Genomic DNA, 56,554 nt, shown 5'->3' on the forward strand with positions numbered 1-56,554 from the left:
CTGGACCGCCAGGACATCGACGTGCTCGCCATGCAGGAAACCAAGTGTCGCGACGACCAGTTCCCGTTCGAGCGCTTCGAGGAACTCGGCTACGAGGTGGCCCACCTCGGCATCAACCAGTGGAACGGTGTCGCGATCGCGTCCAGGGTCGGCCTGGAAGACGTCGAACTCGGCTTTCCCAATCAGCCCGGTTTCGACAAGGACGCGGGCGAATCACTCATCAGCACACCGGTCGTCGAGTCGCGCGCGCTCGGCGCGACCTGCGGCGGCGTGCGGGTCTGGAGCCTGTACGTGCCCAACGGGCGCGCCCTCGCCGACCCGCACTACGCCTACAAACTCGAGTGGCTGGAGACGCTGCGCGCCACCGCCGCGAACTGGCTGACCGAGGACCCGCAGGCCAAGATCGCGCTGGTCGGTGACTGGAACATCGCGCCGAACGACGACGACGTGTGGTCGCCCGAGTTCTTCACGGGCAAGACGCACACCTCCCAGCCCGAACGCGACGCCTTCACCGCCATCGTCGACACCGGCTTCGCCGACGTGATGCGGCCGTTCGCGCCGGGGCCGGGTGTGTACACGTACTGGGACTACACGCAGCTGCGGTTCCCACGGAAAGAGGGCATGCGCATCGATTTCGTCCTCGCCTCGCCCGCGCTGGCCGCCGCGACGACGGACGCGGGTGTCGATCGCGAGGAGCGAAAAGGTAAAGGCGCCAGCGACCACGCGCCGGTTGTGGCCGAGTTCGATATTCCCGTCAAGTCGCGCTGACGGCACCGTCCCGGCTCCCAGCGAGATCGGCGGCCGCGTGCCGACGCACAGGCGGCCGCCCCGACGGACGGTGGTTGGCGCGTTGACCGGCCGCTACGGGTTCATTTCGTAGCCGCCCGCGTGTGCGCGGGCCTCGGCCAGCACCTTGTCGAAACGGGTGGCGTCGGCCGCGGGGCGGCGCACCAGATCCAGCGCCCTGGTCTGCTGTGCCTTGGTCGCGGTCGGCTTGCTGTGCAGGGCGAGGGCGTTCTTGGCGAATTCCCGCACGAAGACGTCGAAGAGCTGGTCGAGCACGGCGGCGTCGGTGCCCTCGATCGTGGCCTGTTCCAGGATGAGCTGCGCGTACGGGATCGCGGTGAACAGCTCGCCGATGGCGAACAGGAAGTCCACGTCACGCTGTTGGTCGGCGGTGGGCGGGGCCGCGGCGAGCAACGTCTGGAAGGCGAGGGCCTGCTCCAGGAAGATCGCGACGTTCGGCACGTGCGCGTACTTCTCGAACACCGGACGCCAGTCGGTGAACCGGATGCGTCCGAGTCCCGCGCTCGGACCCTGCCGGAACAGGAATTCGTCGTCGGCGGCGTCGCGGCGGGTCGGCACCTCCGGATACCGCGCGGCGGCCAGCTCCGCTCGGAGCTTGGGCACCGCCGCGCCCGCCCGCGGGGCGAGCTTGCGGCTGGACCAGCTCAACGCCGAGGACACCGCCCGCACCGCACCCTTGGGCGCGGCGTCCGGCAGCACGCGCAGCGCGGCGAGCCCGGCGTCGGACGGGTGGAACATGTAGTTGGCCATGAACTTCAGCGACAGCGCCATGTTCACGTGCACGGTGCCTTCCAGCCGCGGCAGCCCGAACAAGCCGAGCATCGCCATCGGGAAGTACATGTCGTTCTCGAAGCCGCGGGCGGCGATCACGTCGGCGAGCTCTTCGATGACGCGCTGACCCTGCCGTGTCACGGTCATCTTCTCGATCGCGTTGAACAGCAGGTAGCGCCGGTCTTCGGGGGACGCCGACCGCAGGTAATCGATGGCGCGCTCGCTGTAGAGCTTCATGCCGATCAGCCGCGCGTAGGAGTCGGTCAGCAGCGAGCGCACCTGCGGGAACTCGGTCACCCTGTGTCCGAACAGGATTCGATTCTCCGCGTGCGTGATCGATTCGTAGAAGGCGTGTTCGCAAGCGCCGACGGCGCCGAAGCCGAGGTTGAACTTGCCCACGTTGACGGTGTTCATCGCGGCGTGGAACGCGGCCTCACCGCGGTGCAGGATGTCCTCCTCGGCGACCGGGTACTTCTCCAGATCGAAAGCGGCCACGTACATCTGACTGTCCACCACGTTGCGACGCAGCTTGTAGTTCTTGTGCTTGCTGTCGGCGACGAAGAACAGATACCCCTCGTAATCGTCCTGCGCCGGTTTGGCATTCAGCGCTTTGGCGCTGTCGATGATCGGCTTGTCGGCGCGGCGGCCGAACACCGAGACCATCCCGGCGAGGTTGCCGTTGCCGATGTAGTGCTTGCCGCCGGTCGCGGTGAAACCGCCGCCGCGCTTGGGTTCCACCACCATGTCGGTGGAGTACACGTCGGCGCCGTGCTCCTTCTCCGACAGCCCGAACGCGAAGATCTCACCGGAGTCGAGCAGCGCCGCCGCGCGCTGCTTGGCGGCCTTGTTGTCGCTCTGCCAGATCGGCCCGAGGCCGAGGATGGTGACCTGCCAGACGTACCAGTAGGACATGCCGTAGAAGCCGAGCACCTTGCTCATCATCGCGATGCGGCCGGTGTCCCAGCGCTTGTTCGGATCGCCGTTGGCCTCGGCCGCGGGAGTCAGGAAGGTCGCGAAGACCCGCTCGCGCTTGACGAAGTCGAGGAACTCGGAGTACCAGACGCGCTCCCGGTCGTCCCGCTTCAGCGCCGCCTTGCCGCGCGTCTCGAACCAGTCGACCGTGGCGCGCAGCAGCCGCCGCGTCTCGGCATCGAACTCGGCGAACTCGCAGGTCTTCGGGTTGAACAGGGTTTCCGGCATCGGTGACTCCTCGGCCGTCGGTTCGACGCCCGGCATCCGGCCGGGCCACTTCATTCGCGAATGTAGCATTATTGTTCACAAGTGTAGGAACCCCGGCAAGACCCGCCCCGACACCTGCGCCCGGCACGCGCTCCTCAGGAAACCCGGAGTGCCGCCCCTCGCCACCGCTCCGACAGGTGCCCATGTGTGGAGACAGCGCACAAGCAGCCCCCGCAGTCCCGCCGCAGGCACTCACACAGAGGACCACCCCATGAGCAGGCACCCCCGCCCCCAGCAGGTGCACTTGTGCGGAGACAGCGCACAAGCAACCCCCGCAGTCCCGCCGCAGGCACTCACACAGAGAACCACCCCACAAGCAGGGACACCTGCCCACGATATGTTGGTGACCATGGGTACCGAGCAAGTCGTGCGACCGCGTCAGCGGGCGCGGCACCTCGGACCGGAACGCCGCCGCCCGCAGGTGCTCGACACCGCGCTGGCCATCGCCGTCGAACACGGCGTCGCGGCCGTCACCATCGCCGCCGTGGCCGAGCGGATGAACGTCACCCGGCCGGTCGTCTACGCCTGCTTCGCCGATCGCGTCGAACTCATCCAGGAACTGATCCGCCGCGAGGAGAACCACCTCGTCGAGGGTCTGCTCCAGGCGACGCCGCGCCGCGCGGTCGACGCGGGCGAGACGGTCTTCGTGGAGGGCTTCCAGACGCTGCTGGAGATCGCTGCCGCGCGGCCCGACTCGTGGCGGTTGCTGTACGGCAATCCCGATCCCGCCGTCGCGGATTCGTTCGGACGCGGTCGCAAGTTGGCGGTCGAGCGATGCACCGAGCTGCTGCGGCCGACGCTGCGCGCGTGGGGGACCGAGGATGCCGAGCGGAAGCTGCCGATTCTGGTGGAGCAGTGGGTGTCGGCGGGTGAGGGGGCGGTGCGGTCGCTGCTCGCCGATGAGGGGGAATGGACGCCGCAGACACTCGGCGCTTTCGTGGGCGCGGCGGTCTACCGGGCGTTGCGGCAGGCGTAAGGCGCTGTCGGCCGGGTCCTGCTGAGCCGCCCAGATCGCCGCGGGGAACGTTGGCGGCGCGGAGGTCCGTCGCCGCGGCCGTACACAGCCTGCATCCAGTTGCGGCAAAGGCAAGCCATGCCGACATTTCTCCGGCAGTCACGTGCGACTACCGATGAAATGCCGCACGACAGCGTGGTGCATGGTCAGTTTTGCCGTCGCGAGCGCGCGTTTTCCCGGTCGCCGAAGTCATCCGATCATTACGATGGAGACCGACCGATCCGACCACGATCTGGCGGGAGGTGCGAGCATGGCGTTCTATCGGCAGGTCGGCGCGGTGCCGCCGAAACGGCACACCCAGCACCGCGACGACCTCGGGCGGCTCTACTACGAGGAGCTGATGGGCGAGGAAGGCTTCTCCGGCGATTCCTCGTTGCTCTATCACCGCGGTCTGCCGCCCGCGATCGTCGACGCCACGGTCTGGGAACTACCGGACCAGACGACGACGCCGAACCATCCACTGCGCCACCGGCATCTGCGCCTGCACGATCTCTTCCCCGGCGACACCGCGGCCGAGACCGATCCGGTGACCGGCAGGCGGCTGCTGCTCGGGAACGCCGACGTGCGCATCTCCTATGTCGCGGCCAAAGGCGCTTCTCCGTTGTACCGCAACGCGATCGGCGACGAGCTGGTCTACGTGGAGGCGGGCGAGGCGACCGTCGAGACCGTGTTCGGCAGGCTCGCCGCCCGCCAGGGCGACCAGGTCCTCATTCCGCGCGCCACCACTCACCGCTGGTTGCCCGCCGGGCCGGGTCCGTTGCGCGCGTATGTGATCGAGGCGTCCAGTCACATCACTCCGCCGAAGCGGTACCTGTCGAAATTCGGTCAGCTGCTGGAGAATTCGCCGTACTGCGAACGTGATCTGCACGGGCCGGGCGAACCGGTGCTCGAATCCGGTACCGATGTCGAGGTTCTGGTGAAGCATCGCGCGGGCGGGCGGGTGGTCGGCACGCGGATGGTCTACGCGACGCATCCGTTCGACGTGGTGGGTTGGGACGGATGCCTGTACCCGATCACGTTCAACATCGCCGATTTCGAGCCGATCACCGGGCGCGTGCACCAGCCGCCGCCCGTCCACCAGGCGTTCGAGGGGATCAACTTCGTGATCTGCAACTTCGTGCCGCGCAAGGTCGACTACCACCCGCTGTCCATCCCGGTGCCGTACTACCACTCCAATGTCGACTCCGACGAGATCATGTTCTACTGCGGCGGAAACTACGAGGCGCGTAAGGGTTCCGGCATCGGGCAGGGTTCGGTGTCGGTGCATCCCGGCGGGTACGCGCACGGACCGCAGCCCGGTGCGTACGAGCGCAGCATCGGCATCGAGTTCTTCGACGAACTCGCCGTCATGGTCGACACCTTCCGCCCGCTCGAGCTCGGCGAGGGCGCGCTGGCCTGCGAGGATCCGGCCTACGCGTGGACGTGGTCGGGCCGGGGCCCGCGGTGAGGACGCGGCTCGAGGTTCCCGACGATTCGCTGTTCGGCGCGGACAATCTGCCGTACGGGGTGTTCGCGCCGCGCGGAGGTGCGCATCGGGTCGGGGTGCGCTACGGCGAGTTCGTCGTCGATCTGGCTGTCGCCCTGGAGGACCCGGTATTCGCGGCTGTGGACCTCAATGCTTTTCTCGCGCAAGGGCCTACGCGTTGGCGTGCGGTTCGTGAGCGGGTGCGCGAACTGGTCTCTGCGGAAATCCCCGCCGACGCAGTGCATCCCCTGGCTGACGTGACGCTGGCGCTGCCGATTCGCATCGGCGACTATGTGGACTTCTACGCGAGCATCGACCACGCCACCAATCTCGGACGATTGTTCCGTCCGGATGCCGAACCGCTGCTGCCGAATTGGCGTCATCTTCCGGTGGGCTACCACGGCAGAGCCGGAACCGTCGTCGTCTCGGGCACGGAAGTGGTGCGGCCGCGAGGTCAGCGCCGAACAGACTCGGGTGTGCCGGATTTCGGTCCTTCCCGGCGGTTGGACATCGAGGCCGAACTCGGCTTCGTCGTCGGTGTCGGCTCTTCGCTCGGCACGCCGATCGATATCGCCGATGTCGAGGATCACCTGTTCGGTGTGGCGCTGGTCAACGACTGGTCCGCGCGGGACATCCAGGCGTGGGAGTATCAGCCACTCGGGCCGTTCCTCGGTAAGTCGTTCGCCACGTCGTTGTCGGCATGGGTGACGCCGCTGGCCGCGCTCGATTCGGCGCGCATTCCGCTGCCGGAGCAGTCACCGCCGCCGCTGCCCTATTTGACGGTGGACGAGCCCTGGGGGCTGGATATCGAGCTGACCGTGAGCTGGAACGGGGAGGTCGTCTCGCATCCGCCATATGGGCGGATGTACTGGTCGCCCGCGCAGATGTTGGCGCATCTGACCGCGAATGGTGCGGCCGCCCGGAGTGCGGATTTGTATGCGTCGGGGACTATTTCGGGGCCTGAACCGGGGCAGCGGGGGTCCTTCATCGAATTGTCTTGGGGCGGTGCGGAGCCGGTTGTGGTTGGCGGGGAGGGGCGGACGTTCTTGGAGGATGGGGATGAGGTCGTGATTACCGCGTCTGCGCCAGGGGTTGGCGGGAGGCGTGTGGGTTTGGGGGAGGTGCGGGGGCGGGTTCTGCCTGCCGGGTCGCGGGGGTGATTTGGGTTTCGAGGTGCGGCGACTTTCGAGTGCGCGGAGATAGCGCTACCTGCGCGATGGAGATGTCGCTCACTTTTCAGCGCATTCGTGTCCAGCATCACCCTCTCGTCCGATTCTGTCCGGACGACCGGCCGGTTTACCGTTCGGGGGATCACCTCCATCGGGACGGGAGCCCGCGTCAATGCTGACCACCCTCGCACGGTTCGCCGCCGCGCGTCCTCGCGTTGTTCTCGGTATCGCGCTTCTGCTCATGGTGCTGTGCGGTCTGTTCGGGGCGACAGCGCAGGCGCACATGAAGTCCGGTGGGTTCGTCACCGAAGACCTCGAGTCGGTTCGGGCCGCCGAGTTCATCGCCGACCACTTCACCGGTGGGGATCCGAACTATGTGCTGCTCATCCAAGCCGAGGACGGGGTGGACAGCGCTGCGGCGAAGGCGGCGGCGCAACGGGTCACCGATCAGCTGCGCACGTATCCCGAGGTCAGCGGCATTCAGTCGTACTGGTCGGCGCGGCCTGACCTCGCGCAGGCGCTGCGCGGCAAGGACGGTCGCAGCGGGATCGTCGTGGCCAGTATCGAGGGCGACGACGGTGAGCTCAGCGAGCGCGCCGCCAAGATCAGCGAGACGGTGCAGACCAGTGGCGATGGCGTCACCGTCCGTGCGGGCGGGCTGGCCGCCGTTTTCGCGGACATGAACGCCCAGATCAGCGAGGACCTGATCGTCGCGGAGGCCATCGCGGTGCCGCTGACCGGGCTCTTGCTGATCCTGGTGTTCGGCAGCGTGGTCGCCGCCGCGCTGCCGATCGCGATCGGCCTGTTCGCCATCGCGGCCGCGCTGGGCATCCTGCGGGCGCTGACGGTGGTCACCGACGTCTCGATGTACGCGCTGAACATGACCACCGCGCTCGGTCTCGCGATGGCCATCGACTACAGCCTGTTCATCGTCAGCCGCTATCGGGAGGAACTGGCCAACGGTCTGGATTCTCGTGCGGCCGTGGTGCGCTCGATCCAGACCGCCGGACGTACCGTGGTGTATTCGGCGTTGGTGGTAGCGCTCTCGCTGGCGGCGCTCGCCGTGTTCCCGCAGTACTTCTTCAAGTCGTTCGCGTACGCGGGGATCGCGGTGGTCGCCGCGGCGGCGGGCGCGGCGGTGATCGTTCTGCCAGCGATTCTGGTGCTGGTCGGCGATCGGGTGAACGCGCTGGATCTGCGGGTTCCGTTGCGCCGCATGTTCCGTCGACCCGAACCTACCGAGCCGCAACCGGAGCGGAGCCTCTGGTACCGCTGGGTTGTCGGCGTGATGAAGCGTGCCGCGCCGGTCGCGGTGGTCACGACGATCGCGCTGCTCTTGCTCGGGTCGCCCTTCCTGTCCGCGCATTTCGGTTATCCCGACGATCGCGCGCTGACGCAGTCCGCGCCGAGCCGTCAGGTCGGCGACGCGCTGCGCAGCGACTTCTCCGCCGACCTCGGCGCGAGTGCCTACGCGGTGTTGCCCGGCTTCCGCGGCGGCCAAGGCGAAATCGGCGCGCACGCGGCGGCGCTGTCGAAGGTGGCCGACGTTCCCGCGGTGCTGTCCAGCGACGGCGTCTACGTCAACGGTCTGCACGCTGCCGCCGCTTCACCGGAGATGTCCGGTCCGGCGGGCACATTCCTGTCGATCGGTACGCGGCTCGATCCGTATTCGACGGCGGGCAAGGATCAGCTCGCCGAGATCAGGGCGGTCCCCGCGCCCGGCGACGTGCTGTTCGGCGGAGCCGCCGCGCTGAACCAGGACTCGGTCTCGGCGATCGCCGACCGGCTGCCGCTCGCCGCCGCGCTCATCGCCGTCACCACGTTGATTCTGCTGTTCTTGTTCACCGGCAGTCTGCTGCTTCCGGTCAAAGCGCTTCTGCTGAACATTCTTTCGCTCGCCGCGACCTTCGGTGCGATGGTGTGGATCTTCCAGGACGGGCACCTGTCCGGGCTGCTCGGCTTCACGCCGACCGGCAAGCTCGACCTGGCGATGCCGATCCTCATGTTCAGCCTCGCGTTCGGCGCCTCGATGGACTACGAGGTGTTCCTGCTCTCCCGGATCAGGGAGGAGTGGCTGGCGGGCGAGAAGACCGCGGCGGGCAACACCCACGCCGTCGCCATGGGTGTCGCCAGAACCGGTCGAATCTTCACCGCCGCGGCCCTGTTGATGAGCATCGTCTTCCTCGCGTTGGCCAGCTCCGGCGTCGCCGCCATGAAACTGTTCGGCATCGGGTGCGCACTCGCGGTGCTCAGCGACGCCACGGTGATCCGCGCCTTGCTGGCGCCCGCGCTGATGCGGGTGATGGGCACCGCCAACTGGTGGGCGCCCAAACCCCTTGCGGCGCTGCATCGCCGCTTCGGCCTGGCGGAGGAGACGAACGACCCGTCGCCGCGAGTCGAGGCGGAGAGCGCAGGCACCGGCGACGCCGCACCGCGGACCCGCGCCGACAGGGTCGCGGACCTCGTCAGCGAATAGCGCTGCGCCTGAACGCACTACGCTGCGGTAGCCGGACGAACGGCGACGCATACGCGCGAATGGCACTGCCATTGTGAGCAGCGCACCGCACAACCAGCACCGACGCTCGGAGTCGGCCGAAGATACGGACGGTCCGGCGCTGCGGGTCGAGGTGGAGGGCGCAGGCACCGGCGACGCTGCGTCGACGACGCCGCTCTGACGCGGATCCGTCTGCACCACAGCCCTTTACGACAGCATCTCCCGCCCGGCGTAAACCACGCCGACGAACTCGACCAAATCGTCGATCAGCGTCTGCACATCATCACGCGCGCCACCGTCGTCGTGATGGTGCAGCCAGTCGGCGATCAGCTCGAACATCCCGCCGATGGTCGCGAGCGCCAACGCCAGCCGCCTGCGTCGAGCGCGTTCGTCCGGCGCGGCATCCGATGACCACTGGCTGTCCAGAAACGCCGCGGCCCAGCGCCGGTTGCCGCGGCGCTGCTTCTCCACCATCGGCGAAATACCGCCCGCCTCACCGAAAGTCACCTTCGCCAGGCGCGGGTCGTCGGCGATGGCGTGCACGAACGCACCGACGACCGCAGCCGCGCGCTCTCCCCAGTCCCGTCCCGCGACTTCCGCCGCCACCTCGGCGACGCGTTGCTGGATCTGCGCCGTGATCTGCTCGAGCAGCGCGATGTAGCACGCCTCCTTGCTGTCGAAGTGGTCGTAGAACCCCTTCGTCCCGACGTAGGCGCGCTGACAGATCTGTTCGATCGACGTCCCCGAAAAGCTCTGTTCGGCAAACAGTTCGGTGGCGGCGTCCAGCAGTTGACTGCGTCGCTGCGCGCTGCGCTGCTCGGCGTCGAGGCCGCGTATCCGGCGCCGATCCGGAGTCGGGGCGGGCCGCGCGGCGGATTTGCTGCGGGTCATGTCACGACGATAGCGGCACTTGTTTCAAAAAGAGTTCTTGTTGGTAACTCGAACTCGTGCTGTAATCGCTGCACCGATGAGGAAGGGACCTGGGGTGTCAGTGATCAAAGGCGATCCGGCCGGAAGAAGCCCAGTGTTCGTGCGCGCCGTCGCGGTCGCGATGATCGTCGCGGCGACCGTGCTGACGAGCGCGGTGGCGGCGAGACCGGCGTCGGCAATGCCGCTACCGCAACATGATTCGTTCTACGAGCCGCCCGCCGACTTCGCGAGCGCCGAACCGGGGACGATCCTGCGCTCGCGCGAGGTGCGGCTCGCGGTGCTCACGGTGCTGCCGCTGAACGTTCGGTCCTGGCAGTTGCTGTACCGCACGACCGACCTGTTCGACGCACCCGCGGTCGCGGTCACGACGGTGATACTGCCCGCGGGCGCCGACCCCGGCCGCTCCCGCCCGCTGGTCTCCCTCCAGTTCTATTACGACAGCGCCAGCCCGTCCTGCGCACCGTCGTACGTGCTCCGGCAGGGTGCGGGGCTGCCCGGCGTCGAGGGCGTCCATTCCAACAGCGAGCTCATCGCGCTCGCCGCGCTGATCAGCCAGGGTTGGGCGGTGTCGATCCCGGACTACGAGGGGCCGCATGGCCATCTCGCGGTCGCCAAGGAACCGGGTTACATGACCCTGGACGGGATCAGGGCCGCGCAACGTTTCGAGCCGATGGGCCTGAACACGAATACCCCTGTGGCTCTGTGGGGTTACTCCGGCGGCGGCATGGCCACCGGCTGGGCGGCCGAGATGCAGCCGAGCTACGCGCCGGAGCTGAACGTCGAGGGCGCCGCGATGGGCGCGCCGGTCTCGGATGTCGAATCGTTGTTGCACGTCAACGGTTCCATGTTCGCCAGCCTGATCGGGATCGGCATCGCCTCCCTGTCCAACGCGTATCCGACCTTCGAGGAGGTGACCTACCGGCACCTCACGCCGGAGGGCCGCGCGCTGATGGACCGCACCAACACGCAGTGTCTCCCGCGCAACGCGCTGACCCAGATGTTCGTGGATTACCAACGGCTGCTGACGATTCCGATCGCCGATTACCTCGCCCTTCCCGAGATTCGGGAGGTGTTCGACGCGACGGTTCTCGGCGGCAACACGCCGACCATGCCTATTCACCTGTACCAAGGCGTGTTCGATGAAGCGGTGCCCGTGTGGACCAACGACGCTCTCGCGCAACGATATTGCGCGGGAGGCGCTTCGGTCGTCTACAAGCGCGACCACCTGAGCGAGCACCTGACGCTGCCCTCCCTCGGCATGGCCGACACCTTCAACTGGCTGAAGGGCAGGCTGGCGCCGAACGCGCCGGATCAGGTCGGCTGCCGGACCGAGAACGTCGTCTCGATGCTCGCCGACGTCGACGCGCTGCTGAGCCAGATCGAGATCAACCTCAACGCCACCTTCGGCGCGCTCGGGTTCCCGATCGGGCCCCGCGAACGCTGACCGGCGGTCGGGGCCGCACATTTTCCCGCCCGCGATGCGATGAATTCGGCGGCGTTGGGAAGTCTGCACACGCGAGGACCTACCCCACGTCAGGAGATGGCCATGCAGAAGATCGTCACGAACCTCTGGTACGACACCCAGGCCGAGGAGGCCGCGGAGTTCTACTGTTCGCTCTTCCAGGACTCCAAGATCACCGACATCCAGTACTACAACGAGGCGGGGCCGCGCGAGGCCGGGCTCGTCATGGTCGTCGACTTCGAACTGAACGGTCAGAAGTTCACCGCGATCAACGGCGGCGGCGAGTACCACTACACGCACGCCATGTCGCTGCTGGTCAACTGTGAGAGCCAGGAGGAGGTCGACCGCCTGTGGCTGGCGCTGCTGGCCGACGGCGGTCAGGAGATCGAGTGCGGTTGGCTCAACGACAAGTACGGCATCCCGTGGCAGATCTGGCCGGTGCAGGCCAACGAGCTGCTCAAAGGGGATCCCGCCGCCGTCACCCGCGCGACCAAGGCCATGCTCGGCATGAAGAAGATCGACGTGCAGGCCATGCGGGACGCGTACGAGGCGGTCTGAGCGGGCTTGTTCGGCGGCCAGGCCCGAGCGGAGGGCCTGGCCAGCCGGATCGACCATCTTCCGAGCCGAATCTCACTCGGCCCGATCTACCGAGGTGAGGCGCTGGCCTGCGCCCGCACGCGCGGGTTCGGGTCATCGCCGGGCGTGTCCATGCGGCGGGCGGGTATGGTCGGGCGGGAAATTTCACATCGCCAACGGGGGCTCGCACCAGCGGGCTGAGAGGACGGCTAGCCCTTACGGGGCGATCAGGGCCGTCGACCGTATGAACCTGACCGGGTAATGCCGGCGTAGGGAGGAGAAGCATGGCCACCGCCAACGGCGCCGCCGTCGACACCGTGACCACCGGGCCCATCGAGGGCAGCGTCAAGCACTACCAGGAAGTCGACGACCTGCGCATTCCGGTACGTCGTGTCAATCTGACGACCGGGGGGCATTTCGACGTCTACGACACCTCGGGCCCGTACACCGACGACAACGCGACCATCGACCTCGAGGCCGGGCTGCCCAAGCTGCGCGACACCTGGGCCAAGCCGCAGGTGGACGGCCCGCCGACCCAGCTGGCCTGGGCCCGGCAGGGCATCATCACGCCGGAGATGCGGTTCATCGCGGCGCGCGAGGGCGTCGAGCCCGAGCTGGTGCGCGACGAGGTCGCGGCCGGGCGCGCGGTGATCCCGGCCAACCACAAGCACCCGGAGCTGGAGCCGACGATCATCGGCAAGAAGTTCCTGGTGAAGATCAACGCCAATATCGGCAACTCGGCGGTGTCCTCCTCGATCGCGGAGGAGGTGGAGAAGATGGTGTGGGCCACCCGCTGGGGCGCGGACACCATCATGGATCTGTCCACCGGCAAGAACATCCACGAGACCCGCGAGTGGATCATGCGCAACTCCCCCGTCCCGGTCGGCACCGTGCCGATCTACCAGGCGCTGGAGAAGGTGAACGGCGATCCGACCCAGCTGACCTGGGAGATCTACCGCGACACCGTCATCGAACAGTGCGAGCAGGGCGTGGACTACATGACCGTGCACGCGGGCGTCCTGCTGCGCTACATCCCGCTGACGGCCAAGCGGGTCACCGGCATCGTCTCGCGCGGCGGGTCCATCATGGCCGCGTGGTGTCTGGCGCACCACCAGGAATCCTTCCTGTACACCCACTTCGAGGAGCTCTGCGAGATCCTGGCGAAGTACGACGTCACCTTCTCCCTCGGCGACGGCCTGCGCCCCGGCTCCATCGCGGACGCCAACGACGAGGCCCAGTTCGCCGAACTGCGCACCCTCGGCGAGCTGACGAAGATCGCGAAATCCCATGGCGTGCAGGTGATGATCGAGGGCCCCGGCCACGTGCCGATGCACAAGATCGTGGAGAACGTGCGGCTCGAGGAAGAACTGTGCGAGGAGGCGCCGTTCTACACCCTCGGCCCGCTGGCAACCGACATCGCGCCCGCCTACGACCACATCACCTCGGCCATCGGCGCCGCGATCATCGCCCAGGCGGGCACGGCCATGCTCTGCTACGTCACGCCGAAGGAGCACCTCGGCCTGCCCAACCGCGACGACGTCAAGGTCGGCGTGATCACCTACAAGATCGCCGCCCACGCCGCCGACCTGGCCAAGGGCCACCCGCACGCCCAGCAGCGCGACGACGAATTGTCCAAGGCGCGTTTCGAATTCCGCTGGCGCGACCAGTTCGCGCTCTCGCTCGACCCCGACACGGCGCGCGAGTACCACGACGAGACGCTGCCCGCGGAACCAGCGAAGACCGCGCACTTCTGTTCGATGTGCGGGCCGAAGTTCTGCTCGATGCGGATCTCCGCCGACGTGCGGGAGTACGCGGAGAAGAACAACTTGACGGATGTGGAGGCCATCGAGGCGGGGATGGCGGAGAAGTCCGCGGAGTTCGCCGGGGCGGGGAAGCAGGTCTACCTGCCGGTGGTTTCGTAGGGTTGCTGCGCGTCGGGTCGGCATCTGGAGACCTCCGCGGCGCACCCGGCCCACTCGCAGCGGGCGGCCATCCTCTCTTTGGAGAGGGTGGCCGCTTCGCTTTTTCGGCTTCTCGTAAAGCCGCTGGCCGCGCCCGAATCTAACGAACAGCGCTCTCGATAAGCCACCGAGCCGCCCTGTCGGTCCGCGCGACATCCCCGGTGATCACGCGATCCTGAAGTATCCCCCGCAATCCCGAAACAAGCACCGTCGCAACAACTTCCGCATCCTCCACGCCGAACCCACGCAACCCGTCCGCGAGCGCCGCGACGAAAGTGCCGATGGCGTCGGTGGCATACCCGGCGTACGGCCCGTCGGACGCACAAGCCGCGCCGAGCACTTGCAACATCACCTTCACACTGGTCGCCCCCGACCCAATGGTGTTGGCGCACCAAAAATCCCACAGCCGAGCGCGGAGGGCGGCGGCATCGGCGATGTCGGCGAAGAGCGCCCTGATGTCCGGGCGCTGGGTGGCGAGGGCTTGGACCAGCAGCTCTTCCTTGGTGTCGAAGTAGTAGATGAGCATGCGCGAGCTGGTGCCGAGTTCCGCGGCGAGGGGACGCAGGGAGAGTTCGGCGAGGCCGTGCGTGGCGATGTAGCCGACGACGCCGTCGAGGAGTTCGGCGCGTTTGGCGTGGTCGAGTGGGCGGGCCACCGCCTACGCGGCCACCACTTCACTCGCCGACGACATGGAAACCACCTGGTCGAGGCTGCTGCGAGGGGAGACGGGCATCGGCGTACTCGACGACGACTTCGTCGCCGAATACGACCTGCCGGTCCGCATCGGCGGCAAGTTGAAGGAGCATCCCGCCGCGCAGCTCACCCGGGTCGAACAGCGCAGGCACTCCTACGTCGAGCAGCTGGCGCTGGTCCTCGGCAGGCGGGTGTGGCAGTCGGCGGGCGCGCCGGAGGTCGAGGGCGAGCGGCTGGCGGTGGCCATCGGCACCGGACTCGGCGGCGGCGACGCGCTGATCGACGCGGTCGATGCCATGCGCGCGGGCGGTTATCGGAAGGTGTCGCCGATGTCGGTGCCGATGGTGATGCCGAACGGGCCCGCCGCGACGGTCGGGCTCGAAATCGGCGCCAAGGCAGGGGTATTCGCGCCGGTCTCGGCGTGCTCCTCGGGTTCCGAGGCGATCGCGCACGCCTGGCGGCTGATCCGCTCCGGAGAGGCCGACGTGGTGGTGACGGGAGGCGTCGAGGGCAACATCCACGCCGTGCCGATCGCCAGCTTCGCCATGATGCGCGCGATGAGCACCCGCAACGAGGAACCCGAACGCGCCTCGCGCCCCTTCGACCGGGACCGCGACGGCTTCGTCTTCGGCGAGGCGGGCGCGCTCATGGTGCTCGAATCCGAGCGGCACGCCAGGGCGCGCGGCGCCGAGATCCACGCTCGCGTGCTCGGCGCGGGCATCACCTCCGACGCCTTCCACATCGTCGCCTCCGACCCGGAGGGCATCGGCGCGGCCCGCGCCATGCGCAAGGCCATCGAGACCGCGGGCCTCGGGGTTTCGGACATCGCCCACGTCAACGCGCACGCCACCTCGACCCCGATCGGCGACGCCTCCGAGGCGAACGCCATCGCGGCCGTCACGCCGCACGCCTCGGTCTACGCCCCGAAATCCGCGCTCGGCCATTCCATCGGCGCGGTCGGCGCGCTCGAGTCCATCCTCACGGTCCTCGCCCTGCGCGACCAGATCATCCCGCCCACCCTCAACCTCGACAACCAGGCCCCTGACATCGACCTCGACATCGTCGCCGGCGCACCCCGCCGCCAACGAATCGACTACGCCGTCAACAACTCCTTCGGATTCGGCGGCCACAACGTGGCCCTCACCTTCGGACGGGCGTGAGCCACCCGCCCGGCGATCACGCCGGACGCGCGCCATCGCTGCGGCATGGGCGCATCTAGCCGCCGACTCCGGACACCGGCACGACCGCATCGAGCCGCCGTATCGGGACACCGGGCATCCCGCCGCCGCCCGACACTTCCGGTCGTCGGGTTGCCTCACGCACCTGCCACGAGCGTCGACCGGCCCGGTCCACCGCTACCCCGCGTGGCAGAATCGTTAACCGGACGAACTATTCGACAACCGGCAGTGCGGCCGGTCCGAGGGACGGACGATGACGTGAGTGATGCCTTCTACCTCCCGGATCCGGACGACCCGAAACGGTTCATCTCCACCGAGCTCACGCGTGGGCCGTGGTCGCCGGACGCGCAGCACGCGGGGCCTCCCTCGGCGTTGCTCGGGCACGTCATCGAGCGGTGTGAGCCGCGGGAGGGGTTCCAGGTCGGGCGGGTCGCGGTGGAGATCCTCGGACCTGTGCCGTTGCAGCCGCTGATCGCGGAGGCGCGGGTGACTCGGCCGGGACGCAGCGTCGAGTTGGTGGAGGCGACGCTCTCGACCGAGCGCGGTCCGGTCATGAAGGCCAATGCCTGGCGGTTCAAGCTTGCCGAGCCCGAACTTCCGCTGCCCGAGGAATTCCATCCGGTGGGCGCGCGGCCCGGTCCGGACCACGCGCCCGCACCAACGCCGTTCCCGGCAGCACAGGAGATCGGCTTCCACACCGCGATCGAATACCGTTTCGTCACAGGCGCTTTCGGCGAACCGGGCCCGGCGATCTGCTGGATTCGACTGAAGTATCCGATCGTCGCGGGCACCACGCCGAGCCCGCTGGAACGCACCCTGGCCGCCGCCGACTCGGGCAACGGCGTGAGCGCTGTCCTCGACTGGAACCGCTACCTCTTCATCAACACCGACCTCACCGTCACCCTGCACCGCCAGCCGGTGGGCGAATGGGTCTGTCTCGACGCGGTCACCTACCCCCAACCGCACGGCATCGGCCTCGCCGAATCGGCCCTCTTCGACGAGAAAGGCCCCCTCGGCCGCAGCACGCAGACTCTCTATCTCGGCGTGCGCTGAACTACGGCCGGGTGGAGATCTGCTGGATCGCCCAGCCGTTGCCGTCGGGGTTCGAGAAGAAGAGGAAGCCGACGTCGTCGAGGGGCGTCCAGTTCATGCCTGTCCCCTTCACCTCGCACGGATGGTTCGTTCCTACCAGTCCACATCCGGACTTCGCGCCCCATTCGCGCGCCTCGTCGCCGGGCAGGTTCACCGGGAGCGGGCCGCGTCAACCCGCGGTTGCCAGCGCCAGGCGAATTCACCAGGCTGCGGTGGTGGCCCAGGTAGCTCACCGTCGGCGGCGAGGCCCGCGATGAGAAGGGCGAGGGTGCGGCGGCGGAGCTGGGCGGTGCGTGCCTGGTCCGGCATGGTGATGGCCGCGCATGCCTCCAGGATCAGCCCGAGATCCAGCGGATTCACCTCCGCTCGCAGCCGTCCGGAAGCGTGGGCGCGGCGGATGAGTTCTTCGTTGACCTCGTCCGCGTGCACCACGTCGGGCAGCATCGCCTCGTCGGGGGTGAAGGTGCCCGCCAGGTGGACGGTGAGCGAGTGGACGTCGGCGTCGACCACGCGCTCCAAGAAGCCGACCAGCCCACGCCAGCCGTCCGAATCCTCCAGTGCCGCATCCGCTTCCGCGTTGTAGCGGCGCAATCCCTCGTGACAGAGGGTGCGCAGCAGCACCTCCTTGCTCGGGTAGCGGCGGTAGAGCGCGCTGATGCCGACGCCCGCGCGTTCGGCGACGGCGGCGATCGGCGCGTTGGCATCGGCGAGGAACACGGCCCGCGCCGCTTCCAAAATCAGACCGTCGTTGCGGGCGGCCTGCGCCTTGCGACCGGGCAGACCCTTGCGAGCTGGGACTTCGGATGTCTTCGGCATGAGTTCAGCCTAGCACTTGAAACGGAATAATCCGTTCTGCTACGGTTTGAACAGAACGAAGCATTCCGTTTCAGAACAAGGAGCCCCCGATGCCCGCCATCACCCCCTTCCGCATCGACATCCCGCAGGCCGAGCTCGACGACCTCCAGTCGCGGCTGGCCCGTACCCGATGGGCCGATCAGATCCCCGGCTCCGGCGAGACCTACGGCGTGAGCGTCGACCGCGTCCGCCACTTGGTCGACTACTGGCGCACCGGATTCGATTGGCGCGCAATCGAATCGAAGATCAACGCCCATCCACAGTTCACCACCGAGATCGACGGCCAGACCGTGCACTTCTTGCACGTGAAGTCCAAGCGGGACAACGCCTTTCCGCTGATCCTCAGTCACGGCTGGCCCGGCACCTTCATCGAATTCCTCGACATCGTCGCCCCGCTCACCGCTGCCGGGTTCGACCTGGTGATCCCGTCGGTGCCCGGCTACGGATTCTCGGGTCCGACAAAGGAATCCGGTTGGGACAACACCCGCATCGCCAAGGCGTGGGCGGAACTGATGAGCAGGCTCGGCTACAACCGCTACGGCGCGGTCGGCAACGACGGCGGCGCGCAGATCTCCGCCGAGATCGGCCGGGTGGATCCGGAACATGTTGTCGGCGTGCACGTCTCGCAGGTGTACTCGTTCCCGTCCGGCGATCCGGCCGAGCTGACCGACCTCACCGAGGAGGAGCAGCAGGCGCTCGCGACGCTGGAGTGGTTCGCGCAGAACAAGATGAGCTTCAACATCCTCCAGGCGCAGCAGCCGCAGACGCTGGCGCACGCGATCACCGATTCGCCGACCGGATTGGTCGGCTGGAACGCGCAGCTGCTCGGCCCCGAGCTGGACGACGAATTCGTGCTGACGAACATCGCGATCCACTGGTTCACCGGCACCGCGGGCTCGGCGATCCGGCAGTACTTCGAGAACGCCAAGGCGCCGCAGCCCGCCGAGCCGACCATGGTGCCGCTGGCGCTCTGCGGATCGACCGGCGATTTCCATGGCATCCGCCGCTTCGCGGACCGCGACCACAAGGCCATCGCGTCCTGGAAGACCCACGACGTGCACTCCCACTACCTGCACCACTCGGCGCCGGAGCTGATCGCGGGCGAGATCACCGAGTTCTTCGCGACGTATCGGTAGGTGCCATCGAGGTTCGCCGCCGGGTCGGGGCACATCGGTCCCGACCCGGCGGTGCGGTCGGCGGGCCGACTCGCGGCGCACATCCGACTCCGGGTGTGCGCCGCGGTGCGTGGACGTTCGCTTATGTCATCGAGAGTCACGGCCATGGTTCGTCTCGCTTCGCGTTGATGTACTGGATTCACCAACGGCACACCAGCTTTCACCGCAAGGAGAACACCATGAAAATCGCAGTCTTCGGAGCCACCGGCAGCGTCGGCCGACTGGTCGTCGAGCAGGCGCTCGAGCAGGGCCACGAGGTCACCGCGTTCACCCGCAACGCCGCGGGAGTCACCCAGCGGCACGAGCGGCTGCGCGTGGTGGAGGGCGACGTCTTCGACACGCACCAGGCCGAGAAGGCGGTCACCGGCCAGGACGCGGTGGTGATCGCGCTCGGCGACGGGCGCAAGGGTCTCGTTCGCTTCGGCGGAACCAAGGCGGTCGTGGAGGCGATGCAGCGCACCGGCGTGAAGCGGTTGATCTGCCAGAGCACACTGGGCATCGGCGACAGCCGCGACAATCTCAACTTCCTGTGGAAGCACCTGCTGTTCGGCATGTTGCTGCGCCGCGCCTACAACGACCACGTCAAGCAGGAGGAGTACGTGCGAGCGAGCGGCCTGGAGTGGACCATCGTGCGGCCGAGCGCGTTCACCGACGGGCCGCGGACCGGCAGTTACCGGCGGGCGTTCCCCGGATCCGAGCGCGGGCTCACGTTGAAGATCGCGCGGGCGGACATCGCCGAGTTCCTGCTGGAGCAGCTCACCGACTCGACCTATCTGTACCAGGCGCCGGGGATCTCGCACTGAACAGGCGCTGGCTTTGCGGGTGGTCGGCTGCCGCTACAGGTGGCAGACAGAAACAGCCGCCAGCCTGTCAACCTCCAACCACCATATGACTACCGTCGATAGAGAAATGGATTCCACGGTAGTCATATGGTGGCTTCTGACCGGACGCCCCCAGTCAACCGACGCACCGTTCACACATGCTCGTGCAACTCACCCCAAGCCGGGAACGGATCATCGAACGCACCCCAAACCTCAGCCCCAGCCGCATATTCCGCATCGGTCAGCAGCGCACCATCCAGCAACGCCCGAACCCGATCCCCATCCAACTTCACCCCGATGAAAACGATCTCCTGCCCCGCGGGAACTTCCATCGACGACCACCAAGCAGCAGGCTCGAAGCTCAGATTCGGCCCCGCCTGCGACCACACGGCCGCCAGTCCCGCACGGCTGGCGATCCAACAGAATCCCTTGCTGCGCAATACCCCTCGCAACTGTTCCAATGCCCCAGCCAACCGCGCCGGGTGAAACGGGCGCGAAGCGGTATAGGTGATACTCCGAATGCCGTACTCCTCGGTCTCCGGAACATGCCCGCCCGCAAGCTCTTCCGCCCACCCCTCAGCTTCCGCGGCAACCAGCGGGTTGTAGCGACCGGTACCGAGCACCTCACCGAGTTCCACCACTCCATGCGACGTGCGCAGCACCCGCGCACGCGGATTGAGCCGCCGCAGTGTGGCTTCCACAGTTCCCGCGGCATTCGCGCTCACCAGATCGGTCTTGTTGATCAACAGCACGTCGGCGAATTCCACCTGGTCGACAAGCAGATCGGCGATGGTGCGCTCGTCGCCCTCCCCCGCCTCCAGCTTTCGTTCCGCCAGCGCTTGGCCGCGCACCACCTCGGCGAGGAAGGTCGAGGCGTCCACCACCGTCACCATGGTGTCCAGCCGGGCGATGTCGCCGAGCCTGAAACCGTCCTCGAACTCCCAGTCGAAGGTCGCCGCGACCGGCATCGGCTCGGAGATGCCGGTCGATTCGATGACCAGCTGGTCGAAGCGCCCCTCGCGAGCCAGCCTGCCGACCGCCTCGATGAGGTCCTCGCGCAGTGTGCAGCAGATGCAGCCGTTGGTGAGTTCGACCAGTTTCTCCTCGGTGCGGTCCAGGTGTCCCTGGCCCGCGACCAGTGCGGCGTCGATGTTCACCTCGCTCATGTCGTTGACGATGACCGCGACCCGGCGGCCCTCGCGGTTGGCCAGGATGTGGTTGAGCAGCGTGGTCTTGCCCGCCCCGAGGAAGCCGGACAGCACGGTGACGGGCAGCGGATCGGTGCGCGATGAAGTGGTCACGGCCTAATGGTAATGGTTTTCATTTCTGGGACGCCATGCGTCCGGAAACCGCGAGATCCGCGCACCTCTGCCACTGCCCCAGCCATGCGCGAGGTTCTCGACGGACCCGCGTCCGACCGCGCCGGTTATGGTCGCCCTGTGAAACTGCTGCCCCTCCCCGCCGACGGACAGACCCCGGTCCGCGTCCTCACCATCGCAGGCACCGACTCCGGCGGCGGCGCCGGAATCCAGGCCGACTCGCGCACCATGGCGATGTGCGGTGTGCACGCGTGCGTCGCGGTCGCGGCGGTGACGGTGCAGAACTCGGTGGGCGTGAGCGGCTTCCACGAGATTCCGCCGCAGATCGTCGCCGATCAGGTGCGTTCGGTGGTCGGCGACATCGGCGTCGGCGCGGCGAAGACCGGCATGCTCGCCTCGACGGCCATCATCGAGGCGGTCGCGGGGGTCTGCCGCGAAGTCGGCATCGGGCGTGACGGCGAGATTCCGCTGGTCGTCGACCCCGTCGCGGCTTCCATGCACGGCGACGCGCTGCTGCACGCCGAGGCGCTGGACGCGGTGCGCCACACCCTGATTCCGCTGGCGACGATCGTGACGCCCAATCTCGACGAGGTCAGACTGATCACCGGGATCACGGTCACCGACCAGGCCGAGGCGCGACGCGCCGCCGAGGCCCTGCACGCGCTCGGCCCGCGCTGGGCGATCGTGAAGGGCGGACATATGCGCTCTTCCGACCTGAGCACAGACCTCCTCTTCGACGGCGAGAACTTCCACGAATTCCCCGCGCCGCGCATCACCACCGGCAACGACCACGGCGGCGGCGACACCCTCGCCGCGGCCATCGCGTGCGCCCTCGCGCACGGCTACCCGGTGCCCGAGGCGGTCGAGTTCGCCAAGGAATGGACACGCCGCTGCCTGGCCGCCTCCTACGATCTCGGCGCCGGCCACGGCCCGGTCTCTCCGCTGTGGCGGCTGCACTCCTCCTGAGATATTCCGCGAAGAACAGGCTGTCTCGCCTACCGATCCGGGCACCGAAACTTGTCGGTGGGCGGGTCCATACTGGGTATGTCGCGAACACGGTCGGCCTCAACGGCGCGGCTCGGCTGAGAACAACGGCGTTCGCAGTGGACGCGACAAGGCGTATCTCCGCACTCGCTCCGGCCATGCGCGGTCCGACGGACGGACTCCGTCCGGCAGCGCAAGTTATGCGTGTCCCGCATAGGCTCCGGCCATGCGCAGCCTGAGGACGGACTCGTCCAGCAGCGCATGTTGTGCGGACTTCCGCCTTCGCTCCGGCCATGCGCGGCATGACGACGTCCGGCAGCGCTGGCCTTACGCCCCCGTGCCGCCCTCGGGCGGCACCGCCGGGGCGAGACGCATGGTTGCGCCCAAAGGCGCTGAGTCGGTCGAAAGGCGCTGAGTCGGCCCAAAGGCGCTAGGTGGCCGAAGGCGCTCGGATTGCCGAAAGGCTCAGATCTTCGAAAAGGCTCAGATTTTCGAAAAGGCGCAGTGCAGAGGTAGATCGGCATTGATGACGATGCCGTTGAGGCGAGCGTTGGCCTCGGCGAGCGCCGAGACTATCTCGGCGATATAGGCGACGAACTTCTCGATCGGCATCGCGTTGGCCTGGAGCCGGTTCGCGCCGAGCCACCAGTCGGTGGCCGAGGCGACCGCGCCGAATATCGAATAGTTGACGAGCTCGATGCTGGCCACGTCGATCGACTCGTCCTCGACAAGCCCGGCGAACATCTCGGCGGCCCGCCGCGCCGACTGTCGCGCCGATTGCAGCGCCCGCTCGGACTCGTCGGCCTGCTGGGTGAAGTGACTGTGCAGCATGAAACGGAAGACGTTCGGGTGCTCGGTGACCACCAGCGCGTATTCCGCGGCCCCCCGCCGAACCAGTTCACGCGCCGAGTCGTTGCTCAGATCGATGCTGGAGATGATGCGTTCCCACAGCATGTCGCGCACCCGGTCGACGATCGCGTTGTAGAGGTCGGTCTTGTCCTCGAAGTGCCGGTACAGCTTCGGCTTCGCGGCGCCCGCCTCCTTGGCGATATCGCCCATGCTGACTTCCGGACCGAACTTGTCCAGCGCGCGGAACGCGGCGTCGACGAACTCGTCGCGCACCTTCACCCGGTGCGCGCGCCACCGCTCGGTCCGGGCGTCGACCCGTTTGGGCCGCGCCTGGTCGACTTCCCGGCGGCTGTGCATCACGAATCCGACCGTACCAATTCTTCACTCCACCTCGGTCAACTCGGTCGGCACCGGAAACGGAGGCGTGCTCTTTCCCGTTATCCGGAACCGCCGCCATGGATCGGGGTCGCCGACGTACCCGTCGCGGGCGCCGTGCTCGGTGCGGATGACGACCCTGGTGCGCGGCTCGTCACCGAGCGCGGCCGCGAGATCGTCGTTCGGACGAATCCGGCCGAACCACCGGTAGATGCCGTCGATCGGTTCCCGGTACCCGCGCAACTCGACCTGCACCGGAATCTCGCGGCCGTGCACGACGAGGGTTGCCGCGCCTAGATAGTCGGACCGCGCATGCGGACTGTCGCTGTTCATCTCGACTCCTCGGAACCCCACCTCACCTGGGCCGTTGACATCGAGTGAGACGTGGGACACACTCGTAAATGTACACGGAACCGGCGGTATTGGGTACTAGAAGTTCCGCATTCACGGTCCTCCTCTTTCCCGGTACCGCGTCTCCGACGCAGCGGTCCCAGCGCAGCACTCGAGCACAGCTGGCGACCCCGCACAGAGAGCTGGTGCGGACAATGACGTCCAGCCACAACCATGGCTTTCGGCCTGCCACCACGCCGTCCGGCGCGCAAGTGCGCCGCCGTCGCCACATCGGCGATCGGCAGAGCATCGCCCGACGGCTGCTTTTCGCGGGCGTCGCCGAAGCGGCCTACGACCCCGATCTCGACATCGACTGGGACGCGACGCCCGATCCGGCGCTGAATTGGCTTCCACCCGAACGTGTTTCGCTGTACGGCAGCGGGCTGTGGGAGCGGCTGAGCCCCGAGCAGCGACGCGAACTCGGCAAGCACGAGCTGGTCAGCATGCTCAGCGTCGGCATCTACGCGCAATCCATGCTGTCCATGTTGATGTTCCGCGACGTCATCGAAAGCCGCGATCCCGTCGACGATCAGACCAGGTTCACCCTCGCGGCGATTCACGACGAGAGCCGCAACTCCACGATGTACAGCAGGCTGATCAACGCCACCGGCCTGCCGCCCTATCGCCTGCCCCCGCCGCTGCGCGCGCTGACCAAGCTGACGCTGTGGATCCCCGACGGTCCCACCGCGCTCGGCTTCCGTCTGCTCGTCGAGGAGCTGGCGGCGCAACTGTTGCGCGACCTGACCACCGATCCGCACATCCAGCCGCACCTACGCCAGCTCGCGCTGCTGCACGCCGCGTCCAGCGCGCGACACGTCGAGGCGACGCGCGCGGAATTGTTGCGCGCCATCGACTCTCGCGGACCGATTCGCGCCACGTTGCACCGCTGGGCATTGAGCGCCGTGACCGCCGTCGCCTACGCGGCGCTCGTGCATCCGGCCGTGTACCGCGCCGTCGGACTTCACCCTCTCGTGGGCGCGGCGGCCGCGCTGACCACCGGCGCCTACCGGAGCAACGCACGCGCCGCGACCGCGACCGTGCGCGACTTCCTCCGCGAAACGCACCACCCGGGCGTTCGCTCGACCAGGAACAGGAGAGCGGTGCGATGACCACCGAGACCCCCGGACCCATCGTCACCACCGCGGGCGCATCGACGGTGCGCCGCAAGACGGTCGGCGATCGACAGAAGACCGCCCGGCGGCTGCTGCGCTCCTCCGCCGAACGCGCCTACGACGGCGAGCTCGACATCGATTGGGACGCACCGATCGAGCCCGGCAAGCACTGGATACCCGAACACCGGCAGTCGCTGTACGGCACCGCGCTGTGGGAACGGCTCACCCCCGAGCAGCGCACCGAGCTCGGCCTGCACGAGCTGGTGAGCGTGCTCAGTTTCGGCATCCTCGCCGAGGCCGGACTGAGCACGATGCTGTTGCGCACGGTGCTGGAGAGCGAGCGGCTGGTGGACGACCACACCCGCTACGCGCTGGCCGAAATCGGCGAGGAGACACGGCATTCCACCATGTTCAGCCGCCTGGTGAACCTCACCGGCCTGCGGCCGTACCTGCTGCCGAAGACCGGGCGCAAGCTCGGCCGCCTCGTCGCGTTCATCCCGCTCGGTCCCTCGTCCTACGCGGGCACCCTGCTGATCGAGGAGATCCTGGACCGGTTGCAGCGCGAGGCGATGAACGATCCGGACCTGCAACCCCATGTGCGCCAACTGATGAAGATCCACGTACTGGAGGAAGCGCGCCACATCACCTACGCCCGCGAGGAATTGGTGCGCGCCATCGGGGAGCGCGGCAAGGTGTCCAACGCCTTCCACCGGCTGGTTTTCGCGGTGATGGTGCTGGGCGTGTACCCCGTGTTGATCAATCCGCGCGTGTACCGGTCGGTTGGCATCGATCCGCTCCGTGGCTTCGTCGCCGCCTTCACCTCGCCGAATTTCCGGGTGAACGCGACCTTCGCCGGCGAACCGCTGCTGCGTTTCGCGCACGAGGTGGGCATGCTCGACGGCGCCGTGACACGGCGGCTGTACCGCGTCTCGCGGAGCGTGCCGCAAAACATCCTCGACGAACTCGAGCGCCGCGCGGCGGCGTGATCCGATCGGAGGTGACGCGATGGCAGCGCGATCCTCGACCCCGGTGCACACCGGGGTGCTGATCATCGGCAGCGGGTTCTCCGGTCTCGGCATGGGGATCGCGCTGGACAAGGCGGGGCTCGGCGACTACCTGATCGTGGAGAAGGCCGACGAGATCGGCGGCACCTGGCGCGACAACACCTATCCGGGTTGTGCCTGCGACGTGCCGACACACCTGTACTCCTATTCCTTCGAGCCACGGTCGAATTGGCGCCGGTTGTTCTCCGATCAGCCCGAGATCTTCGGTTACCTGAAGGAAGTCGTCGCCAAGTACGGGCTGCGTGCGCGAATCCGGTTCGGCCAGCACATGGTCCGCGGCCACTGGAACGAGGACGAACGGCGCTGGCACGCCTTCAGCGCCGACGGCCGCGAGTACGTCGCGCGGTTCATCGTCTCGGCCATCGGCGCGCTGCACATTCCGAGCATTCCGGAATTCCCCGGCCGAACCGAATTCACCGGCGCCGCTTTTCATTCCGCGCAGTGGGACCACGATGTCGATCTGCGCGGCAAGCGGGTGGCGGTGATCGGGACCGGCGCGAGCGCAATCCAGTTCGTGCCGGAGATCATCGACGAAGTCGGCGCTCTGACGGTCTTCCAGCGCACCGCGCCGTGGGTGCTGCCGCGCGCCGACGTGGTCTTCTCCGAGCGTTTCCGCACCGCGCTGCGGCGGGTGCCCGGACTGCGCTTCGCGCTGCGCAACGGCATCTACTGGGGCGCGGAGGTCGCCGCCTACGCGATGACGCGCAGACCCGACCTGCTGAAGACGGTGGAATGGGTCGGTCGACGGCACATCGCGCGCCAGATCGACGATCCCGCGCTGCGCGCCGCGGTGACGCCGGACTATCGGGCCGGCTGCAAACGGCTGCTCGGCTCGGACACCTACTATCCGGCGCTCGCCGACCCGAAGACGACCGTGGTCACCGACCGCATCGACCATCTCACCGCCGCGGGCATCGTCACCGCCGACGGCGTCGAGCACCCGGCCGACGTGATCGTCTACGGCACCGGCTTCCACGTCATCGACTCGTTCACCAACTTGTCGATCACCGGCCGCGACGGCGTCGATCTCGGCGCGCGATGGACCGTCGAAGGCGTGCAGGCGCACCGCGGCATCACCGTCGCCGACATGCCCAACGCCTTCTTCCTACTCGGTCCGAACACCGGTCTCGGCCACAACTCGATCATCTTCATGATCGAGTCGCAGATCCACTACGTGCTCGACGCGATCCGGCAGGTGCGGGCGCGCGGGGCGGTGGCGCTGGCGCCACGGCGGGCGGCGCAGGACCGCTACAACGCCGAACTCCAGCGCAAGCTGGCCCGTTCGGTGTGGAACACCGGCGGCTGCCGCAGCTGGTACCTGGACGAGCACGGCAACAACCGCACGCTGTGGTCCGGTTTCACCTGGGAGTACTGGTTGCGGACGAGGCGGTTGCGTCCGGACGAATACGAGTTCATCGGGCCACCGCCGAGCGCGCCGGTGCGATCGACCGTCGTGCTGGAAAACCTTCCGTCCCAAACCTTTCCGACCACGCTCACAGGCAACTGACAGGGGGCTCCCGTGCGCCACTTCGACAACAAGGTCGCCGTCGTCACGGGCGCGGGCTCCGGCATCGGCCGGGCGCTCGCGCTGGAGCTGGCGCGCAACGGCAGTCGCCTCGCACTGTCCGACATCGACACCGGCGCGGTCGCCGACACCGCAGGTCGCTGCGAAAAGCTCGGCGCCACCGCCATTCCGTACCAGCTGGACGTGGCGCAGCGAGCCGCCGTCTACGCGCACGCCGAGGACGTGCGCGCGGAGTTCGGCGGCGTCGACCTGGTGATCAACAACGCCGGTGTCGCGCTGAGCGCCGACGTCCTCGACATGGACTGGGACGATTTCGACTGGCTGATGAACATCGACTTCTGGGGCGTCGCGCACGGCACCAAGGCCTTTTTGCCCGACCTGATCGCCTCCGGCGACGGGCACGTGGTCAATGTGTCCTCGGTCTTCGGCTTGATGGGCATTCCGTCGCAAAGCGCCTACAACGCCGCGAAATTCGCTGTTCGCGGCTTCACCGAGGCGCTGCGGCAGGAGATGCGCATCGCCGGGCACCCGGTCGGGGTCACCTGCGTGCATCCCGGCGGCGTCTCGACCGATATCGCCGTCAACGCCCGCGGCATTCCGAACGGGATCGATCGGGAGACGGTGCGCCGCGGCTTCGGGCTGATCACCATGACCAGCCCGGAAGCCGCGGCCAAGATCATCCTGCGCGGCGTGCGCAAGAACAAGGCGCGGGTGCTGATCGGGCCGGACGCGCGCGGCTTCGACCTGGTGCCGCGGCTTCTCGGGCCGCACTACGCGGATCTCGGCGTACCGCTGTACCGGCTGGGCAAGCGGGCCGCGCGCCGTTTCGGCATCGAACTGTAGGAGGGGCGATGGCGCAGTCCAATTCGCACGTGCACACCCTGGAAGTGGTGGAGGTGATCAAGGAGACAGACGCGGCGATCTCGCTGGTCTTCGAGGTTCCCGACGCGCTGGTCCCCCGATTCCGTTACCACCCTGGGCAATTCCTGACGCTGGAGGTGCCGAGCGAGCGCACCGGATCGGTCGCGCGCTGCTATTCGCTTTCCAGCTCACCGCATCTGGACGACGACGCCATCGTGACGGTGAAGCGTACGCCCGGCGGCTACGCGTCGAACTGGCTGTGCGACAACGCTTCCGTCGGCATGCGGTTGCGCGTGCTCGCGCCGTCCGGGGTGTTCGTGCCGAAGTCGCTGGACGCCGATCTGCTCCTGCTCGCCGCGGGCAGCGGCATCACACCGATCATGTCCATCGCGAAATCGGCGCTGATCGCGGGTTCCGGCACGGTGCTGCTGGTCTACGCCAACGACGACGCGGGCGCGGTGATCTTCGGCGCGGAACTCGAGGAGATGGCGGTCGAGTTCCCGGATCGGTTCACCGTGGTGCACTGGCTGGTGGACGAGCGCGGCCTGCCGACGGTGTCCGGGCTGCGCGAGCTGTTCACGCCCTACCCGCGCTACGACGCGTTCCTCTGCGGCCCAGCGCCTTTCATGGCGACGGGCACCGCGGCGCTGCGGGCGATCGGCATGCCCGAGTCGCACATCCACCACGAGAAGTTCCAGTCGCTGACCGGCGACCCGTTCGCGGACATCGAACTCTCTGGCGCGGACGCCGAATCGGGCGCGGCCACCGCCACGGTGACCCTCGACGGACACACGCTGGAGCTGTCATGGCCGCGCTCTCGCACGCTGCTCGACGTGCTGCTCGCCAACGGCTACGACGCGTCGTTCTCCTGCCGGGCGGGCGAGTGCAGCGCGTGCGCCTGCACGGTCCGCGCGGGCGAGGTGCGGATGCTGCGCAACGAGACGCTCGTCGACGCCGACCTCGCCCTCGGTCTGACGCTTGCCTGCCAAGCCCTTCCCGTCTCCGACCACGTCCGCATCGACTTCGATCAGTGACGGGGGCGGGTGTGCCTGCTCATGGTGTGGTTCTCTGCGCGAATGCCTGCCAACGGAAAGAAACGGCCTGCTGGTGCGCCGTCCCCGCACAGGAGCAGGTGCCTGTGACTGTTTGCCGAATCGGCGGGGGCGGGTGTGCCTGCTCATGGTGTGGTTCTCTGCGCGAATACCTGCCAACGGAAATCACACGGCCTGCTGGTGCGCCGTCTCCGCACAAGTGCGCCCGCCAGGGACCGTTGCCGGATTGGCAAGGAAACTGGCGTGGGGTCGAGGACTGAGCGCACCATGCCCTGTGCGGGTTTTCCGCTCGACAAGCACCGGGCATACGCAGGTCAGGAAGGGTGTTCGATGACCGAAACCACCGCTCAGGAGTACTGGGAAGACTTCTACCGCGAGCGCGAGCGGGTCTGGACCGGCAAACCGAACGCGTTGCTTGTCCGCGAAGCCGCCGACCTCGCGCCGGGCACCGCGCTCGATCTCGGCTGCGGTGAGGGCGGGGACGCCCTCTGGCTGGCCGAGCGCGGCTGGCGGGTGCATGCCGTCGACGTCTCGACCATCGCGTTGGCGCGCGGCGCCGAGCACGCCGCGGCCGCGGGCGTCGCCGATCGCATCACCTGGGCGCGGCACGATCTCGCGCACTCCTTCCCCGAGGGCTCCTACGATCTCGTTTCGGCGCAATTCCTGCACTCGCCGGTCGCCGGGGACGGCGAACGCGACAAGATTTTGCGGCACGCCGCCGATGCCGTCGCCCCGGGCGGCACGCTGCTGATCGTGGCGCACGCGGGCTGGCCGACCTGGATGGTCGAGCCGCCGTTCTTCGAATTCCCCACCATCCCGGGCACTCTCGCCGCTCTGGCGCTCTCGCCCGAGGATTGGCGGGTCGAAACCGAGGACGTCGTCGAGCGCGAATGGGTCGGGCCCGAGGGGCAGGAAGGCCGTAGGGAGGACACGGTGCTGCGTATCCGCCGCCTGCGTTAGGCGTACCTCAGCCTTCGCTCCGGTCATGCGCGGTCTGAGGACGGACTGAGTCCGGCAGCATCGTCCGGGCGTACCGGCGCCTTGCTCCACCGCCGAGCGGACACGGTCCAAGGAACCTCACAGCCCGGTCCGACGGAGCTCCACCGCCGACCGCGGAGCCGTTGCCGAAACAAGGACGCGCACCGACTCTTTCGTAAGCCGGTGCGCGTCTGTTCAGCGCTCAGTTCGCGGTGGGGTAGTTCGCGTCGACCCACTCCGCGAAGGTCGGGCCCGCCAGCGTGGCATGCGAGCCGGGCAGCAGAGCGCCGTTCTCGAACTGGTCCCGGTCCAGGTTGGCCGGGTCGCTGACCTCCTGCACCTGGATCGCGTCGCCACGCCGTGCGGCGAGCACCGCGGCCGCGCCCGCCATGGTCTCCGGCCGGGGCCCGGCGATCTCCGGGAACGGTCCGTCGGTCCGCGCAGGAGCCGGGCTCACCGCCATCTCGACGAGCTTCTCGGCGACCGCGCGGGCGGCCACCAGCTGGGTGCGCATCTTCGGCAGGTAGGCCACGTCGCCCTGAATTCCCCACTGCGTCATCACCTCGACCAGCTCGTGGAACTGCGCGGCCCGCAGGATCTGCACCGGCAGCGGACCCTTGGCGAGCTCCTGCTCGTGCACCAATTTGGCGGCGTTGTAGCCCGCGACGCTGTCGTCGATGCCGATGATGGACACCACGACCAGCCGCTCTACCCCCGCCTTGCTGCCCGCCTCGTGCAGGTTGCGCGCGGCAGCGGTGAAGAACTCGGTGGCGATGTCCTTGTCCGCGGAGGGCGTGCTCGAGGCATCGATCACCACATCCACCCCGGCCAGCGCCTCGACCAGGCCCGCGCCGGTCTCGATGTCCACGCCGTTGGCGCGGGAGAAGGCCACCACCTCGTGGCCCTGCTCGTTCAGCACGTCGACCACGTGGCGGCCGAGGCGTCCGGTGGCTCCGGCGACGGCGATCTTCTTGCTGGCGTTCATGTCCTGCTCCTTCTGCTGCGCTGCGGTGTTCCGCGTTCACAGAGGGGACGAAGCAGGTCGGGCGAGTGTGACATCGGGACGAACGCGCAGGTCGACGGCAGTCCTCGGGTGAATCCAGCGCCGCGCCACGCGGAGCCGCACGGCACGCGACCGCACGGCACGCGCTTCGACGGCCGCGATCCGTGCCGGAGAGATTCAGCGCGGCGCGGTGAGCGCCGAATGCAGTGTCGCCGACCACTGCTGGACGATCTCCTTGCGCCGGGCCGAGTCGTCGGTGAGGACGTCGGCGAGGCCGAGACCGCGGGCCAGGTCGAGCGTGGCCTGCACCAAGTGGTGCGCGACGGGATCGGAGTCGTCGACGCCGAGCGCCTCGACGGCCCTGCGGTGCGCGACGCGGCCGAACTTCGCCTCCAACGGCACGATACGTTCGCGCAGCACCGGGTCGGCGGCCGCGTGCGTCCACACCTGCAACGCCGCCTTGAACAGCGGCGAGGTGTAGGACTCGACGAGGCCCGCCACGACGGCCTGGGTCCGGCCCGCGCCCTCGGCCACTCCGGCGATCGTCACCGCCTCCGCCTTGGCCTGGTCCATGCGGGTGTCGAACATGTACTCCAGCGCGCCCGTGATCAGGTCTTCCCTGGTCGGGAAGTGGTGCTGAGCCGCACCGCGCGACACCCCCGCCCGTTCGGCGACCACCGCGACCGTCGCGGCGGCCCAGCCCATCTCGGCCAGGCAGTCGATGGTCGCCTCGAGCAGGCGCTGCCTCGTCGCTCGGCTGCGGTCCTGCTTGGGTTCGTGGGGTGTCGCCATGGCGCTATTCTGCCCAGCTCGGTGCGCGCCGCTGTAGGAAGGCCAGCATGCCCTCGTGCACCTCCGGCGTGCCGAAGAAACTCGCCGAACGCCGCGCCAGTTCTTCGGCCGAGGCGTCGAACCCGGCGAGGATGTCCGCGTTGACCAGACGCTTCGCCTCGGCCAGACCTTGCGGCGACCCCTTGCGCAGCTCGCCGATCAACCGCGCGACCTCGGCGGCCGGGTCCTCGGCCGTGACCGTCACCAGCCCGATCTCGGTGGCGACGTCGGCGCCGAACTTCTCGCCGGTCAGGTAGTAGCGGCTCGCGGCGCGCGGGCTCAGCCGCGGCAGCAGGGTGAGCGAGATCATGAACGGCGCCAACCCGATTCGCACTTCCGTGAGCGCGAAAGAGCTGCCCGGTCCCGCCACCACCAGGTCGCAGGCCGCGACGATGCCCATGCCGCCCGCGCGCACGTTGCCGTCGATCTGCGCGATCACCGGCTTGGGCACCTCCACCAGCTTGCGCAGCACGCCGATCATCACGCGGGTGCGCTGGTCGGCGGCCACCGCGGGGTCGGCGTCGCTGGCCTCGCTGAGATCCGCGCCCGCGCAGAAGGTGTTGCCGGTGTGCGTGAGCACGATGCCGCGCACCGCGGGGTCGGCGGCCGCGTCGTCCAGGCCGCGCAACAGCTCGGTGACCAGCCGCGAGGACAGCGCGTTGCGGTTGTGCGGTGAGTCGAAGGTGAGGACCGCGAAGCCGTCGCGGATCTCGTAGCGAACGAGCGGCGCGGTGGAAGTGTCGGTCATCGGGTCTCCTCTTGGTTCGTCGATCCGGTGATTCCGCCCCGGCACTTTCGATGGCCGGGGCGAAATCGGCTGCGTCAGTACGACTTCGGCAGACCCAGCGAGAACTGGGCGACGAAGTTGAGCACCATCTCGCGGCTGACCGGCGCGATCCGGCCGATGCGAGACGCGGCGAGCATGGCCGCCAGACCGTAGTCCGCGGTGAGGCCAGCGCCGCCGTGCGTCTGGATCGCCTGATCGAGCGCCTTGATGCTGGCCTCGGCCGCCGCGTACTTGGCCATGTTCGCGGCCTCGGCCGCGCCCATCTCCTCGCCCGCGTCGTAGAGGGTCGCGGCCTTCTGCATCATCAGCTTGGCCATTTCCAGCTCGATCTTCACCTGGGCCAGCGGATGCGAAATGCCCTGGTGCGCACCGATCGGCGTCTTCCACACCGTGCGCTCCTTGGCGTATTCCACGGCGCGATCGATGGCGTAGCGGCCGAGGCCGACGGCCATCGCGGCGCCCATGATGCGCTCCGGGTTGAGGCCCGCGAACAGCTGCATCAGCGCGGCGTCCTCCTTGCCGACCAGGGCGTCGAAGGGCAGGCGGACGTCGTCGAGGAACAGGTTGTACTGGTGGTCCGGCTCGATGATGTCCATCTCCTGCGGCACCTTGGTGAAGCCGGGCGCGTCGGTGGGCACGATGAACAGGGCGGGCTTGAGCTTGCCGGTCTTGTGGTCCTCGGTGCGCGAGACGATCAGCACCGCCTCGGCCTGGTCCACGCCGGAGATGAAGATCTTGCGGCCGTTGAGGATCCAGTCGTCACCGTCGCGGCGGGCGGTGGTGGTGATCTGGTGCGAGTTCGACCCGGCGTCGGGCTCGGTGATGCCGAAGACCATCTTGCCGGTGCCGTCGGCGAGCTTGGGCAGCCAGTGCTGCTTCTGTTCGTCGGTGCCGTACTTGGTGATGATGGTGCCGCAGATGGCCGGGGACACCACCATCAGCAGCAGCCCCGCGCCCTGCGCGGACAGCTCCTCCATCACCAGCGCAAGCTCGTACATGCCCGCGCCACCGCCGCCGTACTCCTCCGGCAGGTTCACGCCGAGGAAGCCGAGTTTGCCCGCCTCGTCCCACAATTCGGTGAGCGGCTCGTTCTTGCGCGCCCTGGGCAGCACGTAGTCGCGGTAGGTGTACTTGGCGGCGAGCGCGGCCACCGCGGCCCGCAGCTGCTTGCGCTCGTCGGATTCGATGAAGGACATCATTGCTCCTGGTTCTCGTTGACCGCGTCGTCGGGATCCACGACGGCAAGGACGGCGCCGATGTCGACCTGCTGGCCGACGGTGACATTGAGCGCGCTCAGCACACCCGCGGTGGGCGCGGCGATGGTGTGCTCCATCTTCATCGCCTCCAGCCACAGGATGGGCTGACCGGCGTCCACCCGGCTGCCGAGCTCGGCGCCGAGCCGGATCACGCTGCCCGGCATGGGCGCGAGCAGCGAACCGGTGGCCACCTGGTCGGCCGGATCGCTGAAGCGCGGCAGTCTGCGCGCGCTCACCGGGCCGAGCGGGGAGTCGACGCAGACCAGGTCGCCGTAGCGCGCGACGGTGAACACCCGCCGCACCGGACCGCGTTCGCCCGGCACGTTCAGCACCACTCGCTCGGGGCTCAGCTCCACCAGATCGACGCCCTCGTGGCCGTCCACCACCACACCGTCGCGGGTGAACCGGTAGCCGACCTCGTGCACGCCACTGGTACGACTCTCGTAGGACTTGCGCTGCGACTGCGAGGGCAGGTTACGCCAGCCGCTCGGCAGCCCGCCGCCGACCCGCGCCGCCGCGCGGTTGGCAGCGGCATCCGCGAGGGCTGCGGCGACGAGGGACAGCGCCTCGTCGGACTCCCACGCCAAAGGTTCGGCGAGCGAATCCAATCCGTGCGTCTCGAAGAACGCGGTGTCGGTGTCGCCCGCCAGGAAAGCGGGGTGGCGCAGCACCCGCACCAGCAGATCGCGGTTCGTCACCAGACCGTGGATGCGGGCCCGCTGCAATGCCGAGGCGAGCAGACGCGCTGCCTCCGTGCGGGTCTCGGCGTAGGAGATGACCTTGGACAGCATCGGGTCGTAGTGCACGCCGACGACCGAACCGTCGACGACACCCGTGTCCAGGCGCACGCCCGGACGGTCGAGCAGATCGAATTCCGCGGTGACCGAAGGGATCTCGAGTCGGTGCACGGTGCCGCTCTGCGGCTGCCAGTCGTGTGCGGGATCCTCGGCGTAGAGCCGGACCTCGATGGAGTGCCCGCGCATGGCGGGCGGTTCGGCGGGCAGCGCCGCGCCGGAGGCCACTTCCAGTTGCAGGCGAACGAGATCCAGCCCCGTCGTGCATTCGGTGACCGGATGCTCCACCTGGAGACGGGTATTCATCTCCAGGAAGAAGAAGTCGCCCTGCTCGTCGGCGAGGAATTCGACGGTGCCCGCGCCCGTGTAACCGATGGCGCCCGCGGCGAGCCGGGCTGCTTCGAACAGCCGATCCCGCATGCTCTGCGCGCCTGCCACGCGCGCGGGCCCTGCGTGGTCACCCTCCGCTACCGCCTCCGGGCCTGACGCACGCATGGCGTCGACGCGCTCGACCAGCGGCGAGGGCGCCTCCTCGACAACCTTCTGGTGACGCCGCTGGATGGAGCACTCGCGCTCGCCGACCGACCAGATCGTGCCGTGCGTATCGGCCATGACCTGGACCTCGATGTGCCTGCCCGTCTCGAGGTACCGCTCGCAGAACACCGTCGGGTCGCCGAACGCCGACTCGGCCTCGCGCCGGGCCGCCGCGATCTGCGGTTCCAGGTCGGCAAGTTCGCGCACCACCCGCATGCCGCGTCCGCCGCCACCGGCGGACGCCTTGATCAGCACCGGCAGGTGCGCCTCGGTGACCTCGGCCGGGTCCAGCTCGGCGAGCACCGGCACGCCCGCGGCGTCCATCATCTTCTTGGACGCGACCTTCGAGCCCATCTGTTCGATGGCCTCGATCGGCGGTCCGATCCAGACCAGACCAGCCGCCTGCACGGCGCGCGCGAATTCGGCGTTCTCCGAAAGGAATCCGTAGCCGGGGTGGATGGCGTCGGCGCCTGCCGACAGCGCGGCCTCGACGATCAACTCGCCGCGCAGATAGGTCTCGCCGGGTGTATTGCCGGGCAGGCGGACCGCGGCGTCGGCCTCGCCGACGTGCGGTGCCGCGGCGTCCGCATCGGAGTACACCGCGACGGTGCCCAAGCCCATCCGCCGACAGGTGGCGAAGACGCGTCGGGCGATCTCGCCGCGATTGGCGACGAGTACAGTCGAGATTTCGTTCACGGCTGCCTCACATCCGGAAGACGCCGAAGCCCTCGGCGCCCTCGATCAGGGCATTGTGGATGGCCGAGAGCGCCATGCCCAATACCGTGCGGGTGTCGCGGGGGTCGATGACGCCGTCGTCGTAGAGCCTGCCCGACATGAACATCGGCAGCGACTCGGCCTCGATCTGCGCCTCGATCATGGCGCGCATGCCCGCGTCGGCCTCCTCGTTGAACGGCATGCCCTTGGCCTCTGCGGCGGCCCGGCCGACGATGGAAATGACACCGGCCAGCTGCGCACCGCCCATGACCGCGGATTTCGCACTGGGCCAGGCGAAGACGAAGCGCGGATCGTAGGCGCGACCGCACATGCCGTAGTGGCCCGCGCCGTAGGAGGCGCCCATCAGCAGCGAGATGTGCGGCACCTTCGAGTTGGAGACCGCGTTGATCATCATCGCGCCGTGCTTGATGATGCCCTTCTGCTCGAACTCCTTGCCGACCATGTAGCCGGTGGTGTTGTGCAGGAACAACAGTGGCGTAGCCGACTGGTTGGCCAGCTGGATGAACTGCGCCGCCTTCTGCGCCTCCTCGGAGAACAGCACACCGCGCGCGTTGGCGAGGATGCCGACCGGATAACCGTGCAGCTCGGCCCAACCGGTGACCAGGCTGCTGCCGTACAGCGGCTTGAACTCGTCGAAATCGGAGCCGTCCACGACGCGCGCGATCACCTCGCGCGGATCGAACGGAATCTTCAGATCGGAAGGAACGATGCCGAGGAGCTCCTCCTGATCGAACAGCGGCTCGATCACCTCCGCGCGCGGCGCCGGACCCTGCTTCTTCCAGTTCAGACGCTTGACGATGGAGCGGCCGATGCGGATCGCGTCCTGCTCGTCGGCGGCCAGATAGTCGGCCAGACCCGAAGTCCGAGCGTGCATTTCGGCACCGCCCAGGGATTCGTCGTCGGACTCCTCACCGGTGGCCATCTTCACCAGCGGCGGACCGCCGAGGAAGACCTTGGAGCGCTCCTTGATCATCACCGTGTAGTCGGACATGCCGGGGATGTAGGCGCCGCCCGCGGTGGAGTTGCCGAACACCAGCGCGATGGTCGGGATGCCCATCGCGGAGAGCTTCGTCAGGTCGCGGAACATCCGGCCGCCCGGGACGAAAACCTCCTTCTGCGTGGGCAAGTCGGCGCCGCCGGACTCCACGAGTCCGATCACCGGCAGCCGGTTCTCCATGGCGATGTCGTTCATGCGCAGGTTCTTGCGCAGCGTCCACGGGTTGGAAGTACCGCCGCGCACCGTGGGATCCGGTGCGACGATCATGCATTCGACGCCCTCGACGATGCCGATGCCCGCGATGACGCTGCCACCCACGTGGAAGTCGCTGCCCCACGCGGCGAGCGGGCACAGCTCGAGGAACGGCGAGTCCTCGTCGATGAGCAGCTCGATGCGTTCGCGCGCGGTCAGCTTGCCGCGCTTGCGGTGCCGCGCCATCTTGTCCGGGCCGCCGCCCGCGACGTTCTTGGCGAATTCGGCGCCGATCTCGGCGAGCTTGGTGTTCATCGCCTCGGCGGCGGCGGTGTACTCCGCCGAGCCGCTGTCGAGGGTGCTGCGCAGGCGGGTCATGACTGGTACCCCAATCGTTTGGCGGCGAGTGCGGTCAGGATCTCGGTGGTGCCACCGCCGATGCCGAGGATGCGGATGTCACGGTACTGGCGCTCGACCTCGGACTCGCTCATGTAGCCGAGGCCGCCGAAGAGCTGAACGGCCTGGTTGGCGACCCACTCGCCCGCCTCGACGGCGGTGTTCTTGGCGAAGCACACCTCGGCGATCAGGTCCGTCTCGCCATTGGCGCTGCGCTGCACCACATCTCGGGTGTAGACGCGGGCGACGTCGATGCGCCGCGCCATCTCGGTCACCGTGTTCTGCACGGCCTGCCTGCTGATCAGCGGGCGGCCGAAGGTTTCGCGGTTGCGCACCCATTCGAGGGTCAGGTCCAGGCAACGCTGCGCCTGCGAATACGCCTGCACCGCGAGGCCGACCCGCTCGCTGACGAACGCGCCCGCGATCTGATAGAAGCCGGAGTTCTCCGGGCCCACCAGGTTCTCCACCGGCACCCGCACGTCCACGTAGGACAGTTCCGCGGTGTCGGAGGCGCGCCAGCCCATCTTGTCCAGCTTGCGGCTGACGGTGAAGCCGGGCGTGCCCTTCTCCACCACGAGCAGCGAGATGCCGCCCGAGCCGGGGCCGCCGGTGCGCACCGCGGTGACCACGAAGTCGGCACGGACACCGGAGGTGATGTAGGTCTTCGCGCCGTTGACGATGTAGTGGTCGCCGTCGCGGCGAGCGGTGGTGGTGAGGTGGCCGACGTCGGAGCCGCCGCCCGGCTCGGTGATGGCCAGCGAGCCGATCTTCTCACCAGCCAGGGTCGGGCGGGCGAAGCGCTCGATCAGGTCCTCGTTGCCGGAGGCGATGATGTGCGGCACCGAGATGCCGCAGGTGAACAGCGAGGCGAACAGGCCGCCGGAGGCGCCCGCCTGGTGCATCTCCTCGCAGACGATCATGGCGTCGACGCCGTCACCGCCGGAGCCGCCCGCCGACTCGGGGAACTGGATGCCGAGCAGGCCGAGCGCGCCCGCCTTCTTGTGCAGTTCGCGCGGGATCTCGCCGTCGCGCTCCCACTGGTCGAGGTACGGCAGAATCTCGCGCTCGACGAAACCGCGCACGGTGGCGCGCAATTCGCGCCGCTCCGGCGTATTCCACGGACTGACTACGGCACTGGTCATGAGAGCAGCTCCACGGGGATATCGAGGTGACGGGAGCGCAGCCATTCGCCGAGCCCCTTGGCCTGCGGATCGAAACGGGCCTGGTAGGCCACGCCCTTGCCGAGCAGGCCGGAGACGATGAAGTTCACGGCGCGCAGGTTCGGCAGCACGTGCCTGGTGACGGTGAGCGGCGCGGCCTCCGGCAGCAGTTCTTTGATCCGCTCGACGGTGAGCGTGTGGACCAGCCAGCGCCACTGATAGTCGGTGCGCACCCAGACGCCGATATTCGCGTCACCACCCTTGTCGCCACTGCGGGCCAGCGCGACGGCGCCGAGCGGGGCGCGGCGAGTCTCGTTGGCGGGCAATGGCTCGGGAAGCTCGGGTTCCGGAACTCCGTCCAGCGCCACGGTTTCCGCTGCGGGCGCGACTTCGATGCGAGAGCCGTCCGGCAGCACCGCCGTATGCGGAACCTCGGTGGCGTCCACGAAACCGGGCGTGTACACGCCGTACGGCGAGCCGTTGCCCGGCACGGCGGTGAAGCTGCATCCCGGGTAGCTGGCCAGGGCGAGTTCCACCGCGACGCTGGAGAAGGCGCGGCCGACCTTGTTCGGGTCCTGGTCGCGAACCACGCAGCGCAGCAGCGCGCTGGCCTGCTCCTCGGTGTCGGCGTCCGGCCGGTCCAGCCGGGCGAGGGTCCATTCCAGCTCGGCCGGGCGCACCGGCAGCCAGGACTCCAGTTGCCGTTGCGCCAGTGCGGCTTTCGCCTCGATGTCGAGGCCGGTGAGCACGAATTCCATCTCGTTGCGGAAACCGCCGAGGGTGTTCAGCGAGACCTTGAGTTGCGGCGGCGGGGCCTCGCCCGCGACACCGCTGATGAGCACGCGGTCGGGCGCTTCCTGGGTGAGCCGGATGGTGTCGAGCCGCGTCGTGACGTCCGGGCCCGCGTAGCGCGCGCCCTGGATCTCGTACATCAGCTGCGCCTCGACCGTGTCGACCGTGACCGCACCGCCGGTGCCCTCGTGCTTGGTGATCACGCTGCTGCCGTCGCGGCGGATCTCGGCGATTGGAAAGCCCGGCCTGCCGAGATCGGCTAGTTCGGTGAAGAAGGCGTAGTTGCCGCCGGTCGCCTGGGTGCTGCACTCGATGACGTGGCCCGCGACGACCGCGCCCGCGAGCGCGTCGTAATCCGTTCGGCCCCACCCGAAGTGCGCGGCCGCCGGGCCGACGATCACCGAGGCGTCGGTGACCCGGCCGGTGACGACGATGTCGGCGCCCGCGTTCAGGCATTCGACGATGCCCCACGCGCCGAGATAGGCGTTCGCCGTGAGCGGGCTGCCGAGGCCGAGTTCGCTTGCGCGCGAGAGCAAATCGTCGCCCTCGACGTGCGCGATCTTCGCGTCGAGCCCGAGATCGGCGGCCACCTTGCGCAACTTCTCGGCCAGCCCGGCCGGGTTCAGACCGCCCGCGTTGGCGACGATCTGCACATTGCGCTCCAGCGCCAGCCCGAGGCACTCCTCGATCTGCTTGACGAAGGTCTTGGCGTAGCCGAGGCTCGGGTCCTTCATCCGGTCCCTGCCCAGGATCAACATGGTGAGCTCGGCGAGATAGTCGCCGGTGAGCACATCGAGTTGCCCGCCTTCGAGCATCTCGCGCATGGCGCTGAGCCGATCACCATAGAACCCGGAACAGTTGCCGATGCGGATGACATCCGAATCGGCGGCCAACTTACTCATCAGCCGGAGGCCTCCCTTGCGGTGGAGTTCGCGTTCCGGTGTTCAGCATCACATCCGCCCGCGAAAAAATCAAGCGCGCGTGCTTGTTAATAGTTGAAGCAGGTCAGGCCCCTCCACAGGGGCAACCCAGGGGACCCAGCAGAATGGCCTCATGTCCACCGACCTCACCGTTGTCCTGCTGCTCGCCCTGTCCGGGTTCTTGATCGGCGGCGCGTACTCCACGTGGAAGACCTCCCGCCCGCTCTCCATCTCCCTCGCGGTCTGCGCCGTCCTCGCCGCAGGCGGCGCCATAGCCTGGGGCTTCGCGTAGCGACTGCGATCAGTCGAACCCCTTCTTCGCGGTGCGCAGTGCGGCCTCGTCGAAGGCGCGGATGCGGGCGGTCTCGCGGGCGGCGCGCCAGACGAAACCCCATTCGACCGGCGGTGCGTCGGCGATGGGCAGATAGACGACATCGGGGCGCAGGTAGAACTTGGTGACCTGGGCGCCGCAGACGAAGGCGCCGGCGCCTGCTCCGATCATGGTGAGGACTTCCTGGAAGGTGTGCGCGGTACGGCCGTGTGGGATCGGTCTACCGTTCGGGGTCTGCCGCGGGATGCGGTCGTCCAGCACCGACTGCGGCAGGCTGCTCGGCATCCGCAGCAGGGTGAACTCGGCCAGGTCTTCCAGTGAGATCGACTCCCGCCCGGCCATCGGGTGCTTCGCGGGGATGGCGAGCATGCGCCGATCGCTGATCAGCGTGGGCCCGGTGACCAGATCCGGTTCGTCGATAGGGCGGCTGATCAGCACCATGTCGTAGGCATCGCTGCGCCAGCCGTCCAGACCGTCGGTGATCTGCACCTCCCGGATGCGCACCTCCGCGCCCGGATGTTCGACCCGGAAGTTCTCCGTGGTGCGCAGAATCAACTGTCCGGCAGCGGCCCCCACGAAGCCCACCGTGAGGACGCCCTCGATGCCGCGGCCGGCATCGGTCGCGCGGCGCACCGCCTGCTGGATCTGTTCGTGACCGCGTCGCAGGTCGTCGCGCAACTGCCGACCGATGGGCGTGAGCGCGACGCGGCGGCTGGTGCGTTCGAACAAAGGCGCGCCGATGCGGCGTTCCATCCGCTGGATGGTCTGACTGATGCGGCCGGTGGACACCCGCAACCGTTCGGCGGCCCGGCTGAAGTGCAGTTCCTCGGCCACCGCCAAGAACGCCTCGATTTCGTTCCGTTCCAACACTTTTGCTCGCTCTCGATTGTTTAGTCGATGTGAACGACCGTTGCCGACCGTGTCGTTGTTACGGAGGCCGCGCGATCCGATGCTCGGAAGTGGCGATTGCTCGAGCCATTGCGAAAGGAAAAGTCATGAGCGGCAACACCAAACACACACTGGTTCTCGGTGGCACCGGGAAGACCGGCGGCCGGATCGTCGAACGCCTGCGGGCGCGCGGGGTGCAGGTGCGGGTCGGATCCCGATCGGCGCAGCCGCCGTTCGACTGGGACAATCCAGCCACCTGGGCTCCGGCGCTCCTGGACGTCGAGGCCGTCTACATCACCTTCCAGCCCGATCTCGCGGTCCCCGGCGCACCCGACACGGTGCGCGCCTTCGGGGAGATGGCCGCGACGGCCGGATGGTCTTGCTGTCCGGCCGCGGCGAGGAGGAGGCGCAGGCGGCGGAAGAGCTGCTCGCACAGGTGCATCCGGGATTGACCGTCATCCGCTCCAGCTTCTTCGCGCAGAACTTCGACGAAGGCCACTTCGCGGAGGAGATCAAGGCCGGTCAGCTGGTACTGCCCGTCGGTGAGGTGGTGGAACCGTTCATCGATATCGATGACATCGCCGACCTCGCGGTCGCCGCCCTCACCGAGGACGGGCACGCCGGTCAGATCTACGAAGTGACCGGCCCGCGGCTGCTCACCTTCGCCGAGGCGGTCGCCGAAATCGCCGCCGCCGCAGGGCGTCCGATCGAGTTCGTGCAGGTCGCGCCGGAGGACTACGCGGACGCGGCGCGCAGCCAGGGCCTGCCGGACGAACTGGTCGACTTCCTCATCTACCTGTTCACCACGGTGCTGGACGGCCGCAACGCCCACGTGACGGACGGCATCGAGCGCGGGCTGGGTCGCAAGCCGGGCGATTTCGCCGATTACGTGCGCAAGACCGCCGCCACCGGCGTCTGGAATGCGTAATAGCAAGTGCGACAATAGGTTCCTCCGCGCCGACCGCCCGGTGCTCGGCGACCGGGTTCGAACCGCCGGTCCAAGTCGGCTCACCAGACCGCTGGCGGTCGGCCGTCGATGAACCGTAATCGGGAGCCGGCGAACCGGCTGCGGGTCGCCTGAAATTCGGATACCACAACGCCCCGTCCGTCCGCCGATACGTGCGGTTCGGCCGGGGCGTTGTCGCACCCGACGCACTAATCGTCCGTACGACAGGTCGGCCGTGACCGGGCGCAGGAAAACCGACACGGCCTCGACCTGGGGTTCCGGTTTTCGCCAGCCAGGGGCTGACTCAGTTCCTCGACAACCGGAAGATGCGCAGGTCTTCCGGTACGCCACTGAGCGGGGCGGCGAAGAAACTGCGTCGGTAGGGCTTGACGGTCAAGCCCAGTTCCGCGAGTGTTTCCGGCTCCAGTGACCGGAGGGTGGCCTCGGAGATCATGGTGTTGCCGTTGCCGCCCGCCTCCATGACGCGCGCGGCGATGGTGACGTCGACGCCGAGCCAGTCGCCGCCGATCTCCCGCGGTGAACCGGTGTGCAGGCCCATTCGCATCCGCGGGCGATAACCGCGCAAATCGATGTCGGCCAGGTTGCGCCTGGCCTGTATCGCGGCGCGCACGGCGCGGTCGGCCGAGGGAAACACGGCCATGAGCCCGTCGCCCATGCGCTTCACCACCCGGCCGCCGCGTTCGGCGATCGGCGGTTCGATGGCTTTGGCGACCTCACGCAGCAGTTCGAGGGTCGCCTCGTCGCCCGCCGTCAGCGACCAACTGGAGAAGGCGACCAGGTCGGTGAACATGACAGTTATTTCTTCGCTACCCTTGCCGCGGCCGACCCGCTCCAGCATGGCCTGCCAGACCTGGAGCGCGCCGAAGCCGATCTCGCGCGCCGCGCTCGGGGTGTCGCCCACCAGCTTGTCGGCGGCCCTGGCGACCGCGCGGGCGCCCCCCGGCCCGCTGACCGACAGCGGATCGCCGAAGGACGGGTCACCCGGAAGTTGTTCGCGCGCTTTGCGCAGCACCCCGATGAGGTCCGGCCGCTGGTTGGCCGCGTTCATCAGCGCGGAGATCTGCGCCTTGCGAAGAGGCGCCGAACGCCGGGCGCCGCCCGCCTCCTCGGCGGGCACCAGCGGAATCACGACCTCGGGTTCGACACCGCCGTTGTCCTCCGGCCGCGACCCAGGCTCGGCACCGCCGGAAGGTGTATCGCTCACGCCCCGAGCGTATCTCAGCCACACGGCCCGCTGCTGCCTACTCGCGAACGCCACCCGACACCTCCCGCCGCCTCCCGATCGGACGGAGCGACCATCCCGACCGGTTTGCAGACCGATAGCGAGATGGTTGCCGAATCCGAATTAATGCTACTGCTGGTATCAGCATTTCGGCAGTGACGGCGGGCACAGGGAAAGCAGGCAGGACGAGCCCGTCGTATCGCTCACCGAACGACCGGGGCCGGTACGCACAAGCGCCACCGGCCCGGCGCCGAAGGGGGATTTCTCCGGGCGCCGGGCCGGTGGCCCGCACAGTCCGCCGGGCAGTGGCGGGCAGTGCTACCGGGTACGCGGACCTCCCGACAAGGTCGCGTCCCCCGAGCCCGAGCGGCGAGGGAGGGCAGCTCGGGCAGTCTTCGGTTTTCTCAGGCGTCGCGCTTGTTCACCACGACCAGGGCCGCGCCGAACACGATGGCGACGAAGGCCGCGAAGTAGAGCAGCGCGGGCCAGGCGCCCCAGTGCCACGGCAAGCCGGTGTCCTCGAGACCGAGGAAGCGGTTCGCGTTCTGGAAGGGCAGGAACACCTGGATGTTGCGGCCGTACTTGCCGAACGCGCCGATGATCGGCTCGATCAGCACCGGCCAGACGATCAGCAGCGACAGCGCGCCCGCCGACTGGCGGATCAGGGCGCCGACGCCCACCGAGAGGAAGACGACCAGCGCGGCGAAGATCGGGACCGCGTAGAAGACCTTCAGGTCGCCGTCGGTCAGGCTGAGCTTGCTGCCGACATCGCTGTCGGTCAGCGCCTTCAGAATGAGGAAGCTGAGGAAGGTCAGGATCGCGGAGAGCACCGCGGCGCCGACCGCGATCATGCTCGCCTTGGTGACCAGCACCGTGGAACGGTGGGGCGCGGCGAGGAAGGTGGCCTTGATGGTGCCGAAGCGGTATTCGCTCGTCACCGCCAACGCGGCCAGGATCATGATCAGGATGTAGCCGAAGCCCGGAATGAACGAGACGCCGGTGATGCCGAGGCCCGCCATCACGTTCTCCGCGTACGGCGGTTCCGGCGCGATCGTCGGGTCGTCCTGGTAGGCATTCATCGACACGTTCAGCAGCAGGCTGAACAGCGCCGTGATACCCAGGGCGAAGACCACCGTCAGGGCGGCGCACCACCAGGGCGACCTGGTCGAGGTGAGTTTGATTCGTTCCGCTGCCAACACGCCCATCAGAGCGCACCTCCCATCGCTGTGTAGGACGCGGCGTCCGCGGGTCCCTTCGTGGTTACGCCGGCTGCCGCCTCCGGGCCCGTCGCTCCCGCCGGATCGAAACCTTCGCCGTGGTACTGCACCGAACCACCCGTCATCCGCATGAACGCCTCCTCCAGCGAGGCCCGCTGCGGCGAGAGCTCGAACAGCGTGATGTCGTTCGCGCCCGCCAGCTTGCCGACCGCGTCGCTCGGGACGCCCGCCACCAGCAGCGCGGGTCCGTCCGCGCCCGCCCCGTCCTCACGGACGGTCATCCCGTTGGACGTGAGCAGGCTGCGCAGCTGGTCCAGCTGCGGGCTACGCACCCGGACCGACTGCTCGGAGGCGCGCTCGATGAACTCGCGCGTGGTGGTGTCGGCGATCAACTGACCGCGCCCGATCACCACCAGGTGCTCGGCGGTCTGCGCCATCTCGGAGAGCAGATGGCTGGAGACCAGCACGGTGCGCCCCTCGGCCGCCAACCGCTGCATGAACCGGCGGATCCACAGGATGCCCTCCGGGTCGAGGCCGTTCACCGGCTCGTCGAACAGCAGCACCTCGGGATCGCCGAGCAGGGCGCCCGCCAAGCCGAGCCGCTGCGACATGCCGAGCGAGAAACCGCCCGCGTTCTTGCCCGCGACCTCGGAGAGTCCGACCAGCCGCAGCACCTCGTCCACCCGGGACTTGGCGATGCCGTTGGACGCCGCGAGCCATTGCAGGTGCGAGCGCGCCGAACGGTTGGGATGCACCCATTTGGCGTCCAGCAGCGCGCCGACGGTTCGTAGCGGATGATCCAGGTCGTGGTACGGCTTGCCCTTGATGAGCGCGGTACCCGCGGTCGGCTTGTCGAGGCCCAGGATCATCCGCATCGTCGTGGACTTGCCTGCGCCGTTCGGTCCCAGGAAGCCCGTCACCTGTCCGGGTCGCACGGTGAAGGACAGATCCTGAACCGCGGCGGTCTGGCCGTAATGTTTGGTCAGGCCCCTCAGTTCGATCATGCCGTCCAGCATTCCGCAAAACCGCGGCTCGCGCGTCACTACAAAGACGTCAATCGCGTCATCCTTGCGGATGAGTCGCCCCTGAGTGCGTGGGTTCAGAGCTCCGGGGAGGACGCCTGAGCCCAGAAACGCTTGGGGATGCGGCCCGCCTGTCTGGCCAGGTAGCCCGCGCGCACGGCGTCGGCCATCGCGGCGGCCATCAGCTCGGGGTGCTTCGCCCGGGTGACGGCGGTGGCGAGCAGCACCGCGGAGCAGCCGAGCTCCATGGCGAGGGCGGCGTCGCTCGCGGTGCCGATGCCCGCGTCCAGGATCACCGGCACGCCCGCGGCGGCCACGATCATCTCGATGTTGTGCGGGTTGCCGATGCCGAGACCCGTGCCGATCGGAGCGCCGAGCGGCATGACGGCGGCGCAGCCCGCGTCCTCCAGGCGCCGCGCCAGCACCGGGTCGTCGGAGGTGTAGGGCAGCACGACGAACCCCGCGTCCACCAATTGCTCGGCGGCGCTGAGCAATTCGATCGGATCGGGCAGCAGGGTCCGCTCGTCGGCGATGACCTCGAGCTTCACCCAGTTGGTGTCGAGCGCCTCGGCGGCCAGCTGCGCGGTAAGCACGGCCTCGGCGGCGGTGCGACAGCCCGCGGTGTTCGGCAGCGGCATGATGTCCAGGCGTTTCAGCAGGTCGAGCACGCCGGTCCCGCCCGCGGCGTCCACCCGGCGCATGGCGACGGTGGTCAGCTCGGTGCCGGAGGCGACCAGCGCCTCCTCGAGCACGGCGAGGCTTTCGGCGCCGCCGGTGCCCATGATGAGCCGGGAACCGAACTCGCGGTCGGCGATGCGTAGCGGCGCGTTACCCACCTTGAACCGCCGTCAGGACCTCGATGCTCCAGCCGCGGCCGACGGGCTCGTCCCAGCGCGACTTCGGGAACACCGCGCCGTCCACCGCCAGCGCCACGCCCTGGCAGGGCAGCTCGAGGCGGGCCAAAAGCTCACGGACGGTGAGTGGTTCGGCGAATTCGTGATCCTGCCCGTTCACGGTGACGCCGATGGGGACGGATGTCGCGGTCATCGAACTCCTCCTGCGGTGGATAGGGACGACGCTCTCGGCGTCGTCGAAAAGCGTTGTGGGTCGGCGGCTTCCGCTTCGGGCAGCACCGCGCCGGACAACAGGCTCAGTACCGCGTCGACGGTCAGCGGCACGGTGAGCATGCCGTTGCGGCCGTGCCCGGTGGCGGCGATCACCCGGTCGGTGAGCCTGCCGATCAGCGGCAGGTTGTCGGGGCTGCCGGGCCGGGAACCCGCGGCCGCCTCGGCCAGTTCGTATTCGCCGATGCCGGGCAGCACGGCCTCGGCGTCGGCGATCAGGTCGCGGACGCCCGCCACGGTCACGGCCGTGTCGAAACCCGCCTCGTATTGCGTTGCGCCGACGACGATTCCGTCCCGGCGCGGGACCAGATACACCGGCCTGCCGTGCACCCTGGCCCGGATCACCCGCCGCGGCGCGGGCGCGGCGCCCGGCCGATGGCGCAGGCGCAGGATCTCCCCCTTGACAGGTCGCACCGGAAGGTCCGGCCACAGCCCCGCCGAGGCGGCGCCGGCGGCGAGCACGATCTGGTCGAAGGCGAGCGCGTCGAGATCGGTGACCTCCTCGGCGCGCAGTTCGACGCCCGCGGCGGCCACGGCGTGCCGCAGGCCGTCGAGCAGGCGCCGGTTGTCGATGGCGGGTTCGGCCGCCGCCAGCAAACCCGCGCGCACGGTGCGCGCGAGCGCCGGTTCCAGTTCGCGGACGCCCGCGCGGTCCAGCACGCGCAGCTCGTGACCGTGTCCGCCGACCCAGTCGGCGACGGTGCGCAGATCGGCGGCATCGGCGCCGTCCAGCGCGACGGTCAGGGTCTCGTCGGCGACGAAGACCTCCGCGCCGGAGACGGATTCCAGCCGCGCCGCGAACTCCGGCCAGCGGGCGAGCGCGGCCGCGCCGAATTCCAGAACGCGATCCTCACCGGGCCAGCCCTCGGACAGCGGCGCCAGCATCCCCCCGGCTACCCACGAGGCGCCCGATCCGACGGCGGGATCGAACAGCGTGACCTGCCATCCCGCCTCGGCGGCCCGCCACGCCACCGCCAGCCCGATGGCGCCGCCACCGACGACGGCGAGAGTCCGCATTCTGTCCACCTACCTCATCCGCGGGGGTACCCGGGCGCCATGTCAGCGCGCCGCGGCCGCCGCGCCCGACCCGCCTCCTGTTCGCATCCCCACGGTAGCGCGGCTACCGTCGAAGACGTGCAACCCTCCCTCCCGAACCGAACGCTGCCGCCACGGGAGCGCCTGGCCACCGCGCGGCTCTATCTGTGCACCGACGCCCGGCGCGAGAAGGGCGATCTGGCCAGGTTCGCCGAAGCCGCGCTCGCGGGCGGGGTCGACATCATCCAGCTCAGAGACAAGGGATCACCGGGCGAGGCCAAGTTCGGGCCGATGGAGGCCAAGGCGGAGCTCGGCGCGCTCGCGGAGCTGAAGGCCGCCACCCGCAGGCACGGCGCGCTGCTCGCGGTGAACGACCGCGCCGATATCGCGCTGGCCGCGAACGCCGACGTGCTGCACCTCGGCCAGGGCGACCTCCCGCCCTGGTACGCGCGCCGCATCCTCGGACCGGACGTGGTGATCGGCCGCTCGACGCACAACAGGGCACAGGCTGGTCTGGCCGCCATCGATGAGCACATCGACTACTTCTGCACCGGTCCGGTGTGGTCGACGCCGACCAAGCCCGGCCGCCAGGCCGCGGGCATCGAGCTGATCCGCTCCACCGCCGACGCGCACCCGACCAGGCCGTGGTTCGCCATCGGCGGCATCGATCAGCAGCGGCTGCCCGAGTTGCTCGCGGCGGGCGCGGACCGGATCGTGGTGGTGCGGGCGATCACCGAGGCCCGCGATCCCGAGGCCGCGGCCCGCGAACTGAAGTCCGCGCTGCTCGCCAACAGCAGGACGTAGTCAGCCCAGGATCTGTCCCCTGGTCAGCGAGAGCACGGCGACGGGGGACGGTAGTTCTCCGGCTTCGGGTTCGTTCTCGGTGATCCGCGCGACGCCGCCCGGCCCTTCGGGATCCGAGTGCAGCCAGATGAAGCCCTGGTCGGCGAGGTCGACGGTGCGCGGAAGGGCCGCGGCGAGGGCACGCGAGTCGTCGAGCTCGGCGAGGCTGGCGCGGGCCGGGACCGCACGCAAGGCGGGCCAGGCCACGGCGAAACCGGGATGCAGCGGCCGCGCGTCGACCTCGTCCTCCGGCACCCAGGCCAGTTCGACGCTCTCCCGGTTGGCGCTGGTCGGCAAGGTCATCACCGCGTCGGCGATCACCGTGGTGTAGGTCCAGCCGCTGAGCGCGGACGCCGTGATGCGTTCGGCGCGCACCCGGACGTCGACGGGATGGATGCCCGCCTCCTCCCAGGCTTCGCGCACCGCCGCGTGCACCGGGGTCTCGTGGCTGTCGCGGGCGCCGCCGGGCAGCGCCCAGGTGCCGCCCTGGTGACTCCACAGGGCGCGGTGCTGGAGCAGCACCGCCGAGCCACCCGCCGCGAGCGGCGCGCGCAGCAACAATCCGGCAGCGCCGAACCGCCCCCAATGCTTCAGGCCGTCCGGGCCTCGCGACCACCCGTCGCCGTCACCGCGCATCGCTAACCATCCTCATCCAGCCGTTGACGTGTCCGCACCGCAGAGCGGACAGCAGGGGGTGTTCGACACGCCACGGCACCGGTAGGACCACAATAAACTGCGACGCAGGGGCACAGGTGGGACGCGGACCCGGAGGTGGACGATGGCTCGGACCGAGCAGCTGGCGGCCGGGCGGCCGCCGTCGGCCGCCGCCGAGCCCGCGCGCCTGCCGTTCGGCGCCGTGTCCGCCGCGACGGTCCGCGAGCACCTCGATCCCGCCAACCTGCGGTCCTTCGCGAATTCCTCGCCCGGCCGTCTGATCGCCATCGGATTGCTGCTCATCGGCCTGTGCCTGACCGCGGGGGCGGTGACCGCGTCGATGGTGAGCGATCGCCAAGAAGCGCTACGCATTCTGCTCGACGACACCGAGCCCGACGCGCACTCCGCGCACCGCCTCTACACGTCGCTGTCCATCGCCGACGCGGCCGCGAGCACCGCGTTCATCTCGGGCGGCGTCGAGCCGGAAGCGGTGCGCGACAGATACTCCCAGGCGGTCGGCGAGGCGGCGGCCGAGCTGGTCGCCCAGTCCGGACACACCGTCGGCCACCCCGATCCTGGCGCGGATGTGCGGCTGCGCACCGGCATCGCGACCGAGCTACCGGTGTACGCCGGGCTGATCGAGGCCGCACGCACCAACAACCGCAGCGGGTATCCGGTCGGAGCGGCCTATTTGAGCGAAGCGTCGAACCAGATGCAGACCACCCTGCTTCCGATGGCCGAGGAGTTGCAGGACCACCGCGCCGAGGCCGTGAACGCGGCGCAGCGGGCCCACGTCCGTCCGCCGTGGATGGCCATCGGCTTGCTGATCCTCGTGCTCGCCGTGCTGGTCTGGGCGCAGACCCAGCTGGCGCGACGGTGGCGGCGCACCTTCAACGCCGGTCTGCTGCTCGCCTCCGCCGCGATGCTGGCTCTGTTGGCGTGGACGGTGATCGCCGGATCGGTCTCGGCCACTTCGATGATCAGCGGACGCGACGACGGCGCCGTGCCCGCTTCCCGGCTGATCGAAGGCCGCATCCTCGCCCAGCAGGCGCGCGCCGCGGAGACGCTGAAACTGGTGCGGCGCGATGCGACCGGCTACTACGACCGCACCTTCGACGCCGGCATCGCCCGCCTCGACGAGCTGCTCGGCGGCTACCCGCATGCGGCGCCCGCCACCGAGAGCGTCGCGAGTGCCCGTGCCGCGCTGGACCGTTGGCGCGCGTCGCACCACCGGATGAACGAAGCGCTCGCGCGTGGCGACTTCATCGGCGCGGCCGCGGTGGCCACCGGACCCGGCGCGGCCCAGTCGACGGCGCACGTCGAAGCGCTGGACCGCTCGCTCGGGGACGGCATCACCGATACGCGAAACACCTTGCGCGACGACATCTCCCAGGCCGTCCGGGTACTCGACTATCTCGCGACCGGCGCCATGGCGCTCGGCATCGTCGCCGCCGCCTACGTCGGCGTCGGTCTCTGGCCTCGATTGCGAGAATATCGATGAACACCGCACCGATGAGCACAGCGCGCGGCCTGTTGGCCGCAGCGGTCGCCGCCACCGCCTTCCTCGGTGGCTGCGCGGCCGGGCCCGACCCGGTCGACCACGCCACGATCGGCACTTACACCGAACCGCCGCTGCCCGCGCAAGCCAGCCCGCTGAACACCGACGCGCCGCTGCCGAGCGCCACCGAACCGGAGTGCGGCGACCCGACCGCCAGCCTGCGCCCCACCGGCTCCGGCCGCGCCGCCAGCGGGCCGAACATCGACGCCATCCGCGCCCGCGGCAGGTTGCTCGTCGGCTTGGACACCGGAAGCAACCTGTTCAGCTTCCGCGATCCGGTCAGCGGCACCATCGTCGGCTTCGACGCCGACATCGCCCGCGAGATCGCGCGCGATCTGCTCGGCAGTCCGGATCTGATCGAATTCCGCAGCCTCGCCTCGGCCGACCGCGAGAAGGTGCTCCAGGAACGCACGGTGGACGTGGTGGTCAAGACGATGACCATCACCTGCGAGCGCCGCGAAAAGGTCGCGTTCTCGACCGTCTATCTGCGGGCCGACCAGCGGGTGCTGGTCATGAAGAACTCCGGCATCACCGGCGTCGCCGATCTCGCGGGCAAGCGGGTGTGCGTGGTGAGCGGCACCACCTCGCTGGACCGGCTCCGGCTCGAACAGCCCGCCGCCACCATCCTGACCGTGCCTACCTGGGCCGATTGCCTCGTCGTCCTGCAACAGCGGCAAGTCGACGCGGTGAGCACCGACGACGCGATCCTGGCCGGCTTGGCAGCGCAGGATCCGTACACCGAGTTGGTCGGCGACAGCATCAGCGCCGAGCCGTACGGCATCGGAATCCATAAGGACGCCGACGATTTGGTGCGGTTCGTGAACGGCACGCTGGAGCGGCTGCGCACCGACGGCACCTGGACCAGGATCTACCAGCAGTGGCTGGCGGTACTCGGTCCGACGCCCGCTCCGCCCGATGCCGCGTACCAGGACTGAGGCGATGACGACGCGATACCACCCCTTCCCGCGACCGGAGGACGACCGGCCCGCTGGTGGTTCCGTGCCGTCCGGGTCGGAGTCACGGGAGTCCGAGGCGCCGCCGACCATTCGCTGGTCCGATCCGGTTGATCACCATGGTGAGGCCGGGTCGGTCTGTGGCGCAGGGGATTCCGGCGAAGATTCCGGTACGACCAGTGCGTCCCCGGACTCCGAAGACGAGCACACCCGGCCGGCCAGGCCCGGCGACGGTGGTGTGCCGACCGAGGCGAGCACGCCGGAAATCGAAGCGCCGCAATCGAACCGATCGGACGAGCCACCCGGCACCGTGGCGGTCGCGCCCGAGCCGCCGGGCACCATGGCGGTCGCCCTGGAACCGCCCGGCACGACGGCCGCCCCGGCCCTCGACGAGACCCGGCGCTCCGAGCCGGATTCCGGTGGTGCATCGCGCACTTCGGGTCGTAGCGTGCGTACCGCACGTTCTCGGCCTTCGATGCGCAGGCTCGGCGGCGGCCTGGTGCCGATACCGGCGGTGCCGCCGACAGATCCGATGTCGGCCGTGCTCACCGATCCGGTGGTGTCCGAGGGCAGGCGCTTCTGTTGGCGCTGCGGCAATCCCGTGGGCCGAGCCACCGCCGTGCGTCCGTCGACGACGGTCGGCACCTGCGAGACCTGCGAGGCGCCTTACGATTTCCGTCCGTCGCTGCACCCTGGCGACATGGTGTCCGGCCAGTACGAGATCCAGGGTTGCCTGGCGCACGGCGGACTCGGCTGGATCTACCTCGCCATCGACCGCAATGTCAGCGACCGGTGGGTGGTGCTCAAGGGCCTGCTGCACGCGGGCGACGCGGAGGCGCAGGCCGTGGCGGTGGCCGAGCGCCAATTCCTCGCCGAGGTCGCCCATCCCAGCATCGTCAAGATCCACAACTTCGTCGAGCATCCCGGTTCGGACGGCTCGCCCATCGGCTACATCGTGATGGAGTACGTCGGCGGGCAGTCGCTGCGCGCGGTCCTGGACACCTTCGAACGGCCCGCGCGGATGCCGGTCGCCGAGGCGATCGCGTACGTGCTGGAGATCCTGCCCGCGCTGGACTACCTGCATTCGATCGGCCTGACCTACAACGACCTCAAGCCGGACAACATCATGATCACCGAGGACCAGGTCAAACTGATCGACCTCGGCGCGGTCTCCACCATCGAGGCGTACGGAAACCTTTACGGCACCAGGGGTTTCCAGGCGCCCGAGATCGCCAAGACCGGTCCGACGGTGGCCTCCGACATCTTCACGGTCGGCCGCACGCTGGCGGTGCTCACCCTGAACATGCCCATGGAGCGCGGCCGCTACCAGGACGGAATCCCGGATCCCGCCGAGCATCCCGTGCTGCGACGCTACGAGTTCTTCCACCGGCTGCTGCTCAGCGCCACCGATCCCGACCCGGCGCGCCGGTTCGGCTCGGCCCGCGCGATGGCCGCGCAGCTGGCGGGCGTGCTGCGGGAGATCCTCGCGCTGGACACCGGCACCGAGCATCCACAGTTGTCCACAGTGTTCAGTCCACAGCGCACCAGCTTCGGCACCGACGAACTGATCAGGCAGACCGACGCCTACGCCGACGGCATAGGCCGCAGCAGCCTGCTGCAAGCCTCGGAAATCGCCGCCGCGCTGCCGATTCCGCTGATGGACCCCGCCGACCCCTCCGCTCCCCTGCTCGCCGCCGCGGTACACCCGGAGCCGCGCCAAGCGCTGGACGCCCTCGAGGAGGCGCGGGATCGGGCGGCCGCCGACCCCGAGAACGCCCCCGAGACTTGGGATCTGGAGCTCTCGCTCGCCGAGGCGCGGGTGCGGCTGGACATGGGCGAGTCGGCGGCGGCGCTGTACCTGCTGTCCCGCATCCGGACCTACGACTGGCGCATCGACTGGTACACCGGGCTCGCGGAGCTGCGGGAGCAGAACTACGAGCGCGCCTTCGCGGCATTCGAGGCCGTGCTGCATGTGCTGCCCGGCGAGATCGCGCCCAAGCTCGCCCTCGCCGCCACCGCCGAACTCGTTTTGCAGCACTGGGATTCGCCGGATCCCGAGCAGTGGCGCGCCTACGCGGAGAAGTTCTACGGCACCGTCTGGCGCACCGACCGCGCGGTGGTGAGCGCGGCGTTCGGGCTGGCCAGGCAGCTGGCCGCCGCGGGCGAGGTCGAAGCCGCGGTGGACGCGCTGGACGAGGTGGCCACATCCGCGCGCTGCTACACCGTGGCGCGGATGACCGCGGTGCTGTTGCTGCTCACCGCGTCTCCGGTCGCCGAGCTCGACGAGTCGACACTGCACTTGACGGCCTCGCGGGTGCAGGCACTGCCCCCCGGTGAGAGTCGCACACCGCAGATGCGTGTGCTCGTCCTCGGCGCCGCCCTGGCCTGGCTGCAAGCAGGCAACACCCCGAAACGCCCGAACGCCAAGCTCTTAGGCGCCACGTTCACCGAACGCGACCTACGCGACGGCACCGAATCCGGCCTCCGCGCCCTCGCCCGCCACGCCCCCGGCCGCAAACACCGCTACGCCCTCGTCGACCTCGCCAACTCCATCCGCGCCAAAACCTGGTTCTGACAGACCCGGCGCCGCGGCGGATTCTCGCTCTCCATCGCGCGTCGATGTTTCAGCGCTGCGGTAGTCAAGGGAGTCTGCGGCCTCGAACCACGTGCCTGGGGTCCGAGGCTGGAGGCTCGACAGCGGTGGTGGTTATGCGTCCGGGGTGAGGTGGGTGGTCAGGAAGTCGATCTGGTCGGCGACGATCTGCTCGACCGCCGGCGGGTGATAGACGGTGAAGTGGTCGGCGTCGTAGTGCTTCAGAACGGCCTGCGGCGCGGTGGCGGCCACCCGTCCGGCGATAGCGGGATCGATGAGGTTCTCCCGTTCGCTGGCGCACACCAGCAACGGGCAGCGTACGCGGGGAGCGGCGGATGCGGCGTTGTAGAACAGCATGCCGAGTCCGGAGGCCGCCGTGATCCGATTGTCGAAGCGGTACCCCGGTGGCATTACCGACTGCCATCCTTCGAGGGCGCCGGGCTGGTTCACGAATGCTGGTTCGCCCGGTTTTCCGACCAGTGGGACGTAGCGGCGTGGCCGTCGGAGTGCGGCGCGTGTCAGGTCGGCGGCGATCGGGGCCGTGAACCGCAGGAGATGCCGCACTCCCGCTCGGGACACGACGGCACGCCCGCTGAAGACCGGGCACTGGACGACCGCGGCACGCAGATCGTGGTGGCGGGCGGCTGCGGCAAGGACGTGACTGGCGCCGAAGGAGGTGCCCCAGAGCGCGATCCGGTGCGGATCCAGTTCGGGCCTGGAGCGGGCGAAAGCCAGTGCGGCGTCGACATCTTCGGCGTAGCGACGCTGGCTCACCAGCTGGCGTGGATGACCGCCCGATTCGCCGAGGTGACGAAAGTCGAAGGCCACCACCGCGAACCCGGCCTGTGAGAACCACTTCTCGTACTGCGCGAGCATCATCTCGTGTGTCGCGCCGCCGCCGTGGACGAGAACGACAGCCGGGTGCGGACCGGGGCGCTCGGGCAGCGTCAGCCATGCCGCGCATTCGTCTGCTCCGGACGGGAATGTAGTGCGAATCGTCATGCGACCCTCCGTTTGGGTACGTTGTACGTGAACGACGATCAGTCAATCACGTACAACGTACTTAAACAAGGGAGGCTCATGCCGGCACCTAGAAAGTTCAGCCGGGAGCAGCTGCAGACGGCCGCCCTGGCGCTGGTCGACGAGCAGGGACTCGCCGGTCTGACCATGCGCAACCTCGCCGCCGAACTCGGGACGGGGGCGATGACGATCTACAACTACGTCGACGGTCGCGAGGGTCTCGAAGAATTGGTCACCGAGGCCGTGATGACCGAGACGCAGTGGACCGAGGAGGGCGGCGATTGGGAGACGCGCGTTTTCGCGATCGCCGAGGCCATCTGGCGTACAGTGCGCGCGCACCCGCACGCCATCCCACTGATCCTGACCCGGCGCAGCTTCGACGTCCCCACCCTGACACCCGCCGAGGCGCTGCTGCAGGCTCTCGCCGACTCCGGAAGATCAGGGCTCGATCTGCTGGTCGCCTTCCGCGCGGTATCCGGCTTCGTGACCGGCTTCGCCCAAGCCGAACTCACCAACCC

At 68.7% G+C, this 56,554-nt stretch carries 51 protein-coding genes and 1 riboswitch (2 of these 52 only partly in view); of the genes, 27 read left to right on the plus strand and 24 right to left on the minus strand.

Annotated elements, in window-relative coordinates; genetic code table 11:
* A protein-coding gene (locus AB0H49_RS23890) for an exodeoxyribonuclease III (protein WP_357254461.1) crosses the window boundary here: on the plus strand, positions 1-768 show its 3' portion. The gene continues 63 nt to the left of window position 1, outside the view; only the last 768 of its 831 coding nucleotides appear in the window; its start codon lies beyond the left edge, outside the window; it ends in the stop codon at positions 766-768.
* A gap of 93 nt (positions 769-861) precedes the next feature.
* On the opposite strand, the gene AB0H49_RS23895 is transcribed toward AB0H49_RS23890, so the two are convergent.
* Positions 862-2,778, minus strand: a complete 1,917-nt coding sequence (locus AB0H49_RS23895) for an acyl-CoA dehydrogenase family protein (RefSeq protein WP_357254463.1) — start codon at positions 2,776-2,778, stop codon at positions 862-864.
* A gap of 388 nt (positions 2,779-3,166) precedes the next feature.
* On the opposite strand from AB0H49_RS23895, the gene AB0H49_RS23900 reads away from it, so the two are divergent.
* From AB0H49_RS23900 to AB0H49_RS23915, 4 genes are all read left to right on the plus strand, one after another.
* Complete coding sequence (locus AB0H49_RS23900; RefSeq protein ID WP_354998693.1) at positions 3,167-3,793, plus strand: TetR/AcrR family transcriptional regulator; 627 nt, start codon at positions 3,167-3,169, stop codon at positions 3,791-3,793.
* A 289-nt stretch (positions 3,794-4,082) separates the two neighbouring features.
* Positions 4,083-5,279: a homogentisate 1,2-dioxygenase gene (locus AB0H49_RS23905; protein WP_357254569.1), complete on the plus strand. Its 1,197-nt coding sequence runs from the start codon at positions 4,083-4,085 to the stop codon at positions 5,277-5,279.
* Positions 5,249-6,457, plus strand: a complete 1,209-nt coding sequence (gene fahA, locus AB0H49_RS23910; protein ID WP_357254465.1) for a fumarylacetoacetase — start codon at positions 5,249-5,251, stop codon at positions 6,455-6,457. The genes AB0H49_RS23905 and fahA overlap by 31 nt, the downstream gene beginning before the upstream one ends.
* A gap of 181 nt (positions 6,458-6,638) precedes the next feature.
* On the plus strand, positions 6,639-8,942 hold the full coding sequence (locus AB0H49_RS23915; protein ID WP_357254467.1) for an MMPL family transporter: 2,304 nt from the start codon (positions 6,639-6,641) through the stop codon (positions 8,940-8,942).
* Positions 8,943-9,167: 225 nt separating this feature from the next.
* Here AB0H49_RS23915 and AB0H49_RS23920 read toward each other — a convergent pair whose 3' ends face one another.
* The gene (locus AB0H49_RS23920) at positions 9,168-9,851 is read right to left on the minus strand and encodes a TetR/AcrR family transcriptional regulator (protein WP_354998690.1); all 684 of its coding nucleotides are present in this window, start codon (positions 9,849-9,851) and stop codon (positions 9,168-9,170) included.
* Between the two features lie 94 nt (positions 9,852-9,945).
* Between AB0H49_RS23920 and AB0H49_RS23925 the strand changes: the two genes are divergently transcribed.
* From AB0H49_RS23925 to thiC, 3 genes are all read left to right on the plus strand, one after another.
* Positions 9,946-11,334 (plus strand): lipase family protein, encoded by a 1,389-nt coding sequence (locus tag AB0H49_RS23925; RefSeq protein WP_357254469.1) that lies wholly within the window; start codon positions 9,946-9,948, stop codon positions 11,332-11,334.
* A 102-nt stretch (positions 11,335-11,436) separates the two neighbouring features.
* Positions 11,437-11,910, plus strand: coding sequence for a VOC family protein (locus AB0H49_RS23930; RefSeq protein ID WP_354998688.1), 474 nt, complete (start codon positions 11,437-11,439; stop codon positions 11,908-11,910).
* A gap of 183 nt (positions 11,911-12,093) precedes the next feature.
* Positions 12,094-12,221, plus strand: a riboswitch (TPP riboswitch).
* Positions 12,213-13,850: a phosphomethylpyrimidine synthase ThiC gene (gene thiC / locus AB0H49_RS23935; protein ID WP_357254471.1), complete on the plus strand. Its 1,638-nt coding sequence runs from the start codon at positions 12,213-12,215 to the stop codon at positions 13,848-13,850. It overlaps the preceding riboswitch by 9 nt.
* A 139-nt stretch (positions 13,851-13,989) precedes the next feature.
* On the opposite strand, the gene AB0H49_RS23940 is transcribed toward thiC, so the two are convergent.
* Positions 13,990-14,544: a TetR/AcrR family transcriptional regulator gene (locus tag AB0H49_RS23940; protein ID WP_354998686.1), complete on the minus strand. Its 555-nt coding sequence runs from the start codon at positions 14,542-14,544 to the stop codon at positions 13,990-13,992.
* A 34-nt stretch (positions 14,545-14,578) separates the two neighbouring features.
* Between AB0H49_RS23940 and AB0H49_RS23945 the strand changes: the two genes are divergently transcribed.
* Positions 14,579-15,742 carry a KasA/KasB family beta-ketoacyl-ACP synthase gene (locus tag AB0H49_RS23945; protein WP_357254571.1) on the plus strand — a complete coding sequence of 388 codons (1,164 nt, stop codon included), beginning with the start codon at positions 14,579-14,581 and terminating at the stop codon, positions 15,740-15,742.
* A 276-nt stretch (positions 15,743-16,018) separates the two neighbouring features.
* Entirely contained in the window at positions 16,019-16,813 is a 795-nt protein-coding gene (locus tag AB0H49_RS23950) for a thioesterase family protein (RefSeq protein ID WP_357254473.1), read from the plus strand.
* Positions 16,814-17,002: 189 nt separating this feature from the next.
* On the opposite strand, the gene AB0H49_RS23955 is transcribed toward AB0H49_RS23950, so the two are convergent.
* Positions 17,003-17,668, minus strand: a complete 666-nt coding sequence (locus AB0H49_RS23955; RefSeq protein WP_357254475.1) for a helix-turn-helix domain-containing protein — start codon at positions 17,666-17,668, stop codon at positions 17,003-17,005.
* Positions 17,669-17,757: 89 nt separating this feature from the next.
* On the opposite strand from AB0H49_RS23955, the gene AB0H49_RS23960 reads away from it, so the two are divergent.
* Complete coding sequence (locus AB0H49_RS23960) at positions 17,758-18,843, plus strand: epoxide hydrolase family protein (protein ID WP_357254477.1); 1,086 nt, start codon at positions 17,758-17,760, stop codon at positions 18,841-18,843.
* Positions 18,844-19,061: 218 nt separating this feature from the next.
* Positions 19,062-19,685 carry an SDR family oxidoreductase gene (locus tag AB0H49_RS23965; RefSeq protein WP_354998681.1) on the plus strand — a complete coding sequence of 208 codons (624 nt, stop codon included), beginning with the start codon at positions 19,062-19,064 and terminating at the stop codon, positions 19,683-19,685.
* Between the two features lie 170 nt (positions 19,686-19,855).
* Here the strand turns inward: AB0H49_RS23965 and AB0H49_RS23970 are convergent, their stop codons facing one another.
* Entirely contained in the window at positions 19,856-21,004 is a 1,149-nt protein-coding gene (locus AB0H49_RS23970) for a GTP-binding protein (protein ID WP_357254480.1), read from the minus strand.
* Between the two features lie 138 nt (positions 21,005-21,142).
* Here AB0H49_RS23970 and thiD point away from each other — a divergent pair, with 138 nt between their 5' ends.
* The gene (gene thiD, locus AB0H49_RS23975; protein WP_357254482.1) at positions 21,143-21,988 is read left to right on the plus strand and encodes a bifunctional hydroxymethylpyrimidine kinase/phosphomethylpyrimidine kinase; all 846 of its coding nucleotides are present in this window, start codon (positions 21,143-21,145) and stop codon (positions 21,986-21,988) included.
* A 501-nt stretch (positions 21,989-22,489) separates the two neighbouring features.
* Here thiD and AB0H49_RS23980 read toward each other — a convergent pair.
* Together AB0H49_RS23980 and AB0H49_RS23985 are read right to left on the minus strand one after the other, a co-directional pair.
* Positions 22,490-23,212 carry a TetR/AcrR family transcriptional regulator gene (locus AB0H49_RS23980; RefSeq protein WP_354999027.1) on the minus strand — a complete coding sequence of 241 codons (723 nt, stop codon included), beginning with the start codon at positions 23,210-23,212 and terminating at the stop codon, positions 22,490-22,492.
* A gap of 24 nt (positions 23,213-23,236) precedes the next feature.
* A complete protein-coding gene (locus AB0H49_RS23985; protein ID WP_357254484.1) occupies positions 23,237-23,563 on the minus strand; it encodes a DUF4873 domain-containing protein in 327 nt (108 codons plus the stop codon).
* 212 nt (positions 23,564-23,775) lie between these two features.
* Here AB0H49_RS23985 and AB0H49_RS23990 point away from each other — a divergent pair, with 212 nt between their 5' ends.
* The 6 genes from AB0H49_RS23990 to AB0H49_RS24015 all read left to right on the plus strand — a co-directional run bounded on the left by AB0H49_RS23990 (position 23,776) and on the right by AB0H49_RS24015 (position 30,194).
* Complete coding sequence (locus tag AB0H49_RS23990) at positions 23,776-24,729, plus strand: diiron oxygenase (RefSeq protein ID WP_357254486.1); 954 nt, start codon at positions 23,776-23,778, stop codon at positions 24,727-24,729.
* Entirely contained in the window at positions 24,726-25,718 is a 993-nt protein-coding gene (locus AB0H49_RS23995; protein WP_357254487.1) for a diiron oxygenase, read from the plus strand. The genes AB0H49_RS23990 and AB0H49_RS23995 overlap by 4 nt, the downstream gene beginning before the upstream one ends.
* A 19-nt stretch (positions 25,719-25,737) precedes the next feature.
* Positions 25,738-27,303 (plus strand): NAD(P)/FAD-dependent oxidoreductase, encoded by a 1,566-nt coding sequence (locus tag AB0H49_RS24000; protein ID WP_357254489.1) that lies wholly within the window; start codon positions 25,738-25,740, stop codon positions 27,301-27,303.
* A gap of 12 nt (positions 27,304-27,315) precedes the next feature.
* The gene (locus tag AB0H49_RS24005) at positions 27,316-28,164 is read left to right on the plus strand and encodes an SDR family NAD(P)-dependent oxidoreductase (RefSeq protein WP_357254491.1); all 849 of its coding nucleotides are present in this window, start codon (positions 27,316-27,318) and stop codon (positions 28,162-28,164) included.
* Between the two features lie 8 nt (positions 28,165-28,172).
* The gene (locus tag AB0H49_RS24010; RefSeq protein ID WP_357254493.1) at positions 28,173-29,216 is read left to right on the plus strand and encodes a ferredoxin--NADP reductase; all 1,044 of its coding nucleotides are present in this window, start codon (positions 28,173-28,175) and stop codon (positions 29,214-29,216) included.
* 348 nt (positions 29,217-29,564) lie between these two features.
* Complete coding sequence (locus AB0H49_RS24015; protein WP_357254495.1) at positions 29,565-30,194, plus strand: class I SAM-dependent methyltransferase; 630 nt, start codon at positions 29,565-29,567, stop codon at positions 30,192-30,194.
* A 220-nt stretch (positions 30,195-30,414) separates the two neighbouring features.
* On the opposite strand, the gene AB0H49_RS24020 is transcribed toward AB0H49_RS24015, so the two are convergent.
* The 8 genes from AB0H49_RS24020 to AB0H49_RS24055 all read right to left on the minus strand — a co-directional run bounded on the left by AB0H49_RS24020 (position 30,415) and on the right by AB0H49_RS24055 (position 40,591).
* Positions 30,415-31,197, minus strand: a complete 783-nt coding sequence (locus tag AB0H49_RS24020; RefSeq protein WP_357254497.1) for an NAD(P)H-binding protein — start codon at positions 31,195-31,197, stop codon at positions 30,415-30,417.
* Positions 31,198-31,392: 195 nt separating this feature from the next.
* Complete coding sequence (locus tag AB0H49_RS24025) at positions 31,393-32,007, minus strand: TetR/AcrR family transcriptional regulator (RefSeq protein WP_357254499.1); 615 nt, start codon at positions 32,005-32,007, stop codon at positions 31,393-31,395.
* A gap of 4 nt (positions 32,008-32,011) precedes the next feature.
* Complete coding sequence (locus AB0H49_RS24030; protein ID WP_354998669.1) at positions 32,012-32,794, minus strand: enoyl-CoA hydratase family protein; 783 nt, start codon at positions 32,792-32,794, stop codon at positions 32,012-32,014.
* A gap of 74 nt (positions 32,795-32,868) precedes the next feature.
* Positions 32,869-34,029 (minus strand): acyl-CoA dehydrogenase family protein, encoded by a 1,161-nt coding sequence (locus AB0H49_RS24035; protein ID WP_357254501.1) that lies wholly within the window; start codon positions 34,027-34,029, stop codon positions 32,869-32,871.
* The gene (locus tag AB0H49_RS24040) at positions 34,029-36,113 is read right to left on the minus strand and encodes a biotin carboxylase N-terminal domain-containing protein (protein ID WP_357254503.1); all 2,085 of its coding nucleotides are present in this window, start codon (positions 36,111-36,113) and stop codon (positions 34,029-34,031) included. The genes AB0H49_RS24035 and AB0H49_RS24040 overlap by 1 nt, the downstream gene beginning before the upstream one ends.
* Positions 36,114-36,120: 7 nt before the next feature.
* The gene (locus AB0H49_RS24045; protein ID WP_357254504.1) at positions 36,121-37,719 is read right to left on the minus strand and encodes a carboxyl transferase domain-containing protein; all 1,599 of its coding nucleotides are present in this window, start codon (positions 37,717-37,719) and stop codon (positions 36,121-36,123) included.
* The gene (locus tag AB0H49_RS24050) at positions 37,716-38,879 is read right to left on the minus strand and encodes an acyl-CoA dehydrogenase family protein (RefSeq protein WP_354998665.1); all 1,164 of its coding nucleotides are present in this window, start codon (positions 38,877-38,879) and stop codon (positions 37,716-37,718) included. Before AB0H49_RS24050 ends, AB0H49_RS24045 begins: the two co-directional genes overlap by 4 nt.
* Positions 38,876-40,591: an acyclic terpene utilization AtuA family protein gene (locus AB0H49_RS24055; RefSeq protein WP_357254506.1), complete on the minus strand. Its 1,716-nt coding sequence runs from the start codon at positions 40,589-40,591 to the stop codon at positions 38,876-38,878. Before AB0H49_RS24055 ends, AB0H49_RS24050 begins: the two co-directional genes overlap by 4 nt.
* A gap of 151 nt (positions 40,592-40,742) precedes the next feature.
* On the opposite strand from AB0H49_RS24055, the gene AB0H49_RS24060 reads away from it, so the two are divergent.
* Complete coding sequence (locus AB0H49_RS24060) at positions 40,743-40,901, plus strand: hypothetical protein (RefSeq protein WP_354998663.1); 159 nt, start codon at positions 40,743-40,745, stop codon at positions 40,899-40,901.
* A 9-nt stretch (positions 40,902-40,910) separates the two neighbouring features.
* Here AB0H49_RS24060 and AB0H49_RS24065 read toward each other — a convergent pair whose 3' ends face one another.
* Entirely contained in the window at positions 40,911-41,807 is an 897-nt protein-coding gene (locus tag AB0H49_RS24065; RefSeq protein WP_354998662.1) for a LysR family transcriptional regulator, read from the minus strand.
* Between the two features lie 128 nt (positions 41,808-41,935).
* Here AB0H49_RS24065 and AB0H49_RS24070 point away from each other — a divergent pair, with 128 nt between their 5' ends.
* On the plus strand, positions 41,936-42,280 hold the full coding sequence (locus AB0H49_RS24070) for a hypothetical protein (RefSeq protein ID WP_357254509.1): 345 nt from the start codon (positions 41,936-41,938) through the stop codon (positions 42,278-42,280).
* Positions 42,202-42,756, plus strand: a complete 555-nt coding sequence (locus AB0H49_RS24075) for a hypothetical protein (protein ID WP_357254511.1) — start codon at positions 42,202-42,204, stop codon at positions 42,754-42,756. The genes AB0H49_RS24070 and AB0H49_RS24075 overlap by 79 nt, the downstream gene beginning before the upstream one ends.
* Positions 42,757-43,078: 322 nt before the next feature.
* Here AB0H49_RS24075 and AB0H49_RS24080 read toward each other — a convergent pair whose 3' ends face one another.
* The 6 genes from AB0H49_RS24080 to thiO form a co-directional block, all read right to left on the minus strand.
* Entirely contained in the window at positions 43,079-43,843 is a 765-nt protein-coding gene (locus AB0H49_RS24080; RefSeq protein ID WP_357254573.1) for an adenylate/guanylate cyclase domain-containing protein, read from the minus strand.
* A 578-nt stretch (positions 43,844-44,421) separates the two neighbouring features.
* Positions 44,422-45,222, minus strand: a complete 801-nt coding sequence (locus AB0H49_RS24085) for an ABC transporter permease (protein ID WP_354998660.1) — start codon at positions 45,220-45,222, stop codon at positions 44,422-44,424.
* On the minus strand, positions 45,222-46,238 hold the full coding sequence (locus tag AB0H49_RS24090; protein WP_354998659.1) for an ABC transporter ATP-binding protein: 1,017 nt from the start codon (positions 46,236-46,238) through the stop codon (positions 45,222-45,224). The genes AB0H49_RS24085 and AB0H49_RS24090 overlap by 1 nt, the downstream gene beginning before the upstream one ends.
* Before the next feature lie 95 nt (positions 46,239-46,333).
* On the minus strand, positions 46,334-47,092 hold the full coding sequence (locus AB0H49_RS24095; RefSeq protein WP_354998658.1) for a thiazole synthase: 759 nt from the start codon (positions 47,090-47,092) through the stop codon (positions 46,334-46,336).
* Positions 47,085-47,303: a sulfur carrier protein ThiS gene (gene thiS / locus AB0H49_RS24100; protein WP_253813837.1), complete on the minus strand. Its 219-nt coding sequence runs from the start codon at positions 47,301-47,303 to the stop codon at positions 47,085-47,087. The genes AB0H49_RS24095 and thiS overlap by 8 nt, the downstream gene beginning before the upstream one ends.
* Positions 47,300-48,397 (minus strand): glycine oxidase ThiO, encoded by a 1,098-nt coding sequence (gene thiO / locus AB0H49_RS24105; RefSeq protein WP_357254514.1) that lies wholly within the window; start codon positions 48,395-48,397, stop codon positions 47,300-47,302. Before thiO ends, thiS begins: the two co-directional genes overlap by 4 nt.
* A 117-nt stretch (positions 48,398-48,514) precedes the next feature.
* Between thiO and thiE the strand changes: the two genes are divergently transcribed.
* The gene (gene thiE, locus AB0H49_RS24110; RefSeq protein WP_354998656.1) at positions 48,515-49,219 is read left to right on the plus strand and encodes a thiamine phosphate synthase; all 705 of its coding nucleotides are present in this window, start codon (positions 48,515-48,517) and stop codon (positions 49,217-49,219) included.
* Here the strand turns inward: thiE and AB0H49_RS24115 are convergent, their stop codons facing one another.
* Positions 49,220-49,894: an NUDIX hydrolase gene (locus AB0H49_RS24115; protein WP_354998655.1), complete on the minus strand. Its 675-nt coding sequence runs from the start codon at positions 49,892-49,894 to the stop codon at positions 49,220-49,222. It abuts the gene before it with no gap.
* A 142-nt stretch (positions 49,895-50,036) separates the two neighbouring features.
* On the opposite strand from AB0H49_RS24115, the gene AB0H49_RS24120 reads away from it, so the two are divergent.
* Genes AB0H49_RS24120 through AB0H49_RS24130 form a run of 3 tightly spaced genes read left to right on the plus strand, consistent with a single transcriptional unit; the run spans position 50,037 to position 54,998 of the window.
* The gene (locus AB0H49_RS24120) at positions 50,037-51,413 is read left to right on the plus strand and encodes a hypothetical protein (protein ID WP_354998654.1); all 1,377 of its coding nucleotides are present in this window, start codon (positions 50,037-50,039) and stop codon (positions 51,411-51,413) included.
* Positions 51,414-51,424: 11 nt separating this feature from the next.
* Positions 51,425-52,405 (plus strand): glutamate ABC transporter substrate-binding protein, encoded by a 981-nt coding sequence (locus AB0H49_RS24125; RefSeq protein ID WP_357254518.1) that lies wholly within the window; start codon positions 51,425-51,427, stop codon positions 52,403-52,405.
* Between the two features lie 4 nt (positions 52,406-52,409).
* Positions 52,410-54,998, plus strand: coding sequence for a tetratricopeptide repeat protein (locus AB0H49_RS24130; protein WP_357254519.1), 2,589 nt, complete (start codon positions 52,410-52,412; stop codon positions 54,996-54,998).
* A gap of 132 nt (positions 54,999-55,130) precedes the next feature.
* Here AB0H49_RS24130 and AB0H49_RS24135 read toward each other — a convergent pair whose 3' ends face one another.
* The gene (locus AB0H49_RS24135) at positions 55,131-56,018 is read right to left on the minus strand and encodes an alpha/beta fold hydrolase (RefSeq protein WP_354998652.1); all 888 of its coding nucleotides are present in this window, start codon (positions 56,016-56,018) and stop codon (positions 55,131-55,133) included.
* Positions 56,019-56,096: 78 nt separating this feature from the next.
* On the opposite strand from AB0H49_RS24135, the gene AB0H49_RS24140 reads away from it, so the two are divergent.
* Positions 56,097-56,554 carry the 5' portion of a TetR/AcrR family transcriptional regulator C-terminal domain-containing protein gene (locus AB0H49_RS24140; RefSeq protein WP_357254523.1) on the plus strand. Its footprint extends 178 nt past the window's final position, so only the first 458 of its 636 coding nucleotides appear in the window; its start codon is at positions 56,097-56,099; its stop codon lies beyond the right edge, outside the window.

It is taken from the genome of Nocardia sp. NPDC050713, from assembly GCF_040654315.1.
Lineage (GTDB): Bacteria > Actinomycetota > Actinomycetes > Mycobacteriales > Mycobacteriaceae > Nocardia.

Bases quoted from the DNA above. Each gene is read 5' to 3' on its own strand.
- AB0H49_RS24055 (WP_357254506.1), bottom strand. From the start codon at position 40,591: ATGAGTAAGTTGGCCGCCGATTCGGATGTCATCCGCATCGGCAACTGT.
- AB0H49_RS23900 (WP_354998693.1), top strand. From the start codon at position 3,167: ATGGGTACCGAGCAAGTCGTGCGACCGCGTCAGCGGGCGCGGCACCTC.
- AB0H49_RS24045 (WP_357254504.1), bottom strand. From the start codon at position 37,719: ATGACCCGCCTGCGCAGCACCCTCGACAGCGGCTCGGCGGAGTACACC.
- AB0H49_RS23995 (WP_357254487.1), top strand. From the start codon at position 24,726: ATGACCACCGAGACCCCCGGACCCATCGTCACCACCGCGGGCGCATCG.
- AB0H49_RS23895 (WP_357254463.1), bottom strand. From the start codon at position 2,778: ATGCCGGAAACCCTGTTCAACCCGAAGACCTGCGAGTTCGCCGAGTTC.
- AB0H49_RS24025 (WP_357254499.1), bottom strand. From the start codon at position 32,007: ATGGCGACACCCCACGAACCCAAGCAGGACCGCAGCCGAGCGACGAGG.
- AB0H49_RS24090 (WP_354998659.1), bottom strand. From the start codon at position 46,238: ATGATCGAACTGAGGGGCCTGACCAAACATTACGGCCAGACCGCCGCG.
- AB0H49_RS24010 (WP_357254493.1), top strand. From the start codon at position 28,173: ATGGCGCAGTCCAATTCGCACGTGCACACCCTGGAAGTGGTGGAGGTG.
- AB0H49_RS24135 (WP_354998652.1), bottom strand. From the start codon at position 56,018: ATGACGATTCGCACTACATTCCCGTCCGGAGCAGACGAATGCGCGGCA.
- thiO (WP_357254514.1), bottom strand. From the start codon at position 48,397: ATGCGGACTCTCGCCGTCGTCGGTGGCGGCGCCATCGGGCTGGCGGTG.
- AB0H49_RS24060 (WP_354998663.1), top strand. From the start codon at position 40,743: ATGTCCACCGACCTCACCGTTGTCCTGCTGCTCGCCCTGTCCGGGTTC.
- AB0H49_RS23980 (WP_354999027.1), bottom strand. From the start codon at position 23,212: ATGCACAGCCGCCGGGAAGTCGACCAGGCGCGGCCCAAACGGGTCGAC.
- AB0H49_RS23960 (WP_357254477.1), top strand. From the start codon at position 17,758: ATGCCCGCCATCACCCCCTTCCGCATCGACATCCCGCAGGCCGAGCTC.
- AB0H49_RS24020 (WP_357254497.1), bottom strand. From the start codon at position 31,197: ATGAACGCCAGCAAGAAGATCGCCGTCGCCGGAGCCACCGGACGCCTC.
- AB0H49_RS24115 (WP_354998655.1), bottom strand. From the start codon at position 49,894: ATGCGCGGTGACGGCGACGGGTGGTCGCGAGGCCCGGACGGCCTGAAG.
- AB0H49_RS24070 (WP_357254509.1), top strand. From the start codon at position 41,936: ATGAGCGGCAACACCAAACACACACTGGTTCTCGGTGGCACCGGGAAG.
- AB0H49_RS24120 (WP_354998654.1), top strand. From the start codon at position 50,037: ATGGCTCGGACCGAGCAGCTGGCGGCCGGGCGGCCGCCGTCGGCCGCC.
- AB0H49_RS24085 (WP_354998660.1), bottom strand. From the start codon at position 45,222: ATGGGCGTGTTGGCAGCGGAACGAATCAAACTCACCTCGACCAGGTCG.
- AB0H49_RS23905 (WP_357254569.1), top strand. From the start codon at position 4,083: ATGGCGTTCTATCGGCAGGTCGGCGCGGTGCCGCCGAAACGGCACACC.
- AB0H49_RS24075 (WP_357254511.1), top strand. From the start codon at position 42,202: ATGGTCTTGCTGTCCGGCCGCGGCGAGGAGGAGGCGCAGGCGGCGGAA.
- AB0H49_RS24125 (WP_357254518.1), top strand. From the start codon at position 51,425: ATGAGCACAGCGCGCGGCCTGTTGGCCGCAGCGGTCGCCGCCACCGCC.
- AB0H49_RS23985 (WP_357254484.1), bottom strand. From the start codon at position 23,563: ATGAACAGCGACAGTCCGCATGCGCGGTCCGACTATCTAGGCGCGGCA.
- AB0H49_RS23990 (WP_357254486.1), top strand. From the start codon at position 23,776: ATGACGTCCAGCCACAACCATGGCTTTCGGCCTGCCACCACGCCGTCC.
- AB0H49_RS24030 (WP_354998669.1), bottom strand. From the start codon at position 32,794: ATGACCGACACTTCCACCGCGCCGCTCGTTCGCTACGAGATCCGCGAC.
- AB0H49_RS23955 (WP_357254475.1), bottom strand. From the start codon at position 17,668: ATGCCGAAGACATCCGAAGTCCCAGCTCGCAAGGGTCTGCCCGGTCGC.
- AB0H49_RS24130 (WP_357254519.1), top strand. From the start codon at position 52,410: ATGACGACGCGATACCACCCCTTCCCGCGACCGGAGGACGACCGGCCC.
- thiC (WP_357254471.1), top strand. From the start codon at position 12,213: ATGGCCACCGCCAACGGCGCCGCCGTCGACACCGTGACCACCGGGCCC.
- AB0H49_RS24080 (WP_357254573.1), bottom strand. From the start codon at position 43,843: ATGAACGCGGCCAACCAGCGGCCGGACCTCATCGGGGTGCTGCGCAAA.
- thiS (WP_253813837.1), bottom strand. From the start codon at position 47,303: ATGACCGCGACATCCGTCCCCATCGGCGTCACCGTGAACGGGCAGGAT.
- AB0H49_RS24035 (WP_357254501.1), bottom strand. From the start codon at position 34,029: ATGTCCTTCATCGAATCCGACGAGCGCAAGCAGCTGCGGGCCGCGGTG.
- AB0H49_RS23920 (WP_354998690.1), bottom strand. From the start codon at position 9,851: ATGACCCGCAGCAAATCCGCCGCGCGGCCCGCCCCGACTCCGGATCGG.
- AB0H49_RS23930 (WP_354998688.1), top strand. From the start codon at position 11,437: ATGCAGAAGATCGTCACGAACCTCTGGTACGACACCCAGGCCGAGGAG.
- AB0H49_RS24050 (WP_354998665.1), bottom strand. From the start codon at position 38,879: ATGACCAGTGCCGTAGTCAGTCCGTGGAATACGCCGGAGCGGCGCGAA.
- AB0H49_RS23965 (WP_354998681.1), top strand. From the start codon at position 19,062: ATGAAAATCGCAGTCTTCGGAGCCACCGGCAGCGTCGGCCGACTGGTC.
- AB0H49_RS23945 (WP_357254571.1), top strand. From the start codon at position 14,579: ATGGAAACCACCTGGTCGAGGCTGCTGCGAGGGGAGACGGGCATCGGC.
- AB0H49_RS23915 (WP_357254467.1), top strand. From the start codon at position 6,639: ATGCTGACCACCCTCGCACGGTTCGCCGCCGCGCGTCCTCGCGTTGTT.
- AB0H49_RS24000 (WP_357254489.1), top strand. From the start codon at position 25,738: ATGGCAGCGCGATCCTCGACCCCGGTGCACACCGGGGTGCTGATCATC.
- AB0H49_RS24015 (WP_357254495.1), top strand. From the start codon at position 29,565: ATGACCGAAACCACCGCTCAGGAGTACTGGGAAGACTTCTACCGCGAG.